General features: G+C 62.7%; 55 protein-coding genes (1 of these 55 cut by a window edge). 27 read left to right on the top strand and 28 right to left on the bottom strand.

Annotation, left to right across the window (positions count from 1 at the left end):
- Window positions 1-972 carry the 5' portion of a GGDEF domain-containing protein gene (locus tag ACQ4WO_RS00275; RefSeq protein ID WP_436479763.1) on the bottom strand. 801 nt of this gene lie to the left of the window's left edge, so the window shows 972 of its 1,773 coding nt (coding positions 1-972); it begins with the start codon at window positions 970-972; the stop codon falls past the left edge of the window.
- 191 nt (window positions 973-1,163) lie between these two features.
- On the opposite strand from ACQ4WO_RS00275, the gene ACQ4WO_RS00270 reads away from it, so the two are divergent.
- From ACQ4WO_RS00270 to ACQ4WO_RS00260, 3 genes are all read left to right on the top strand, one after another.
- Window positions 1,164-1,892, top strand: a complete 729-nt coding sequence (locus ACQ4WO_RS00270; RefSeq protein ID WP_099401722.1) for a P-loop NTPase family protein — start codon at window positions 1,164-1,166, stop codon at window positions 1,890-1,892.
- Window positions 1,893-2,234, top strand: a complete 342-nt coding sequence (gene traM / locus ACQ4WO_RS00265) for a conjugal transfer transcriptional regulator TraM (RefSeq protein ID WP_436479762.1) — start codon at window positions 1,893-1,895, stop codon at window positions 2,232-2,234.
- A 77-nt stretch (window positions 2,235-2,311) separates the two neighbouring features.
- Window positions 2,312-5,131 (top strand): M16 family metallopeptidase, encoded by a 2,820-nt coding sequence (locus ACQ4WO_RS00260; protein WP_436479761.1) that lies wholly within the window; start codon window positions 2,312-2,314, stop codon window positions 5,129-5,131.
- A gap of 46 nt (window positions 5,132-5,177) precedes the next feature.
- Here the strand turns inward: ACQ4WO_RS00260 and ACQ4WO_RS00255 are convergent, their stop codons facing one another.
- Together ACQ4WO_RS00255 and ACQ4WO_RS00250 are read right to left on the bottom strand one after the other, a co-directional pair.
- On the bottom strand, window positions 5,178-5,579 hold the full coding sequence (locus tag ACQ4WO_RS00255; RefSeq protein WP_436479760.1) for a ribosomal maturation YjgA family protein: 402 nt from the start codon (window positions 5,577-5,579) through the stop codon (window positions 5,178-5,180).
- Between the two features lie 89 nt (window positions 5,580-5,668).
- Window positions 5,669-6,574, bottom strand: a complete 906-nt coding sequence (locus tag ACQ4WO_RS00250; protein ID WP_436479759.1) for a LysR family transcriptional regulator — start codon at window positions 6,572-6,574, stop codon at window positions 5,669-5,671.
- A 99-nt stretch (window positions 6,575-6,673) separates the two neighbouring features.
- Here ACQ4WO_RS00250 and ACQ4WO_RS00245 point away from each other — a divergent pair, with 99 nt between their 5' ends.
- Window positions 6,674-7,939: an SGNH/GDSL hydrolase family protein gene (locus tag ACQ4WO_RS00245; protein WP_436479758.1), complete on the top strand. Its 1,266-nt coding sequence runs from the start codon at window positions 6,674-6,676 to the stop codon at window positions 7,937-7,939.
- 131 nt (window positions 7,940-8,070) lie between these two features.
- Here the strand turns inward: ACQ4WO_RS00245 and cysK are convergent, their stop codons facing one another.
- Together cysK and ACQ4WO_RS00235 are read right to left on the bottom strand one after the other, a co-directional pair.
- The gene (cysK, locus tag ACQ4WO_RS00240; RefSeq protein ID WP_128141793.1) at window positions 8,071-9,003 is read right to left on the bottom strand and encodes a cysteine synthase A; all 933 of its coding nucleotides are present in this window, start codon (window positions 9,001-9,003) and stop codon (window positions 8,071-8,073) included.
- A 99-nt stretch (window positions 9,004-9,102) separates the two neighbouring features.
- Window positions 9,103-9,567, bottom strand: coding sequence for an FKBP-type peptidyl-prolyl cis-trans isomerase (locus ACQ4WO_RS00235; RefSeq protein WP_034746152.1), 465 nt, complete (start codon window positions 9,565-9,567; stop codon window positions 9,103-9,105).
- Window positions 9,568-9,662: 95 nt separating this feature from the next.
- Between ACQ4WO_RS00235 and thpR the strand changes: the two genes are divergently transcribed.
- Window positions 9,663-10,190, top strand: a complete 528-nt coding sequence (gene thpR / locus ACQ4WO_RS00230; RefSeq protein WP_436479757.1) for an RNA 2',3'-cyclic phosphodiesterase — start codon at window positions 9,663-9,665, stop codon at window positions 10,188-10,190.
- A 14-nt stretch (window positions 10,191-10,204) separates the two neighbouring features.
- Here thpR and tcdA read toward each other — a convergent pair whose 3' ends face one another.
- Window positions 10,205-11,050 carry a tRNA cyclic N6-threonylcarbamoyladenosine(37) synthase TcdA gene (gene tcdA, locus ACQ4WO_RS00225; protein ID WP_436479756.1) on the bottom strand — a complete coding sequence of 282 codons (846 nt, stop codon included), beginning with the start codon at window positions 11,048-11,050 and terminating at the stop codon, window positions 10,205-10,207.
- 112 nt (window positions 11,051-11,162) lie between these two features.
- Between tcdA and pdxH the strand changes: the two genes are divergently transcribed.
- A complete protein-coding gene (pdxH, locus tag ACQ4WO_RS00220) occupies window positions 11,163-12,380 on the top strand; it encodes a pyridoxamine 5'-phosphate oxidase (RefSeq protein WP_436479755.1) in 1,218 nt (405 codons plus the stop codon).
- A gap of 127 nt (window positions 12,381-12,507) precedes the next feature.
- Window positions 12,508-13,743 (top strand): class I SAM-dependent methyltransferase, encoded by a 1,236-nt coding sequence (locus tag ACQ4WO_RS00215; RefSeq protein WP_436479754.1) that lies wholly within the window; start codon window positions 12,508-12,510, stop codon window positions 13,741-13,743.
- A 16-nt stretch (window positions 13,744-13,759) separates the two neighbouring features.
- On the opposite strand, the gene msrA is transcribed toward ACQ4WO_RS00215, so the two are convergent.
- Complete coding sequence (gene msrA / locus ACQ4WO_RS00210) at window positions 13,760-14,293, bottom strand: peptide-methionine (S)-S-oxide reductase MsrA (RefSeq protein WP_436479753.1); 534 nt, start codon at window positions 14,291-14,293, stop codon at window positions 13,760-13,762.
- A 177-nt stretch (window positions 14,294-14,470) separates the two neighbouring features.
- On the opposite strand from msrA, the gene ACQ4WO_RS00205 reads away from it, so the two are divergent.
- Complete coding sequence (locus ACQ4WO_RS00205) at window positions 14,471-14,977, top strand: flavin reductase family protein (protein ID WP_034746143.1); 507 nt, start codon at window positions 14,471-14,473, stop codon at window positions 14,975-14,977.
- 38 nt (window positions 14,978-15,015) lie between these two features.
- Here the strand turns inward: ACQ4WO_RS00205 and ACQ4WO_RS00200 are convergent, their stop codons facing one another.
- The 11 genes from ACQ4WO_RS00200 to ACQ4WO_RS00150 form a co-directional block, all read right to left on the bottom strand.
- The gene (locus tag ACQ4WO_RS00200; RefSeq protein ID WP_181878008.1) at window positions 15,016-15,702 is read right to left on the bottom strand and encodes an OmpW/AlkL family protein; all 687 of its coding nucleotides are present in this window, start codon (window positions 15,700-15,702) and stop codon (window positions 15,016-15,018) included.
- Between the two features lie 98 nt (window positions 15,703-15,800).
- A complete protein-coding gene (locus tag ACQ4WO_RS00195; protein ID WP_436479752.1) occupies window positions 15,801-17,192 on the bottom strand; it encodes an SGNH/GDSL hydrolase family protein in 1,392 nt (463 codons plus the stop codon).
- 241 nt (window positions 17,193-17,433) lie between these two features.
- Complete coding sequence (locus ACQ4WO_RS00190; RefSeq protein WP_436479751.1) at window positions 17,434-18,453, bottom strand: L-threonylcarbamoyladenylate synthase; 1,020 nt, start codon at window positions 18,451-18,453, stop codon at window positions 17,434-17,436.
- Window positions 18,450-19,646, bottom strand: a complete 1,197-nt coding sequence (locus ACQ4WO_RS00185) for a 5-(carboxyamino)imidazole ribonucleotide synthase (RefSeq protein WP_436479750.1) — start codon at window positions 19,644-19,646, stop codon at window positions 18,450-18,452. The genes ACQ4WO_RS00190 and ACQ4WO_RS00185 overlap by 4 nt, the downstream gene beginning before the upstream one ends.
- 15 nt (window positions 19,647-19,661) lie before the next feature.
- Window positions 19,662-20,159, bottom strand: a complete 498-nt coding sequence (gene purE, locus ACQ4WO_RS00180) for a 5-(carboxyamino)imidazole ribonucleotide mutase (RefSeq protein ID WP_034746126.1) — start codon at window positions 20,157-20,159, stop codon at window positions 19,662-19,664.
- A gap of 1 nt (window position 20,160) precedes the next feature.
- Complete coding sequence (locus ACQ4WO_RS00175) at window positions 20,161-21,054, bottom strand: phosphoribosylaminoimidazolesuccinocarboxamide synthase (protein WP_436479749.1); 894 nt, start codon at window positions 21,052-21,054, stop codon at window positions 20,161-20,163.
- A 104-nt stretch (window positions 21,055-21,158) separates the two neighbouring features.
- On the bottom strand, window positions 21,159-22,223 hold the full coding sequence (fba, locus tag ACQ4WO_RS00170) for a class II fructose-bisphosphate aldolase (protein WP_034746119.1): 1,065 nt from the start codon (window positions 22,221-22,223) through the stop codon (window positions 21,159-21,161).
- Between the two features lie 187 nt (window positions 22,224-22,410).
- Complete coding sequence (pyk, locus tag ACQ4WO_RS00165) at window positions 22,411-23,859, bottom strand: pyruvate kinase (RefSeq protein WP_034780607.1); 1,449 nt, start codon at window positions 23,857-23,859, stop codon at window positions 22,411-22,413.
- Window positions 23,860-23,969: 110 nt separating this feature from the next.
- The gene (locus tag ACQ4WO_RS00160; RefSeq protein ID WP_436479748.1) at window positions 23,970-25,181 is read right to left on the bottom strand and encodes a phosphoglycerate kinase; all 1,212 of its coding nucleotides are present in this window, start codon (window positions 25,179-25,181) and stop codon (window positions 23,970-23,972) included.
- Window positions 25,182-25,258: 77 nt separating this feature from the next.
- On the bottom strand, window positions 25,259-25,609 hold the full coding sequence (locus ACQ4WO_RS00155) for a branched-chain amino acid transport AzlD family protein (protein WP_436479747.1): 351 nt from the start codon (window positions 25,607-25,609) through the stop codon (window positions 25,259-25,261).
- Entirely contained in the window at window positions 25,602-26,336 is a 735-nt protein-coding gene (locus tag ACQ4WO_RS00150; RefSeq protein WP_338679886.1) for an AzlC family ABC transporter permease, read from the bottom strand. The genes ACQ4WO_RS00155 and ACQ4WO_RS00150 overlap by 8 nt, the downstream gene beginning before the upstream one ends.
- Before the next feature lie 258 nt (window positions 26,337-26,594).
- On the opposite strand from ACQ4WO_RS00150, the gene ACQ4WO_RS00145 reads away from it, so the two are divergent.
- The 4 genes from ACQ4WO_RS00145 to ACQ4WO_RS00130 all read left to right on the top strand — a co-directional run bounded on the left by ACQ4WO_RS00145 (window position 26,595) and on the right by ACQ4WO_RS00130 (window position 28,901).
- The gene (locus ACQ4WO_RS00145) at window positions 26,595-26,789 is read left to right on the top strand and encodes a zinc-finger domain-containing protein (RefSeq protein WP_034746106.1); all 195 of its coding nucleotides are present in this window, start codon (window positions 26,595-26,597) and stop codon (window positions 26,787-26,789) included.
- Window positions 26,790-26,861: 72 nt separating this feature from the next.
- Window positions 26,862-27,287 (top strand): YybH family protein, encoded by a 426-nt coding sequence (locus ACQ4WO_RS00140; protein ID WP_034746103.1) that lies wholly within the window; start codon window positions 26,862-26,864, stop codon window positions 27,285-27,287.
- On the top strand, window positions 27,287-28,312 hold the full coding sequence (locus ACQ4WO_RS00135; protein WP_436479746.1) for a YheT family hydrolase: 1,026 nt from the start codon (window positions 27,287-27,289) through the stop codon (window positions 28,310-28,312). Before ACQ4WO_RS00140 ends, ACQ4WO_RS00135 begins: the two co-directional genes overlap by 1 nt.
- Window positions 28,305-28,901 (top strand): DUF2946 family protein, encoded by a 597-nt coding sequence (locus ACQ4WO_RS00130; protein WP_436479745.1) that lies wholly within the window; start codon window positions 28,305-28,307, stop codon window positions 28,899-28,901. Before ACQ4WO_RS00135 ends, ACQ4WO_RS00130 begins: the two co-directional genes overlap by 8 nt.
- Here ACQ4WO_RS00130 and ACQ4WO_RS00125 read toward each other — a convergent pair.
- The gene (locus ACQ4WO_RS00125; RefSeq protein ID WP_436479744.1) at window positions 28,898-30,487 is read right to left on the bottom strand and encodes a beta-barrel assembly-enhancing protease; all 1,590 of its coding nucleotides are present in this window, start codon (window positions 30,485-30,487) and stop codon (window positions 28,898-28,900) included. The genes ACQ4WO_RS00130 and ACQ4WO_RS00125 overlap by 4 nt on opposite strands.
- A gap of 187 nt (window positions 30,488-30,674) precedes the next feature.
- Here ACQ4WO_RS00125 and moaC point away from each other — a divergent pair, with 187 nt between their 5' ends.
- The gene (gene moaC, locus ACQ4WO_RS00120) at window positions 30,675-31,181 is read left to right on the top strand and encodes a cyclic pyranopterin monophosphate synthase MoaC (protein ID WP_436479743.1); all 507 of its coding nucleotides are present in this window, start codon (window positions 30,675-30,677) and stop codon (window positions 31,179-31,181) included.
- Here moaC and ACQ4WO_RS00115 read toward each other — a convergent pair whose 3' ends face one another.
- Window positions 31,182-31,562, bottom strand: coding sequence for a DUF6713 family protein (locus ACQ4WO_RS00115; protein ID WP_436479742.1), 381 nt, complete (start codon window positions 31,560-31,562; stop codon window positions 31,182-31,184).
- Between the two features lie 162 nt (window positions 31,563-31,724).
- On the opposite strand from ACQ4WO_RS00115, the gene ACQ4WO_RS00110 reads away from it, so the two are divergent.
- Complete coding sequence (locus tag ACQ4WO_RS00110; RefSeq protein WP_436479741.1) at window positions 31,725-32,447, top strand: flagellar brake protein; 723 nt, start codon at window positions 31,725-31,727, stop codon at window positions 32,445-32,447.
- Between the two features lie 21 nt (window positions 32,448-32,468).
- Here ACQ4WO_RS00110 and ACQ4WO_RS00105 read toward each other — a convergent pair whose 3' ends face one another.
- From ACQ4WO_RS00105 to recA, 6 genes are all read right to left on the bottom strand, one after another.
- Entirely contained in the window at window positions 32,469-32,933 is a 465-nt protein-coding gene (locus ACQ4WO_RS00105) for a pilin (protein ID WP_436479740.1), read from the bottom strand.
- A 213-nt stretch (window positions 32,934-33,146) separates the two neighbouring features.
- Window positions 33,147-34,028, bottom strand: a complete 882-nt coding sequence (gene sucD, locus ACQ4WO_RS00100; protein ID WP_034746085.1) for a succinate--CoA ligase subunit alpha — start codon at window positions 34,026-34,028, stop codon at window positions 33,147-33,149.
- A 13-nt stretch (window positions 34,029-34,041) separates the two neighbouring features.
- Window positions 34,042-35,211, bottom strand: coding sequence for an ADP-forming succinate--CoA ligase subunit beta (gene sucC / locus ACQ4WO_RS00095; RefSeq protein ID WP_034746081.1), 1,170 nt, complete (start codon window positions 35,209-35,211; stop codon window positions 34,042-34,044).
- Window positions 35,212-35,289: 78 nt separating this feature from the next.
- Window positions 35,290-35,850 (bottom strand): DUF2889 domain-containing protein, encoded by a 561-nt coding sequence (locus ACQ4WO_RS00090; RefSeq protein WP_436479739.1) that lies wholly within the window; start codon window positions 35,848-35,850, stop codon window positions 35,290-35,292.
- Between the two features lie 507 nt (window positions 35,851-36,357).
- The gene (gene recX, locus ACQ4WO_RS00085; protein WP_139090627.1) at window positions 36,358-36,813 is read right to left on the bottom strand and encodes a recombination regulator RecX; all 456 of its coding nucleotides are present in this window, start codon (window positions 36,811-36,813) and stop codon (window positions 36,358-36,360) included.
- A 203-nt stretch (window positions 36,814-37,016) separates the two neighbouring features.
- Window positions 37,017-38,120 carry a recombinase RecA gene (recA, locus tag ACQ4WO_RS00080; RefSeq protein ID WP_076565922.1) on the bottom strand — a complete coding sequence of 368 codons (1,104 nt, stop codon included), beginning with the start codon at window positions 38,118-38,120 and terminating at the stop codon, window positions 37,017-37,019.
- A 255-nt stretch (window positions 38,121-38,375) separates the two neighbouring features.
- Here recA and ACQ4WO_RS00075 point away from each other — a divergent pair, with 255 nt between their 5' ends.
- The 5 genes from ACQ4WO_RS00075 (at window position 38,376) to ACQ4WO_RS00055 (ending at window position 44,344) form a co-directional block, all read left to right on the top strand.
- Window positions 38,376-39,110, top strand: a complete 735-nt coding sequence (locus ACQ4WO_RS00075) for a response regulator (protein ID WP_034746066.1) — start codon at window positions 38,376-38,378, stop codon at window positions 39,108-39,110.
- On the top strand, window positions 39,107-40,648 hold the full coding sequence (locus ACQ4WO_RS00070; RefSeq protein ID WP_436479738.1) for a sensor histidine kinase: 1,542 nt from the start codon (window positions 39,107-39,109) through the stop codon (window positions 40,646-40,648). Before ACQ4WO_RS00075 ends, ACQ4WO_RS00070 begins: the two co-directional genes overlap by 4 nt.
- Window positions 40,641-40,955 carry a DUF4212 domain-containing protein gene (locus ACQ4WO_RS00065; RefSeq protein ID WP_436479737.1) on the top strand — a complete coding sequence of 105 codons (315 nt, stop codon included), beginning with the start codon at window positions 40,641-40,643 and terminating at the stop codon, window positions 40,953-40,955. Before ACQ4WO_RS00070 ends, ACQ4WO_RS00065 begins: the two co-directional genes overlap by 8 nt.
- Complete coding sequence (locus ACQ4WO_RS00060; RefSeq protein ID WP_436479736.1) at window positions 40,952-43,000, top strand: sodium:solute symporter family protein; 2,049 nt, start codon at window positions 40,952-40,954, stop codon at window positions 42,998-43,000. Before ACQ4WO_RS00065 ends, ACQ4WO_RS00060 begins: the two co-directional genes overlap by 4 nt.
- A 117-nt stretch (window positions 43,001-43,117) precedes the next feature.
- Window positions 43,118-44,344, top strand: coding sequence for a 6-phosphofructokinase (locus tag ACQ4WO_RS00055; protein WP_436479735.1), 1,227 nt, complete (start codon window positions 43,118-43,120; stop codon window positions 44,342-44,344).
- Here the strand turns inward: ACQ4WO_RS00055 and ACQ4WO_RS00050 are convergent.
- Window positions 44,341-45,177, bottom strand: a complete 837-nt coding sequence (locus tag ACQ4WO_RS00050) for an IclR family transcriptional regulator (RefSeq protein ID WP_436479734.1) — start codon at window positions 45,175-45,177, stop codon at window positions 44,341-44,343. The genes ACQ4WO_RS00055 and ACQ4WO_RS00050 overlap by 4 nt on opposite strands.
- Window positions 45,178-45,340: 163 nt before the next feature.
- Here ACQ4WO_RS00050 and ACQ4WO_RS00045 point away from each other — a divergent pair, with 163 nt between their 5' ends.
- Window positions 45,341-46,957 carry a GMC family oxidoreductase gene (locus tag ACQ4WO_RS00045; RefSeq protein WP_436479733.1) on the top strand — a complete coding sequence of 539 codons (1,617 nt, stop codon included), beginning with the start codon at window positions 45,341-45,343 and terminating at the stop codon, window positions 46,955-46,957.
- Window positions 46,958-47,078: 121 nt separating this feature from the next.
- Window positions 47,079-48,410 (top strand): MFS transporter, encoded by a 1,332-nt coding sequence (locus tag ACQ4WO_RS00040; protein ID WP_436479732.1) that lies wholly within the window; start codon window positions 47,079-47,081, stop codon window positions 48,408-48,410.
- Between the two features lie 64 nt (window positions 48,411-48,474).
- On the opposite strand, the gene purM is transcribed toward ACQ4WO_RS00040, so the two are convergent.
- The gene (purM, locus tag ACQ4WO_RS00035) at window positions 48,475-49,518 is read right to left on the bottom strand and encodes a phosphoribosylformylglycinamidine cyclo-ligase (RefSeq protein WP_436479731.1); all 1,044 of its coding nucleotides are present in this window, start codon (window positions 49,516-49,518) and stop codon (window positions 48,475-48,477) included.
- Window positions 49,519-49,706: 188 nt separating this feature from the next.
- On the opposite strand from purM, the gene ACQ4WO_RS00030 reads away from it, so the two are divergent.
- From ACQ4WO_RS00030 to panB, 6 genes are all read left to right on the top strand, one after another.
- Window positions 49,707-50,789 carry an AI-2E family transporter gene (locus tag ACQ4WO_RS00030; RefSeq protein ID WP_035822543.1) on the top strand — a complete coding sequence of 361 codons (1,083 nt, stop codon included), beginning with the start codon at window positions 49,707-49,709 and terminating at the stop codon, window positions 50,787-50,789.
- A 213-nt stretch (window positions 50,790-51,002) separates the two neighbouring features.
- Entirely contained in the window at window positions 51,003-51,671 is a 669-nt protein-coding gene (gene hda / locus ACQ4WO_RS00025) for a DnaA regulatory inactivator Hda (protein WP_034746045.1), read from the top strand.
- A complete protein-coding gene (locus ACQ4WO_RS00020) occupies window positions 51,671-52,342 on the top strand; it encodes a histidinol-phosphatase (RefSeq protein WP_436480621.1) in 672 nt (223 codons plus the stop codon). The genes hda and ACQ4WO_RS00020 overlap by 1 nt, the downstream gene beginning before the upstream one ends.
- Window positions 52,335-53,711, top strand: a complete 1,377-nt coding sequence (gene pcnB, locus ACQ4WO_RS00015) for a polynucleotide adenylyltransferase PcnB (RefSeq protein WP_436479730.1) — start codon at window positions 52,335-52,337, stop codon at window positions 53,709-53,711. Before ACQ4WO_RS00020 ends, pcnB begins: the two co-directional genes overlap by 8 nt.
- A complete protein-coding gene (gene folK / locus ACQ4WO_RS00010) occupies window positions 53,708-54,184 on the top strand; it encodes a 2-amino-4-hydroxy-6-hydroxymethyldihydropteridine diphosphokinase (RefSeq protein ID WP_436479729.1) in 477 nt (158 codons plus the stop codon). Before pcnB ends, folK begins: the two co-directional genes overlap by 4 nt.
- A 109-nt stretch (window positions 54,185-54,293) precedes the next feature.
- Window positions 54,294-55,163, top strand: a complete 870-nt coding sequence (panB, locus tag ACQ4WO_RS00005; protein ID WP_436479728.1) for a 3-methyl-2-oxobutanoate hydroxymethyltransferase — start codon at window positions 54,294-54,296, stop codon at window positions 55,161-55,163.
- Window positions 55,164-55,336: the final 173 nt, after the last annotated feature.

Here is a 55,336-nt window from a genome sequence, read left to right as displayed (position 1 = left end):
CTGGTGAAACGGATTGCGCGTCCAGCTCAGCAGGCTGTGCGCCTGCGTCAGCGACGCCAGCGCCTGCGCCGTCTGGCCCGCGTGCAGGTCCAGCTTGCCGCGCACCAGCCACGCATGCATCTGCTCTTCCAGATCCTGACCCCGGCGCGCGTACTCCTCGGCCCGCAACAGCAATTGCAGGGCACTGTCGGGCTGGCGCAACAGGATGGCCGCGTGGGCGGCGATGCAGAACAGAAAGGCGCGCACGGCCAGGTCTTCTTCCGGCCACTCGTAAAACGGTTCCACCAGCGCCAGCGCCTCGGCCGGCTTGCCAGTGGCCAACAGACACATGGCCAGATTGGCCGAGACGATGGTTTGCTGGTATTTGAGCTTTTGCGTGCCGATGATCTCGAGCGCCTCGACCAGCAGGGGAATCGCGTCTTCATCGTTGCCCAGGTCATGCTGCGACGACGCCAGGTTCGACAGGCTGTTGACCCGGTGCGCGGGGCTGCCGAAGCGCTCGGCGATGTCGAGCGCCAGCAGGAAATTGCGCGGGCCGTCCTGCGTATCGCCACGGTTCAGGGCATCGACGCCCAGGCGCGCGTACAGCATGAACTTGTGCAGCGAGTCGGGGATCTGCGCGGCCTGGCTGCGCGCCAGCAGGAAATGCTGCTCGGCATCGGCAAAATCGCCGCGCCGGCTCGCATACGCGCCCTGCAGGGCGGCCACTTCCATGCCCCCTTCCAGGTCGCCGCTGTGCTGGAAATACGCGCCCAGGCGCTCGCATGACGGTTCGGCCTCGCCCGCGTAATACGCGAGCCAGCAATGATTGAGTTCCGCATACGCGCCGCCGCGCGCATACTGTTGCCGTTGCGCCGCCGCCAGCGCCATCTGCGCCAGCCGGCGCGCCTGGCGGCGGTTGCCGACCAGGCAAGACAGGGCCTGCTGATTCAGACGGTCAATGTCGGCTTTATCGAGACTGGAGATCGGCACTGCGTCCTCATTCATACGCTGGGGTGCATTTTTCACACAAAACTTGCTCTACATCAATGGTATCCTGATTAACATCATAACCAGATTCGCTGTTCCGCATGGCATATTTGCAAAGGATTGTGGTAAAAATGCCAGTCGACGCTGTCACGGATCTTTGATTGTCACTGACGCAACAACTTGGAGTAGTCGCAATGCAAAACACGGTACATTTCATCCTGCAGGGCAAGGGCGGCATCGGCAAGACCCTCGTCTCGACCCTGCTGGCCCAATGGATAGGCGGCAAGGACGACACGCCTTTGCGCTGCTATGACACCGATCAGGAAAACGCCACGTTCTCGCGCTACAAGGCGATGCAGGTCAAGCATGTGCCCGTGATGACGGATGCGCGCAACATCGACCCGAAACGCTTCGACGCCCTGATGATCGACATTCTCGACACGGATGGCAACTGCGTGATCGACAATGGCGCGAACACGTTTTCGCCGCTGATGGGCTACTTGCTGGAAAACGACTGTTTCTCGCTGCTGGAAGAATCGGGCCGCAAGGTGTACATCCACACCATCGTCGGCGGCGGCGATACCCTGCACGACACGGCCACGGGTTTTGTCGCGACGGCCCAATCGACGAAAGTGCCGCTGGTGCTGTGGCAAAACGAACACTTCGGCCTGCTGCAATCGGCGTCCGGCAAGCAATTCGTCGAATCGCAGTCGTACAGCGACAACCGCGCGCGCGTGAAAGGCAGCATCACCCTGAGCCAGCGCAATCCCGATACCTTTGGCGCGGACGTCAAGAAAATGAACACGGCGCGCCTGACGATGCAGGAAGTGCTGCAGAACGACAAGTTCAACATCATGGAAAAGCAGCGCATCAAGGTCGTCTACCGCGACATCTTCGAACAGCTCGACAAGGTGCAGTGGTAGATGGACCAGCACAAACTGCGCAGCCACGTGTTCGACAAGACGGGCATCAAGGTCGACGTCGATGACCCCATATTCGCCCTCGTGGCGCTGAACGAAGCCGTGCTGGCGGAAACCGTCGAGCGCCAGCTGGCCCTGCTGGATTCTGCCACGCAGGCGCTGGCGGCACAGGCGCGCGCGGCGGGCGGTTTGCCTGCGGCCGTGCCCCAGCCTGTGCCGCAAGCGCCCCTGTCCGCCGCTTGGTTTTCTCCGCGCGAATGGCGCTTGCTGGGCGCGGCCGCCATCGTCTCCATCGCCTGCGCGCTGCTGGTGCTCGGTGGCGCGGCCCTGCTGTATAAACTGTAGCAACGACCGTAGTAACGTCGCGCTGCGCCAGCCACGAGCGAGCCGCAGCGTTTTTCCACCCATCCCTGGAAGCATGCATGAAACCAATCAAACTGCTGGCCATTCCCGCCCTGTTGCTGTCGCTGTACGGCGCCCCGCTCACCCTCGTCCATGCCGCAGATGCGGCCGTCACGACGGGCGCCACGGCCGTGCCCAATATCGCCTACGAAAAATACACCTTGCCGAACGGCCTCGACATCATCCTCGTGGAAGACCATAAATTGCCCGTCACGGCCGTCAACATCTGGTACCACGTGGGACCGGCGAATGAAGCGCCGGGGCTGACGGGCTTTGCGCATCTGTTCGAGCACATGATGTTTGCCGCCACCAAGCACGTGCCGCGCGGCATGGCCGACCAGTTGCTCGAAGGCGCGGGTGCCACCGATTCGAACGGCAGCACGGATTTCGACCGCACCAATTATTTCGACACGGTACCGTCGAACCAGCTGGAACTGGCACTGTGGACGCATTCCGACCGCATGGGCTACCTGCTCGATGTGCTCGACCAGACGGCGCTGACGAACCAGCAGGACGTGGTGCGCAACGAGCGCCGCCAGAGCGTGGAGAATGCGCCGTACGGCATCGTGCAGGAAGCGCTGTACCACCAGCTGTTTCCCAAGACCCACCCGTACTACGCCAGCGTCATCGGTTCGCACGCGGACATCCAGAACGCGAAACTGGCCGACATCAAGGATTTCTTCAGCAAATACTATGGCCCCAACAACGCCAGCCTCGTGATCGCGGGCGATATCGACAAGGCGAAGACCAAGGAACTGGTCAACAAATATTTTGGCAGCTTCAAGAGCGGCCCGGCCGTGCCGAAACCCGATGTCGTGACGCCGCCCATCACGCAGGAACGCCGCGTCGTGGTGCAGGACCGGGTCGAGTTGCCGCGTGTCTTCATGGCCTGGCTGACGCCGTCCGCCTACACCAGGGATGACGCGGAACTGTCGATGGCCGCGCACATCCTGGCCGGCGGCAAGTCCAGCCGTTTATATAAATCCCTCGTGTACGACAAGCAGATCGCCCAGGATGTGGGTGCCAGCCAGGGTTCGAACGCCCTCACGTCGATTTTCACCATCGATGCGACGGCACGCCCGGGCCGCAAGCCCGAGGAAATCGAGCAAGCCTTGCAGGCCGAGCTGGAACAATTGCGCGCCAAGGGCCCGACCGAGAAGGAACTGGAACGGGCGCGCAACAGCATCGAGACCAACATGCTGAGCCAGGTGGAAAAAATGGGGGGCCACGGCGTGGCCAACTTGCTCAACGAATACAACCAATACGTGGGCGACCCTGGCCACCTGGCCAAGGATATCGAACGCTACCGCCAGGTGACGGCGGCTGGCGTGCAGCGCGCCGTCGACCAGTACCTGAAGAACCAGTCGCGCGTGGTCGTCTATGGCGTGCCCGGCACGCCGGACCTGGGCGCGGAAGTGCCGACGCCGGCGCCGGGCAAGGTCAAGCCTGCGCCAGGCACGGCCATCAATGCGGACGAGCCATGGCGCAATGCCGTGCCAAAGGCCGGCCCCGCGCCGAAGATTGTTTTACCGCAAGGAAAATCGTTCACCCTGGCGAACGGTTTGACCGTGATCCACCACTACAACGGCGCCGTGCCGCTCGTGTCCAGCCAGCTGGTCATCAAGAGCGGCTCGGGCGCCAATCCGCTGGCGCAGCCGGGCTTGTCGAGCTTTACGGCGCAATTGCTGCAGGAAGGCACCAGTACGCGCAGCGCGCCGCAAATCGCCGACGACGTGGCGCAACTGGGCGCCCTGCTCAATGCCGGTTCCGGCGTGGACGCCTCGTTCGCCCAGCTGACGTCGCTCAAAGCGACGTTCCCGCAAGCGCTCGACGTGCTGGCCGACGTGGTGCTGCACCCGCAATTCCCCCAGGAAGAAGTCGAGCGCCAGCGCGCCAGCCGCATCGGCGAACTGGCGCAGCAGCGCGAAAACGCGGGCGCCGTGGCGGCCCGCGTGGAGGCGGCGGCCCTGTACGGCCCGCAGCATCCATATGGCTACATCCAGCTGGGCACGGAAGCAGCCTTGAAAGCGGCCAGCCGCGCCGACCTGCAAGGTTTCTGGCAGCAGCATTACCTGCCAAACAATGCGGCGCTGATCGTTTCGGGTGATATCGGCGAGGCGGAATTGAAGGCGCTGGCCGAAGCGAAGTTCGGCAGCTGGAAGGCAGGCACGGTGGCGCCGTCCGTGGCCGCGGCGCCGCAGACGACGAAGGCAAAATTGATTTTGGTCGACAAGCCGGGCGCACCGCAAACGGCCGTGCGCCTGTCGACCATCGCCGTGCCGCGCGCCACGCCCGATTACGCGCCGCTGCAAGTGATGAACGCGGCCCTGGGCGGCTTGTTTACCAGCCGCCTGAACACCAACTTGCGCGAAGAAAAGGGGTACACGTATGGCGTGCGCTCGCAATTCCAGTACCGCAATCAGCCTGGACCGTTCTCGATTGCCGCCAGCGTGCGCACCGATGTGACGGGCCCGGCCGTGTCAGAAACCGTCAGGGAAATCCGCGCCATGATCGCCAAGCCCTTGGCTCGCCAAGAACTGGCGAATGCGCGCAACTCGCAAGTGCTGTCCTTGCCGGGCCAGTTCGAGACGAATGCCAGCATCAGCGCCAGCATGGCCAACACGTATATCTACGGCCTGGGCCTCGACTACTACACGACCTTGCCGCAGCGCTTTGCCAGCGTGACGGACAAGCAGGTGCAGCAGGTGGCGAAAAAATACCTGCAGCCGGAAAAGCTGATCGTCATCGGCGTGGGCGACAAGGCGAAGATCGCCCCGCAATTGTCGAAGCTGAAACTGGCGCCCGTGGAAGTGCGCGATGCCGAAGGTAACGTCAAGTGATACTTATGGGGCTAGTCCTGTCAGGTCTGGCCCCACATATCAAAGCTTAGCGGCGCTTGAACAGCGCCGCTTTATCGACCAGCGCCGCGATCGCCACGCCCGCCGTGTAGGCGATCAGGTCGACCCAGCCGAAGGCGGAGCCCAGCACCAGGTGCCCCAGCGGATGCGCGCGCAACGCGACGATCCACGGCGCCTGGTATAGCTGGCCGAATTCCACGGCAAAGCAGATCAGCAAGGCCGTCAGCGCCAGCTGCCACGTGCGCATGCGCGTGGCGACGATGCCCAGCGCAAAGACGATCATCATGGCCCACAGGGCGTCGCCCGGATACTTGCCGAGCACGGCGGGGACGAATTGGGGAAAGGCGCGCGAAGCCAGGCCCAGCGCGATGACAGCCACGGTTGCGCCCACCTGCAGCAGGCGGCGGCGTTCAGGTTTTACCAGGAACATATTTCCATTCAAAGGCACAATACGGGCCGAACCATTGCGGCCCGTCCGATATTGTACTGCGCGGCCGTGTCCGGATGCAGCCTATCGCATCACTCCAGCTCGACGTGCTGCGCCAGGAAGTCGAGAAAGACGCGCACGCGCAGCGGCACATGCCCGCCTTGCCCCACGAACACGGCATGCATTTCCTCGCTGTCGCCCGGGTTGAACTCTTCCAGCACGGCCTGCAGCCGGCCGGCCGCAATATCGGCGCGCACCTGGAAGGCGGCCAGGCGCGCCAGACCCAGTCCCGCCAGCGCCAGTTGCCGCAAGGCTTCGCCATCGCTGGCCTGTGCATTGCCAGTGACGGGCACGACGATGTCGCCTTCGGGCAGGCGCAGCGGCCAGCCCGAGCGGGCGCGCGCATAATTGGCGTCGAGCAGATTGTGTGCGGCCAGATCGGTGGCAGCCAACGGCGTGCCGCGCCGCGCCAAGTAGCCTGGTGCCGCCACGATGACCATGCGCGTCTGGCCCAGCTTGCGCGCCAGCAGGCTGGAACTTTTCAGTGGACCGGCCCGCACGGCCACGTCCGTGCGCTGCTCGAGGATATCGACGACGGCATCCGTGAGCACGATGTCGAGCGTCACCTCCGGATAGCGTTCGAGAAACAGGGGCGCCAGCGGCAACAAAAAATGCTGGCCGAACGGCACGTTTGCATTGACCTTGATTCTGCCGCGCGGCACGTCCTGCACGCCGGCGCAGCGCTCGGCCTCGTCCAGCGCCGCCAGCACCTGCTGCCCCCGTTCGTACAGGCCGCAGCCCTCGGCCGTCAGCTGCAACTGGCGCGTGGAGCGGTTCAGCAGGCGCGCCCCCAGGCGCTCTTCCAGCCGCGAGACGAGCTTGCTGACGGCCGACGGCGTCATGCCGCAGGCGCGCGCGGCGGCGGAAAAACCGCCCAGCTCGACCACGCGCACAAATACTTCCAGCTCGCCGGAGCGGTTCACTTCCAGTCTGGCCATTGTGAATTCAACTCATAAATGTTCTTCGATGAGATAGTCTAGTGCATAAATGGCTTTGCTTTCATCATGCTGACATTCCCCTTGATGAAGCGAGCCGCCATGCAACGATTGTCCCTCCTCCCCGCCATCCTGCTGAGCCTGGCGCTGAGTGCTCCCGCCGCGCATGCGGTCGATCCCGCAACCTCCTGGCTGGCCAGCTGGACGGCCAGCCCCCAAGCCGTGTGGCGCAGCGATTTCCTGTTCCCCAGCAATGTGCCCACCGTGCTGCACGGGCAGACCGTGCGCCAGGTGGCGCGCCTCAGCGTGGGCGGCCCGCGCGTGCGCATCGTGCTGTCGAATGCGTACGGCAAGGTGCCGCTGCGCATCGGCGCGGCCACCGTGGCCCTGGCCACCTCCGGTTCAGCCATCGAACCCGGCAGCCTGCGCACGCTGACGTTTTCCGGCCAGCCGGCGGCCAGCGTGGCGCCGGGCGCGCCGCTCGTCAGCGATCCCGTCGAGCTGTCCGTGCCGGACCTGGCCCGGCTGACGGTGAGCATCCACCTGCCGCAGGCCAGTCCCGTCGCCACGTTTCACTGGGATGGGCGCGAGACGGCGTGGATCGCCCCGCAGGATCAGACGCGGGCCGCGCGCATCGATGACGCGCCCGGCGTACAGACCACCACGGCGCGTCTCTTGCTCAGCGCCATACAGGTGGAAGCGGCGCAGGGGGCGCAAGCGGTGGCCATCCTCGGCGATTCGATTAGCGATGGCGCCACTGCCAGCCTGGGGATGGATGCGCGCTGGCCCGATTTCCTGGCCCGGCGCCTGGCGCCGCACGGCGTGGCCGTGATCAATGCGGGCATTTCCGGTGCGCGGCTGTTGTCCGACGGCATGGGAGACAATGCCCTGGCCCGTTTTGAACGCGACGTGCTGGCGCAGCCTGGCGTGCGCACGGTGGTCGTCTTGTTGGGAATCAATGACATCAGCTGGCCCGGCACGGCGTTTGCGCCACGGCAAAAACGGCCGACATTGGAAGAGTTAACAAACGGCTACACCCAACTGATCGCCCAGGCGCGCAGCCGCGGCGTGCGCGTGATCGCTGCCACCCTGACGCCATTCGAAGGCGCCCTGCCCGGCACGCCCTTGAGCAACTATTACCAGCCAGAAAAAGATGCGCTGCGCCAGCAATTGAACGCGTGGCTACGCGCCAGCGGCAGCTTTGATGCCGTGCTCGACTTCGACGCGTTGGCGCGCGACCCTGAGCACCCGCTGCGCCTGCTGCCCGCCTACGACTCGGGCGACCACCTGCACCCGGGCGACGCAGGCAACCGGGCGCTGGCGGAGGCGATCGACGTGTCCCTACTGTTGCCAGCGCGGCAGCCGTAACTGGCTTTACAACGCCGAACAAAACCGTAGCGAGCGGAAGGAAGTTGTGGTCGAGAAGCGCAACTGTACGAAGGTACAGTGAGCATCGCAGGCCGCAAATTACGACGCGCAGTAGGTTTGGTTCGGCGTTCCTAGTCGCCCAGGCCCGCGTACAAAGCGGTACTCAGGTAGCGCTCGCCGAACGATGGAATGATGGTGACGATGTGCTTGCCCGCGTTTTCCGGACGGCGCGCCACTTGCAGGGCTGCCCACAGGGCGGCACCCGACGAGATGCCGACCAACAAGCCTTCATCGCTGGCGGCCAGGCGCGCCGTGGCGAAGGCGTCGTCGTTCTTGACGCAAATGATTTCGTCGTAGATGGCCGTGTTCAAGATCTGCGGCACGAAACCGGCGCCGATGCCCTGGATCGGATGCGGTCCCTTGGTACCCTTCGACAGCATCGGCGACGCTTCCGGTTCCACGGCGATCACCTGCAAGCCGGGCTTGCGTTCCTTCAGCACCTCGCCGATGCCGGTAATCGTGCCGCCCGTGCCCACGCCGGCGACGACGATGTCCACTTGCCCATCCGTGTCGCGCCAGATTTCCTCGGCCGTCGTGGCGCGGTGGATGGCGGGATTGGCGGGATTGTTGAATTGCTGCAGCATCAGGTAGCGCGGGTCGGCCGCCACCAGTTCCTCGGCCTTGCGGATGGCGCCCAGCATGCCTTCGCTGCCGGGCGTGAGCACCAGTTCGGCGCCATAGGCGCGCAGCAGGATGCGGCGTTCGCGGCTCATGGTGTCGGGCATGACGAGGGTGCAGCGGTAGCCGCGCGCGGCGCACACCATGGCCAGCGCGATGCCCGTGTTGCCGCTGGTGGGCTCGACGATGACGGTATCGGAATGGATCTTGCCTGCGGCTTCCGCGGCGACGATCATGGCCAGGCCGATGCGGTCCTTGACGCTGTGCGCGGGATTGTAGAATTCGAGTTTGGCCAGGATGGTGGCCACACTGCCGGCAGCGATGCGGTTGATGCGCACCAGGGGGGTATTGCCGATCAGTTCAGTGACGTCGTTGGCGATATTCATGGGTGTGGTCTCCACAGCAATTTCAGAAGAACCCAGTCTACCGCGTTTCAGAGCGTAAATGGCGGCAGCGCGGGCATGCGCAGCCGCCAAACTGAACAATTACTTCACGTCCAGCAATTCCACATCGAAGATCAGTGCCGAGTTCGGCGGAATGTCGCCATTGCCGGCGCCGCGCGGGCCGTAGGCCAGTTCGCCTGGAATGATCAGGGTGCGCTTGCCGCCCACTTTCATGCCGGCCACGCCCTGGTCCCACCCCTTGATGACCATGCCCTTGCCGAGCGGAAAGTCAAACGGGCCACGACCGACGGAGCTGTCGAACTTCTTGCCGCGCGAATCTTTCGCCAGCGGACGGTACAGCCAGCCCGTGTAGTGCACGGTGACGTTACTGCCGACGGACGCTTCCTTGCCCGTGCCGACCTTGTTGTCGATCAGAATCAATTTATCGGCGACAGGGCCTGGGCTCAGCGAGACGGCGGAGGCGGGAACAGGCGCTGGCGCCTGTGCCTGCGCCAGCGACGCGGCGACGGAGCAGATCAGGGCAAACAAAACGGAGCTACGCGTCATGATGTATTCTTTCAGTGAGTTTCGGTAAGATCCCTGCCAGTGCAAGTGGGCAGGGAACGCCAATAATAGCAAACCGCCGCAACGATAGGAAAAACTTGTCGCCCGACACACATTGCCCCCGCCTGTTTTACGCGCTGTGGCCCGATGCGGCCACGCGCGCGGCCCTGGCCGCCTGGCAGGCGCGCCTGGAAGGCAAACCCGTGCGTCCGGACAAGCTGCACCTGACCCTGGCCTTCCTGGGCCAGCGCCCCGCCGGCGACCTGTCGGCCCTGCTGGATATTCTGGCGCAATTGCCGGCGCATCCCATGCCCCTGCTGTTCGATCACGCCAGCCATTTTACGAAGCTGGCGCTGGCCTGGGCCGCCCTGGCGCAGCCTTCTCTCGCCTTGCTGGACTTGCGCACGGCCTGCATGCAGCGCCTGGCGGAACAGGGGCTGGCGCCCCGCTTCGAGCACGACCGTTTTACGCCGCACGTGACCCTGGCGCGTCAGGCGCCGCCGCCGGCCATCGGGGACTTCGCGCCCATCGCCTGGCTGGCGGATGAGCTGGTGCTGGTGGAATCGCTCAAGAGCAGCGGCGACTACCGCATCCTGGCCAGCAGGAAGCTGATACATGCAGCGTGACTTAGGCAACTGACCTAGGCGGCGTCCGGCAAGGCGGCCAATTTGTCCTGGCGCAAGCTTTTCAGCGCATGCGCGGCCGCCACCATGCCGAAGCTGGCCGTCACCACCACGCTGGAGCCGAAGCCGGCGCAGTTCAGGCCCGTCACGCCGGCGGGCGCGCTGCCATCGATGGCGCACGCTTCGGCGCTCTCGGGCGTGCTCAACGGTTCCATGGAAAACACGGCGTCGACATTGAATTTGTTTTTCACGCCACGGGGGAAACCATATTCGGTACGCAACAGTTTGCGTACTCTCTTGAGCAGCGGTTCCTGTTCCGTTTTCGACAGGTCGCGCACGGCGATCAGGGTCGGGTCCGTCTGCCCGCCCGCGCTGCCGATGGTCAGCATGGGAATGTTGCGCGCGCGGCAATATGCGATCACGGCCGCTTTCGCCTTGGCATTGTCGATCGCGTCGACCAGGTAGTCGAAATCGCGCCCGCCCAGCAATTGGTCCAGATTATCGGGGGTAATAAAATCCTCGATCTGCGTGACCTGGCAAAACGGGTTGATCAGTTCGATGCGTTCGGCCAGGGCCGTGATCTTGGCCTGGCCGATGGTGTCGCTCATGGCCTGGATCTGGCGGTTGATGTTCGATTCGGCAACATTGTCGAGATCGATCAGGGTCAGGCGGCCGATGGCGCTGCGCGCCAGCGCTTCGACGATCCAGGAACCGACGCCGCCCACGCCGATCACACACACATGGGCGGCGCGGAAACGGGCCAAAGCCGGCGCGCCGTACAGCCGGGCGATGCCGCCGAAACGCCGCTCAAAATCGATCTCGGTCAAGTCCATGGAAATTAGTTCATTGGTGGAGGTATGCATGGCGCCATTTTAACGGACACTGCGCTGACGGATATTCTAAAATAGCCGAATTGACACAGCGACAAGCAGCACTGTCGCCGCGCCCCCACACTGCCCATCACGAGAACTCGCCATGACCTCTCCCCTGTTCGACTCCGTTCCCGGCTTTGACCAGCCCATCGCCGTGCTCAAGCATTGCCACGACAAAATCCGCAAGCAGCTGACGACCCTGCAAAACCTGCTGGGCCATTTGGCACAGCACGGCAACACGACGGACGCGCAGCAGGCGGCCAAGGCGGTGTTGCAATATTTCAATAAAGCCGCCCATCTGCACCATGACGATGAAGAGCAGGACTTGATGCCCATGCTGCAAGCGACTGCCACGGGCGACGATGCCGCCCTGCTGGCGACCCTGGTACCGGAAATCCTGGCCGACCACCAGCGCATGGATCAGGCCTGGCTGACCCTGCGCCCGGAACTGGACGCCATCGCGGCCGGCACGGGCACGCAGCTGCCCGCCGATGGCGTGGCCGCCTACGTTGCCGCCTACCAGGCTCACATGAGCAAGGAAGAGGGCCAGCTGGCGCCCATGGCCAAGCGCCTGTTCAGCGCGCAACAAATGGAGCAGCTGGGCACGGCCATGCAGCGCCGCCGCGGCATCGCGCCCGATGTGCCTGACGCGGCCGCTCCCGCCGTCCCCGTGCACGACGCCGTCACCCTGGCCGCCATGCGCATCGACTATGTGCAAAGGCTCTTGTCCGAGGACGACGTACAGCGCGACCCGATCGCGCAATTCGAAAAATGGTTCGATGAAGCACTCAAGTCCCAGGTCAGCGAACCGAACGCCATGAGCTTGTCTACCGTCAGTCCCGAAGGCAAGCCCAGCTCGCGCATCGTGCTGATCAAGCAGTTCGATGAGCGGGGCTTTACCTGGTACACGAATTACAACAGCGACAAGGGCCAGCATCTGCAACACAATCCAAACGCGGCCCTGCTGTTCTTCTGGCGCGAACTGGAGCGGCAAGTGCGCATCGAGGGCACGGTGGTGAAAACCACGGCGGCCGAGAGCGACGAGTATTTCAATGTGCGTCCCCTGCAAAGCCGGCTATCGGCGATTGCCTCGCAACAAAGCGCCCCCATCGCCGACCGTGCCGTGCTGGAAAGCAATTACGAAGCCGTGGCGGCCGCCGTCGGCGACTCGCAGCCGCCGCGCCCGGCCCACTGGGGCGGCTACCGCTTGCAGCCGGAGCGCATCGAATTCTGGCAGGGGCGCCGTTCGCGCTTCCATGACCGCATCGTGTTTACGCGCGGTGCTGACGGGCAATGGAGCATGCAACGCTTGCAACCGTAAGCAGAATAACCGGGGCGGCGCAAAGCAAGCTGGTCAATATAGGTGTAGGCTATGAAGGCAGAAGTTACTAAATAATATTGTTTCTCAATTTGCAGCCCCGGCTGGGGCCGCTTCATTGGAGGCCATTTTGTTTGTACAAAACCAACTCAAGTCCTGGATCGCCAGCATCCGCAGCAAGACCGCCTTGCCGCTACGCATAGAATTGTGGAACGGCCAGCACGTCGACCTGTCCAGCGAAGCGCCGCGGGTCACCATCCGCCTGCCGACCGTCGCCTCGGCCCGCTATCTGCTGAACCCCTCGCTGGCGAATCTGGGTTCGGCCTATGTGGAAGGCAATATCGAGGTCAAGGGCACGGCCCAGGACATGATTTCCATCTGCAATGCCCTGGCGCGCAATACCTTGAAACCGGAAGGCAAGCTGGCCCGCATCGTGCGCAGCTTTACGCACGACAAGAGCAAGGATGCGGAAGCCATCCGCTACCACTACGACGTGTCGAATGCGTTTTATGAACAGTTTCTCGACCCCGGCCTCGTGTATTCCTGCGCCTATTTCGAACAGGGCGATGAAACCCTGGCACAGGCGCAAATCAAGAAGATCGAGCATATCCTGAAGAAAATCCAGCTACAGCCGGGCCAGACCCTGCTCGACATCGGCTGCGGCTGGGGGGCGCTCGTGATTCGTGCCGCGCAGCAATATGGCGCCCGCTGCGTGGGCGTGACCCTGTCGGAAAACCAGTACGCGCTGGCGCGCGAGCGCGTGGCGGCGGCCGGCCTGGCGCACCTGATCGACATCCGCCTGCAAGATTACCGCGACGTGACGGGCCAGTTCGACCGCATCACCAGCGTGGGCATGTTCGAGCACGTGGGATTGAAGCATTTGCCCGACTACTTTTCCATCATCAACAAATTGCTGGCGCCCGACGGCATGGCGATGAACCACGGCATCACCTCGACCGATCCGGACAATGGCGAAACGCCGTACGGCGGCGGCGAATTCATCGAAAAATATGTGTTCCCGCATGGCGAGCTGGCGCACATCGGCAATGTCCTGAAAACCATGCAGCAGGGTGGACTGGAAGTGCTGGACGTGGAAAACCTGCGGCGCCACTATGCGCGCACGTGCGCCCTGTGGACGGAAAATTTCGAAGCCCATGCCGAGCAGATCCGTCCATTGGCGGGCGAACGGCGCTTCCGCATCTGGCACGTCTACCTGGCCGGCTGCGCCTATGCCTTCGAGCAAGATTTGATCAGTCTGTACCAGATCGTCTGCGTAAAGGCGGGCCGGCGTTCTTCCGCACTGCCCTGGTCGCGCAACTACATGTATACGCAGGATGCCAGGCCGGCGCCCGTGCTGGCGAACTGACAGGCGCACGGGGCGCCTACTTCAGGCGCCCCGCATACATGGCGCGGAATTTCTCCACCTTGGGCGCGACGACCAGCGCGCAATAGCCCTGCAAGGGATGCTGCTCGACATAATTCTGGTGGCACTCCTCGGCCGGATAAAAGCTTGCTGCCGGCGCCAGTTGCGTGACGATGGGCGCATCCCACACGCAGGCCATCTCGGCGAGCACCTTGCGCGCCACCTTTTCCTGCTCCGCCGACTGGTAATGGATGACGGAGCGAAATTGCGTACCGACATCGTTGCCTTGCCGGTTCACGGTGGTAGGGTCGTGCAGGGTAAAAAAGATTTCCAGCAAGTCGTGATAACTGATGACGGCGGGATCGAACTCCAGGCGCACCACTTCCGCGTGGCCCGTCTCGCCCGTGCACACCTGTTCATATGTGGGGTCGGCTACGCTGCCACCCGTGTAGCCGGCCTCGACGCGCGTCACGCCGCGCACTTCCCCGTACACGGCATCGAGGCACCAGAAACAGCCACCACCGAATACCGCCACTTCCGTCTGTTGATGCATGATGTCCTCCCGCAACGCCTCTGCGACGTATCATTTCATTACTGTAACGCAAAGCGCCATGGCCTGCAGCGCCGCTTGAAACGGTGCGTGGTGCACCGCACATAAGGGGCATGCCGGCCACGATTGCGCTGGCGCGGCCGATTTTTGGCATAATGTCAGCAAATAGACAGGTCACCCATGAACACACGCTCCCCCCGCGCACCAGCACAAGAATTCGATACGGCACATTTCCGCCAGGCGCTGTCGCAGTTTGCCACCGGCGTGACGGTCATTACGACGCGCCTGGCCGACGGCAGTTTCCGCGGCTTGACGGCCAGTTCCTTCAATTCCGTCTCGCTGTCGCCGCCACTGGTGCTGTGGAGCCTCGGTTCCGTGGCGAACAGCATGCCCATCTTCAGCGGCAACTCGCATTACGTCATCAACGTGCTGGGGGCCGAGCAGGCGGAACTGGCCACGCGCTTTTCACGCCGCACGCCGAACCCGTTCGACGACGTCGAATACGAGCTGTCGCGCACGGGCCAGCCCATCCTGAAAGGCGCATCGGCCTGGTTCGAATGCCACAACCGCAGCCGCTATCCGGAAGGCGACCACGTCATTTTCGTGGGCGAAGTGGAACAATGCGCGTTTGCCGCGCAGCCGCCTTTGATCTTCCACAATGGAAAGTTCAATACACCGCCAGCCTGAGCGGGACAAAAAAAATCCGCCGAGGCGGATTTTTTGTTTTACAGGGTAAAGTTATACCCGATGCTGACACTCACGGCGAGCGGATCGAGCGTAATGCTCTGCGTCTGCCCCGTCGAGAATTTCGCCTTGGTTTTCAGGAAGGTCTTGACCACGGCCACGTCGGCAAACCAGCGTTCGTTGAAGGCCAGGGTGCTGCCGACCACCAGGCTGCCCGCCAGCTTGTTGTCCAGGCGGTAGGTGACGGGCGATCCACCCGGATCCAGCAAGGCCGTCATCTGGCCCGAGCCTTTTTCCTTCTGGAAATAGGCATACGTCAAGCCCGCGCCCACGTAAGGGCGGATCATCGCATTGGGCTGGAAGAAACGGTACTGGATGAAAGCCGTCGGCGGCAAGGCTTCCGCCGTCCCCAGCTTGCCCGTACCCTTGATGGAACCATCGCCGATCAAGTCATGCTTGTACGGCACGCCCAAGATCATTTCAGCGGAAATATTGTCCGTGATCATGTAGGCAAAGGTCAGGATGGGCTTGGTATCCGGCTTGACGTCGGCCTTGGTGTTCGGCAGCGCCGGCGCGGAAATGTCACCACTGTCCACGTGCGGCGTAATCTTGTTGAGGCCAGCCTTGACCATCCAGGTGCCTGCGCTTTGCGCCGAAGCGCCCGTCGCCATGGCCATCGCGGCGGCGGCTGCCAGCACGCGTACAGCGGTATTCAAACGATTTTTCATCTTGTCTCCTGATCATTATGTGCGGATAGCTGGGCTATCCAGTCTTGTCGCTGCCAGCGCCAGCCACGCCCAGGGGACGCAGCTGGCGCGGCGATTCCTTACAGCCAGCCCCGCACGACCATGTCCTTGGCCACATAACGGGCCAGCAACAGGTTGTTGAACGGCGTAGGATGCACATCGTCGGCATACGAGTAATGGCTGACGTCGCCCGCTTTCAGGTTCGAGCCATTGCAGACCAGCGAGCTGCCCAGAATATTGCCTGGCGCGCTCAAGTCGCACGCCGTCTCGCTGACGTTGGTCAAGCCATACGGGCCAGGGTTGGTGGCCTGGTCATGGCTGACGGCAAACACGTCGACCAGCAAGACTTTCGCGTTGGCGCTCAGGCCGCCGCTCAGTTCGCCATTGAAGGCGCTGACCATGGCATTGATGAGCGCCTTGGTATTGGCGTCCTTGCTCAGGCCCGATGGCGTACCGGCCACGTCCGGCAGATTGTTGACGATGACATAGTTGGCGCCCTTGGCGATGATCTGGTCCTTGACCAGCGCCACCAGTTCGGTACCCGCTTGTTTCATCGCGGCAACCAGTGCAGGCCCTTGGGCCACGGCGTAATCGGCACCGGCCTTGGCGCCGGCAGCGTTACCCGTCACCGTCGCATCGGCTTGCGCCTTGGTGACCAGCGGACCATACACGCTAGCCGAAGCGACCGCCGTATTGCCGGCAATGACCGCGGCTTGCACGGCGGCGCCGACGATGGCCTCCGACGTGGCGCCCGGCGCAGCGCTGGCCGTCTTGATGGCGGCGCCGATGGCAGCTGCTGCCGTGGTGGGGTTGGGGGCGCCGGCCGCCAGGGCCATGGTCAAATTGGTGGCGAACGCCTGGGCGCCGGCGGCCGCGCCAGCAGCCTTGCCAGCAGCGGTCGCGCCCGCTTGCAATGCGCCCAGCTGGAACAGCACGTCATTGCCGCCGGCCATCACGAAAACGGCTTCCGTGCCGCTGAACTTGCCGCCGGAAACGGCCAGGTGGTTCGCGATCTGCGTCACCACGGGCACGGTCAGGGCGCCCAGCGCACTGCCCGTCAATTTATTGTTCGGACCGACGGGGTTGGTCACGCGCGAACCGCCCATGGCGTAGCCGTAGCAGCCAGCATGCTTGACGCGCGGTACGGAAAGGCCTTGCGCCGCATTCCCCTCCAGACCCGTCTCGGCGGCGCATGGCGCGGCCAGGCCGAATTGCGCGGCCAGGTGCTCGGTCCAGTTCTTGCCCGTCAGTTCAGGATTGATCTTGGTATTGTCGCCATTGATGGTGAACTTGCCGCCACCTTTGGCCTGCACCGTGCCCACGGCATACGAACCGACATCGGACAGGCTGTCGCCGAACGACACCTGCGCCGTGTATTTGACTTTCAAGGCTTGATCACCGCCACTGGCGCCGCCGCAACCTGCCAGGACAGCCGCAGCCAGCACGGCCAGCGCGAATTTTGTTTGATGCATTTTGTCTCCTCGGTCTTTTTTCTGGTTTCTAAACGAACGGGCGTGCTATTCGCTACCCAACTAATATGCCATCGTTCCTCAGGCTTGTATAGAAAATATGTTTTAAAAATCAACGAAATAACAACATCGCCGGCGCCCCGTCATGGCCGGGCGATCCGCTGAATTATGGAGGATTTACTATGTTTCGTGGCAAGCATTGCTATTGCGCTGCATCAATAAAAAGCCCCTTGCGGGGCTTTTTTCAGACGGACAGGAATTGCTGCAAGATACCACTTGAGCCGAAAGCGGCACGCCGCAAACGGTCGTTGACACCCAGCCAAGCGGGGCCGGTCGGTGGCGCTTCGACGAGTATCAGCTCGGCGCCGACCTGGTCCATCGTGCGCAGCGAGGCATACAGCGCATGTGCGTAATTTTCCGGGTTGGCGGCCAGGCGTACGCTGGCGCTGGCCGGCGGCAGATCCGAGTAGTGGATCAGGGCCACGCGGCGCCCGTCGTTGAGCAGGCGGTTCAAGGTGGCGCTCACGTCATCGCTGTGCTGCATCGCAACAGGCGTATGCGGTGCGTAATGCGATTCCAGCGTGCCCGAGGCACGCGGCGCGGCCGCGTCGGCAACAGCCGGTGCGCGACCGATGACGGCGGCGATCTGCTCGCTGCTGATATGGCCGGGACGCAACAGCACGGGACCGTGCGTGGCCAGCCGCGACAGGTCGACGATGGTCGACTCGATGCCCACGTCGCTCTGCCCGCCGTCGAGCACCAGGCCCAGCAAGCCGCTGTCGAGTTCCGCAGCAAATTCATCGCGCACGTGCTGCGCCGTCGTCGGGCTGACGTTGCCGAATTTGTTCGCCGACGGCGCTGCCAGGCCACCCTTGCCACCCTTGAAAGTGCGTAGCAATTCGATAGCCACCGGGTGCGACGGGCAGCGCAGACCCACCGTATCCTGGCCGCCGGAGACAGCGTCGGGGATATGCGCGGCACGCTTGACGATCAGCGTCAGCGGACCGGGCCAGAAGGCGGCCACCAGTTGCTGCGCTTCCTGCGGGATATCGTCGGACCAGTGCGCCAGGTCGGCGCCGGGCGCCACATGCACGATCACGGGATGGTCCGAGGGACGGCCCTTGGCTTCGTAGATGCGCGCCACGGCGGCCGGGTTTTCCGCATCGGCGCCCAGGCCATACACGGTTTCCGTCGGGAAAGCGACGAGGCCGCCCCTTTCCAGCACGGCAGCGGCCGCCGCCAGGTCTTGTGGGGGCACGCTCACGGCGCGATTCCCAGGATCAGGCAAGCGTCGCGCAGGCGCTGCTGCGCCTGCGGCAAGCTGGCGGCGATGAAGGTCAAATGGCCCATCTTGCGGCCACGGCGCGGATCGTCCTTGCCATACAGATGCAGGCAAGCGCCCGGCAGCGCCAGCACCTGGTCCCACGCCGGTTCAGTGACCACGTCGCTGTCGTCGGCAAACCAGGCGTCGCCGAGGATGTTGAGCATCACGGCAGGCGAATGCTGGCGCACGTCGCCCAGCGGCAAGCGCGCCATCGCCCGCACCTGCTGCGCGAACTGGCTGGTGACGCAGGCATCCATCGTGTAATGACCGCTGTTGTGCGGGCGCGGCGCCATTTCATTGACCACCAGGCTGCCATCTTCCAGCACGAAAAATTCGATGCACAGCACGCCGACGTAACCGAGTTCTGCCACCATGGCTTGCGCCGCCCGCTGCGCCTTGGCGGCGCAATCGTCGGACACGTTCGGGCCCGGCACGGTGGTGGTAAACAAGACGCCGTCGCGGTGCACGTTTTCGGCGATCGGATAGACGACCGATTCGCCATCCACGCCGCGCGCCGTCAGCACCGACACTTCATACGCCAGCGGCAGCATCTTTTCCAGCAGACAAGTTACTTCGCCCATTTCCGCAAACGCGGCACGCACATCGTCGCGCGTGCGCACGCGGAACTGGCCCTTGCCGTCATAGCCCATGCGCACGGTTTTCAAGATACCGGGCAGCAAATCGTCGCCGATGGCATCGATGTCAAGCTGCGTGGCGATCACCATGTGCGGCGCCGGCAGCACGCCCGATTTGGCCGCACAGTCGACAAAGAAACGCTTTTCCGCGATGCGGTCTTGCGCCACCGAGACGCCATGGGCGTTCGGCGCCACGAACACGCGTTCGGCCAGGCGCGACAGGCTGTCGGCCGGCACGTTTTCAAATTCCGTGGTGATGGCCAGGCATTGCGCGGCCAGAGCGTCGAGACCGGCCACATCGCTGTAGCCGGCATTGATGAGGCGCTGCGCCACCTGCCCCGCAGGGCAGGCGTCGGACGGTTCCAGTACGGCTACTTGATAACCGATGCTCTGGGCGGCCTGGGCAAACATGCGGCCGAGCTGGCCGCCGCCCATCACGCCCAGCCACGCCGGTGGATGGGCGGCAGGCAGCAATGGGGAAGTCGATTTACTATTCATTATTTCTCAAACACATTAGTCAGGCAAGACCATGGCCTTGGCGGCGGCCGTTTGCGTGGCACGGAACGCTTCCAGGCGCTCGGCCAGGGCGTCGTCGTTGGCGGCAAGCATGGCCACGGCCGTCAGCGCCGCATTCGCCGCGCCCGCTTCGCCGATGGCGAAGGTGGCCACCGGCACGCCCTTGGGCATTTGCAGGATGGACAGCATGGAATCTTCGCCGCGCAGGTATTTCGATGGCACGGGCACGCCCAGCACGGGCACGATGGTCATCGCGGCCACCATGCCAGGCAGGTGGGCCGCGCCGCCTGCACCGGCGATGATGGCGCGCAAGCCGCGCGCGCGCGCGCTTTTCGCGTACGCATACATCTCGTCGGGCATGCGGTGCGCGGAAATGACTTGCGCTTCGTATGGCACGCCAAACTGCTTCAGCATGGCGACCGCGTTCTGCATCACGTCCCAGTCCGAGGACGACCCCATGATGACGCCGACCAGCGGCTTGTTTTGCTCAGTCATCTCAGGCCTTCAGCTTCTCGCCCGTCAGGCGTTCGATGGCTTCAAAATACTTGGCCTGGGTTTTTTCGATGACGTCGGCCGGCAGCGCTGGCGCCGGCGCGGTCTTGCCCCAGGTCAGCGTTTCCAGATAGTCGCGCACGAATTGCTTGTCGAACGACGGCGGCGAAATGCCAGGCTGGTAGGAATCCGCAGGCCAGAAGCGCGACGAGTCGGCCGTCAGCACTTCATCCATCAAATGCATGACGCCATTGTCGTCCAGGCCGAATTCGAACTTGGTGTCGGCGATGATGATGCCGCGCGTGGCCGCGTATTCGGCGGCCGTCTTGTAGAGTTGAATGGCGACGTCGCGCATCTTGGCGGCCAGTTCCGCGCCGATGCGCTCTTCCATTTCAGCAAAGCTGATGTTTTCGTCATGCTCGCCCAGCTCGGCCTTGGCCGCCGGGGTGAAGATCGGTTCCGGCAGTTTTTCCGCCTGTTGCAGGCCCGCTGGCAGCTTGATGCCGCAGATGCTGCCCGTGTCCTGGTAATCTTTCCAGCCCGAACCGATGATGTAGCCGCGCACGACTGCCTCGACCATGATCGGTTGCAAGCGCTTGGCCACGACGGCGCGGCCTTGCACTTGCTCCACTTCCCCGGGCGCCACCACGGATTCCGGCGCCACGCCGGTCAGGTGGTTCGGCACGATATGGCCCAGTTTCTCGAACCAGAAATCGCTCATCTGGTTAAGGACCTTGCCCTTGCCGGGGATAGGCTCGTTCATGACGACATCGAAGGCCGACAGGCGGTCCGTGGTGACGATCAGGATCTTGTCGTCGCCAACGGCGTAATTGTCGCGGACCTTGCCGTGGCCCAGCAATGGCAGGGAGTGGATGGAAGTCTGATAGAGGCTGTTCATAGCGGGGGAATAGTTGGATGAAACGAAACCGGCAGGCAAGGGGTGCCTGCCGGTCGAGAAAATCGGGCACGGAGCATTGCTTCCGGCCCGTTCCAGACAGAATTTTACTTCACAATTTGCGACAGCTCGCCGGCCTTGTAACGCTCGGCCATTTTTTCCAGTGGCATGGCCTTGATTTTCGACGCCTGGCCTTCGCAGCCGAATGCCTGCATGCGGGCGCGCACGATTTGCTCTGCCGCAAGACGCGCTGGCTTCAGGTAGTCGCGCGGGTCGAATTTCGACGGGTTTTCAAACAGGTATTTGCGGATCGCGGCCGTCATCGCCAGGCGGATGTCGGTGTCGATGTTGATCTTGCGCACGCCGTGACGGATGCCTTCCTGGATTTCCTCGACTGGCACGCCGTAGGTTTCCTTCATGTCGCCGCCGAATTCGCGGATGATGGCCAGCAGTTCCTGCGGCACCGACGAGGAACCGTGCATCACCAGGTGGGTGTTCGGGATGCGTGCGTGGATTTCCTTGATGCGGTCGATGGCCAGGATGTCGCCCGTCGGCTTGCGCGTGAATTTATACGCGCCGTGCGAGGTGCCGATGGCGATCGCCAGGGCGTCGCACTGGGTGCGCTGCACGAAGTCGGCCGCTTGCGCCACGTCCGTCAGCAGTTGCTCGCGTGTCATGGTGCCGTCGGCGCCGTGGCCGTCTTCCTTGTCGCCCTTCATGGTTTCCAGCGAACCGAGCACGCCCAGTTCCGCTTCCACCGTCACGCCGATCGCGTGCGAGAATTTCACGACTTCACGCGATACTTCCACGTTGTATTCGTAGGAAGCGACCGACTTGCCGTCCGCTTCCAGCGAACCGTCCATCATCACGGAAGTAAAACCCGAGCGGATGGCGGCCATGCAGACGGCCGGCGACTGGCCGTGATCCTGGTGCATGACGACGGGAATGTGCGGATATGCTTCGACGGCGGCGTCGATCAGGTGGCGCAGGAACGCTTCACCGGCGTACTTGCGCGCGCCAGCGGACGCTTGCATGATCACCGGGCTGTTGAGCGCATCGGCGGCGGCCATGATGGCTTGCACTTGCTCCAGGTTGTTGACGTTGAAAGCAGGAATGCCATAGCCGTTTTCGGCGGCATGGTCCAGCAGTTGACGCATGGATACGAGAGACATGGTAATACTCCAGATAACAATAGAAACCGTTGCGGCGCTTCGCGGTCAATGACCGCGGCGGCGCCTGAATTCTTTCAACAAAACCAGAACGTCCAGCAAACTGCTCAGGGCTAGGCGCGTTGCCGAAGGCAGTACGACTAGTACGACGAGGCAATGCAACAACGCCCAGGGCGGTTTGTGGGCGTTCTTACTCGAATTCGCCGACCGTGACGATCTTTAAGGCGTTGGTGCCACCCACCTGGCCCATCGGCTCGCCCCAGGTAACGACGATCATGTCGCCCTTGCGGACGATGCCCTGCGCCACCAGCAGCTCTTCGGCCTGCTTCAGCACTTGCGCGCTGGGGGCGTTCTGCATCAGATGATACGCCCGAACATTGCGGTACAGCGCGGCTTTGCGCAAAGTCGTGACACTGGGCGTCAGTGCATAGATCGGCGTGTCGATGCTGTGGCGGCTCATCCACAAGGCGGTGGAACCGGATTCCGTCAGCGCCACGATGGCTTTGACGCGCAAATGGTGGGCCGTAAACAGTGCGCCATACGCGATCGACTGGTCGATGCGGGTAAACGTGACGTTGAGAAAATCGGCATCGAGCTTGTTGTATTCGGACTGTTCCGCTTCCACGCAGATGGCGGCCATCATTTCCACCGTCTCGATCGGGTACTTGCCCGAGGCCGTTTCGGCCGAGGTCATGACGGCATCCGTGCCGTCGAGCACGGCATTCGCCACGTCGGACACTTCCGCACGGGTCGGCACGGCGTTGACGATCATCGATTCCATCATCTGCGTGGCCGTAATCGCCAGCTTGTTCGATGCGCGCGCCATCTTGATCATGCGCTTTTGCAAGGCCGGCACGGCCGCATTGCCCACCTCGACGGCCAGGTCGCCACGGGCCACCATGATGCCGTCGGAAGCGTCGAGAATCTCTTGCAGCGCAGGAATGGCTTCCGCACGCTCGATCTTGGCGATCATCATCGGCTTGTGGTGATACGGTTCGCCGGCGATATTGGCCAGCTGACGCGCCATTTCCATGTCGGTCGCACATTTCGGAAAGGAAATAGCCAGATAGTCGGCCTGGAAACTCATGGCCGTCTTGATGTCTTCCATATCCTTGGCCGTCAGGGCCGGCGCGGACAGGCCGCCGCCCTGGCGGTTGATGCCCTTGTTGTTCGACAACTCGCCGCCAATCTTGACGGTCGTGTGGATTTCGCTGCCATGGATGCGCTCGACGATCAGCACGATAAGGCCGTCGTTCAGCAGCAGCACGTCGCCCTTGTGCAAGTCGCGCGGCAAGGCCTTGTAATCGAGGCCGACACGTTCCTGGTTGCCCAGTTCGCCGTTTTCGCCCCACTTGGCGTCGAGGATGAAGCGCTCACCCGCTTCGAGCTGGATGCGCGTATTTTCAAACTTGCCGACGCGAATCTTCGGACCTTGCATATCGGCCATGATGGCCACTTCGCGGCCGCACTCGGCCGCCGCCAGGCGCACCAGCGCCGCGCGGTCGATATGGTCTTGCGCCTTGCCGTGGGAAAAATTCAAGCGCACCACGTCGACACCCGCACGTATCATTTTGACCAGGATATCGAAGTCAGTGGAAGCGGGGCCGATTGTTGCTACGATTTTTGTACCGCGTGGCATAGGAGTCCTTGTGCGCGAGCGAAGGTGAGCAAGACCTGGCGGCTGAGCCGCCCGGCAAGGTAAAAGCGCAGCGGTCAGGCTGCGCTTGGTGGCACTACAGTCAGGCTGGATCAGCCTGCGCGTTGCATCAGAATCTCAACTGCTGGGAGAGTTTTGCCTTCCAGGAACTCCAGGAAAGCGCCGCCGCCCGTCGAGATATAGCTGATTTTATCGGTAATATCGTATTTGGCAATCGCCGCCAGGGTGTCGCCACCGCCGGCAATCGAGAAAGCTTTCGAGTCGGCAATGGCCAGGGCCAGGGTCTTGGTGCCGTTGCCGAACTGGTCGAATTCGAACACGCCGACGGGGCCGTTCCACACGATGGTGCCGGCGGCTGCGATCTGCTGCGCCAGCAGGGCGGCCGTTTTCGGGCCGATATCGAGGATCATGTCGTCGTCCGCCACGTCGGCCACGTCCTTGACGGTGGCGGCTGCCGTTGGCGAGAATTCCTTGGCGCACACGACGTCGACGGGAATCGGCACCTGCGCGCCGCGCTTGGCCATGATGTCGATGATCGCCTTGGCTTCCTCGACCAGTTCCGCTTCCACCAGCGACTTGCCGACATTCAAGCCGACGGCCTTCATGAAGGTGTTGGCGATGCCGCCGCCGACGATCAGGTTATCGACCTTGTCGGACAGGGCTTTCAGAATGGTCAGCTTGCTCGATACTTTCGAACCGGCAACGATGGCCAGCAATGGACGGGCTGGCGCGTGCAAAGCCTTCCCCAGCGCATCGAGTTCGGCGGCCAGCAGCGGGCCGGCACAGGCGACGGGCGCGAACTTGGCGATGCCGTGCGTGGACGCTTCGGCGCGATGGGCTGTGCCGAACGCGTCATTGACGTAGATATCGCACAGCTTGGCCATTTTTTGCGCCAGCTCATCGCTGTTTTTCTTTTCGCCCTTGTTCACGCGCACGTTTTCCAGCAGGACGACCTGGCCGGCAGCCAAGTTTTCCAGGCCGGCGCCATCGATCCAGTTTTGTTTCAGTGCCACTTCCTGGCCCAGCAGCTCGGACAAGCGGGCGGCCACGGGCGCCAGGCTGTCGGCCGGTTTGAACTCGCCTTCCGTCGGACGACCCAGGTGCGACGTCACCATGACGGCGGCGCCAGCGTCCAGGGCGGCGCGGATGGCCGGCACCGAGGCGCGGATGCGCGTATCTTCGGTGATCTTGCCACTGTCATCTTGCGGGACGTTCAGGTCGGCGCGGATAAACACGCGCTTGCCTTGCAGTGCATTTTGGGCGATCAAATCTTGCAGACGGATGAAGTTGAGAACAGCTGACATGGCGATCCAGATGACGAGTGGAAGGAAGTGCGCTATTTTACCGCAAGGACCAGACCAAATCCCCGATTTGTCCTGCTTTACTGAAAAACATGCAACAGTCGCAAGCCCGTGAAAACCAGCATGCCGAAGACGATGGTTTGCAGCATATTGCGGCGAATCACGAAAAAGAGCGTGGCGGCAATACCCGACAAGAGTTTCAAATTCGATAATTCGAAGTGCACTTGCTGCCCTTCCATCAGCAGGTCGGGCGCAATGATGGCCGCCAGCGCGCAGGCCGGCGCATAGCGCAGCATCTCGCCCACGCGGCGCGGGATGGTGATGTGATGGCCGATCAGCCAGAAGGTGCTGCGCGTGGCGGCCGTTGCCACTACCAGCACGGCGATGGCGATCCACACGTCGGCCCTGCCCAAGTCGATGCCGTCAATCATGGCGTTTTGCCCATTTCTCAGTCAATTCTTCCACGGCCATGGCGCTGACCATACCCACCACGACGGCCACCAGCAAGCCCAGCTTATACGGCAGGCCGAAGGCCAGCACGGCCACCGCGCCCGCCACCAGCACGCCGCACAGGGCGGCGCGGCTGAGGATCAGCGGCACCGTCACGCACAGGATCGCCAGGGTGCCGGCAAAACCCAGCCCCCATTCGGCCGGCACGACGGCGCCCAGCACGATGCCGATGAAGGAACCGATTTGCCAGGCCAGCCAGTTGGGGTAGATCAAGCCTTTCAGGAAAGGCAGCTTGGCCGGGTCCGGCGTTTCATGGGGATAGCGCTGCAGGAACAGGCCCACCGTGATGTCGCCGGCCACATAGCCGAGCGCAAAGCGCTGGCGCCACGGTAGATGGGAAAAATGGGGGGCCAGCAACACGGAAAAAATGACAAAACGCAAATTAACGACGAGAGCCGTGGCAAAGATCACCCACACGGGCGCCTGCGCGGCCAGCAGGGGCAAGGACGCGAGCTGGGCCGAGCCGGCAAAGACAAACAAGGTCATGGCCCCCGCCTGCGCGACAGTCAGGCCGCTTTTCACCATGGCCACGCCCACCACCATGCCCCAGGCGGCGATGCCCAGCAAGGTGGGCGCCCCCAGGTTCAGGCCGGCGCGCCAGGCATCTTTCAGCAGGGCGTCGTCCTTGGCGGCCGGGACGGCGTTCACGCGGCGCTCCGGCCGAGGTAGTGTGGTAACTGCACAACAATGGTGCGCGGAGAACGGCTCCGCAACGGTGATACCGGCAAGGCAAATCCAGTCAGGGTGGCGCTACGGCAGCCATATTGTCGCGAAAAACCGCGCCGCAGCCGAAGATGATCAAGCCGACATTTTAGCCATGATTTTTGCTGTCTGCCTGAATCCGTTAAAATCGTGCTTTTGGCAGCAGCCGACTTCCTTCCATACAGCCTCACGGAGCATGACAAGATGACAAAAACCACCCAGCCAGCGGTCGAACTCGACAGTAAAGACTTGCCAGCCCACTGCCCTAACCCGGCCATGCCGCTGTGGTCGTCGCATCCGCGCGTGTTCCTGGAATTCAACAAGGACGGCGTCGCCAAGTGCCCCTACTGCGGCACAGCCTACACCCTGAAGGAAGGCGCCAGCGCCGGCCATCATTAAACTGCCCAGCGGCGCGCCCCCAGCGCGCCGTTTTTATTTGCATCAAGTTATACCGATCAGCCCGGAGTCGTCATGAAACGTCTGAAAGAACTCAATGGCAGTGCCGCCGAAGTCGAAGCGGCGTTCTACGATGCCTTGCACCGCGCCGACCTCGAAGCGCTGATGGCGCTGTGGGCCGACGATGAAGAGATCGTCTGCATCCACCCGGGCGGCGCGCGCCTGATCGGCCATGCCGCCATCCGCGCCTCGTGGGAAACCATTCTGGCCGGCGGCGGCCTGCACATCGTGCCGGCGCAGCTGCATGAAACGCACAATCTGATGAGTTCGGTACACACGGTGATCGAAGGCGTGACCCAGGAAGAAGGCGGCCCGGCGCATCTGCTGGCCACGAATGTATACGTGAAAACGCCGCGCGGCTGGCGCATCGTGCTGCACCATGCTTCCATCGCCCCCGGTGGCGCACCGGCCGACGCAGCGGGGACGCAGATCCTGCACTGATGGCTTTGTCTCCTTCCTACACCGCCCCGCTGTGGCTGCCTGGCGGCCACGCGCAAACGATTTATCCGGCCGTATGCCTCGCCAAGCCGGCCGTGACCTTCCGCCGCGAACGCTGGCAGGCGCCCGATGGCGATTTCGTCGACGTCGACCTGGTCGATGGCCAGCCGGGCCAACCCTTCGTGGTGCTGTTCCACGGCCTGGAAGGCTCGTCGAACAGCCATTACGCGCGCTCCTTGATGGCCGAGGTGGCCGCGCGCGGCTGGTCGGGCGCCGTGCCGCATTTTCGCGGCTGCTCGGGCGAAGCGAACCTGGCGCCCCGTTTTTACCATTCGGGCGATGCGCAGGAAGTGGACTGGATCGTGCAGCGCCTGCGCCCGCGCGCCACGGGAAAATTGTACGCGGCCGGCGTCTCGCTGGGCGGCAACGCCCTGCTGTGCTGGCTGGGCCAGTCGCAGCACCAGGCCGATTTCATCGATGCGGCCGCGGCCGTGTCGGCCCCTCTGGACCTGGCGCAAGGGGGCAAGGCCCTGTCTTCGGGCGCCAACCGGCTCTACACGCGCATGTTCCTGAACACCTTGAAACCGAAATGCCTGACCAAGCTCGAGCAGTTTCCCGGCCTGTTCGCGCGCGACGCCATGCTGGCCGCGCGCGACTTGCACGCCTTCGACAATGTCGTCACGGCACCGCTGCACGGCTACCGCGACGCCGACGATTACTGGTACCGCGCCAGCGCCAAGCACGTCTTGCAGGACATCACCGTGCCGACCCTGGTACTGAATGCGCAAAATGATCCCTTCCTCCCAAGGCGCTTCTTGCCGCGCAGCGCAGCGCCGAAGGTCACGCTCGAGTATCCGCGCCACGGCGGCCACGTCGGCTTTGCCTCTGGCAAGATACCGGGAAGCTTGCATTGGCTGCCGCAACGGCTGCTCTCCTTCTTTGAAAACGGCAACATGGCGCCGTCTGCGCCGCAAAGCTGGCATGCTGGCGGTGCGCGCACTCACATGGAAAACGCTACACATGGATGAACTCGTCAAGCAAGCCCTGGCCAAATGGCCGAACGTACCCCACTGCTACGGCTGGCTGGGGCTGGACGCGCGCGGCCACTGGCGCATACGCGACCAGCAGGCGCAACAGCAACAACTGCCCGGCGACAAGATCGTCCACGCGGCCCTGTTGAATTTCATCAACCGCAATTACGCCCAGGACGAACGCGGTTGCTGGTTTTTCCAGAATGGCCCGCAGCGCGTGTATGTGAATCTGGAAGCGACGCCGTATATCGCCCGCAGCGATCCGCAGCACGGTTTTGTCTTGCAGACGGGCGCGCCGCTGGAACAGATCGAGCAAGTGTATTGGTGCGACGACGGCATGCTGATCTTGCGCCATGGCGATATCGTGGCGCAGGTCGACGACCGCGACATTTCGCAAGTGCTGGACGCGCTGCACTTCGATGGACAGCTGGCCAGCGACGACGACTTGCTGGCCTGGCTGCAAGAACGCCGGGGCAAGCTGACTTTATTGCATGACGGCAAGGAGATTCCCGTGCAGCCGCTGCGCTACGATGCCGTGCCGCAAACCTTCGGCTTCCAGCCGGTGCCGCAAGCCGATCAGGACTAACCCTTCTGGTCCTTGATCTGTTCGCGGCGCTTTTCCTGCAGCTCGCGCTCGCGCGCATCGATCACGGCCTGGTCGTAAAAGGTGGCGTCCGTCGATTTGCGGGCGATCGTCAACTGGTCCAGCGCGGCCATGGTGGCGCCCTGCAGCACGTAGGACTCGGCCAGCGCCATGTGCTGCAAGGTCATCTTGCCCTGATCCGCATAGGCTTTCGCCAGTAAATCGTACAGTTCCGGCTCTTCCTTGTAGAGCTGCACCTGCTCGCGCAGATACAAGGTCGATTGCTCCAGCTTGCCGGCCGCCATCAGCGCTTCCGCATACTGGTGGGCAATACCGCGCGAGAGGGGAAACTGCTGGCGCGCAACGTCCGCCGCCTTCAGCGCCTGTTGCGCCACTTCCTTCTTTTGCGCCGGCATCAACAGCACTTCCAACGCCATCGCTGCAAGCAAGGAATTGGGCGCCTGCGTGCCGCCCGAGGTAAACACGTTCGGCCCGACCGGCTGGTGCAGGGCGGCATTGGCCGCATCGAGTTCCTTTTGCGCCTCCGCCGGCTTGCCCTGCTTGACGGCGACAAAGGACAAGCCGTAATGGGCGGCCGTCACCTGGAAGCGGCTTTGCTGCTCCAGCTGCGTCTTGAAGACGGCCTTGGCATTCAACAGGCCTTGCACGCTTTCATCCTGCAGCACGCGCGCGCGCGCCCGGGCCAGGTGGAAACTCAGGCTGTCCGCCCGCTGCTTGTACGGCTGCTCGCGGATGCGCGCCTGGATGTCGGCGATGCGTTCCGTCGTCAGCGGGTGGGTCTGCAGATAGGCGGGCATCAAGTCGCTGTACGAGCGGCTCGCTGCCTGCATGCGGCCGAAGAAGGCCACCATGCCGGTGGTGTCGAAGCCCGCTTCGCCCATGATCTGGAAACCGATGCGGTCCGCCTCGCGTTCGGCGTCGCGGCCGAAATTGAGCTGGCGCTGGATGGCCAGGCCCTGGCCGGCGGCAAACACGCCCATGGCCACGTCGCCGCCCGCGCGCGAAGCGAGCGCCGCCAGCAGCATGGCCGCCAGCGGCATCAGGGCGTCCTGGCGCTGCTGGCCCAGCATGCGCGCGATATGGCGCTGCGCCACGTGGCCGATCTCGTGCGACAGCACGGACGCCAGTTCCGCCTCCGTTTGCGCCGCCAGCACCAAGGCCGAGTGCACGCCGATGAAGCCGCCGGGCAAGGCAAACGCGTTCAACTGGGGATCGCGCACGGCAAAGAAGAAATAGTCGTAATTCGTTTCGCCGCGCACGCTGGGGCGCGCCGCCACGAGCGCGTTGCCGAAGGTATTCAGGTATTCGAGCAGAGGCGCGTCGTCGAGGTAGTCGCGGTCGCCGCGGATGCCGCGCATGATCTCCTCGCCGATCTTGCGCTCCATCGCCGGCGACAGGTCTTCGCGCGACGTGTCGCCCAGGTTCGGCAGGTTCGGCGCCGGCGGCACGGCCGGCGGCGTCCAGCCACCGGCCGGCTTGGCCGCTACATTGGTGGCCGGCGCAGCAGGCGCGGACGTATAGGTTTGCGCCAGCGCACAAGGCGCCGCCAGCCATAATGCGGCCAGCATGGCTGCGCGCCGTGAGCCGCGCAGCCATGGCGCAGCGGCATTTTCAACGATGATCGGAAGGGGAGTTTTTGAATTCACGGGTGCTATCATACCTTGTTCGCGGCGCCCATTCCCACGCGTCATGCCAGTGGCATGAGGTCGTGACCGGGCGTGCCGCGCCCCCCCTTTTCTCACCTATTTCGACGCCATGACAACAGCAGACAAGCAAGCCCCCGCCGGGGAACTGACCCATTTCGACGCCACGGGCCAGGCCCATATGGTCGATGTGGGCAGCAAGGAAGACACGCGCCGCAGCGCCGTGGCCGCCGGCACCATTCGCATGCAGCCCGCCACCCTGGCATTGATTATTTCCGGCAACGCCAAGAAAGGCGACGTGCTGGGCATCGCCCGCATCGCCGCCATCATGGGCGCCAAGCGCACGAGCGACCTGATTCCCCTGTGCCACCCGCTGGCCCTCACGCGCGTCACCGTCGATTTTGAAGTGGATAAAGCGGCCAACAGCGTGCACTGCCGCGCCCAAGTCGATACGACAGGAAAAACCGGCGTGGAAATGGAAGCGCTCACGTCCGTGCAAATCGGCTTGTTGACGATCTACGACATGTGCAAGGCCGTCGACCGCGGCATGGTCATGACGAATGTGCGCGTGCTGGAAAAGCATGGCGGCAAGTCGGGCGATTGGCACGCCGAGCTGTAATTATTTTGCCTGGCGCGCAAGCTGCCCCTGGACGCGGCGCAAGTCGCGCAGCAGCCAGACGGCACTGGCCAGGCACAACGCGATGATGGCCATAGACAGGGGCAAGTGGAATTGCTCCAGCCCTGCCAGCGCAAAGCCGGCGTGGATCAGGAACGTTCCCACGCCGAGCGCGGCGCAGACACAAGCGTACAGGGGCGCCTGCGGGGTGGCCAGCAGCACGTGCCGGTAACCGGCCAGCACCAGGGCAATCGCCGCCAGATTAAACACAAGAAAACCCTGCACGCCGCCCGGCAAATGAAACATTTCCCACTCTTTCCAGTAGGCAGCGTCGATTTGATGCAAGATCAGGAACAACATGGTCCAGAAGTAGCTGCGCGGCATAAGATTTACATTCGTCAATATTGATCCCATTGTAAAGCCTGCACCGCGCACCGGCATGTGCCCATGGCACTTTCGATGTAAAAATGAATTTCATTGATATAAATGCTTTTTCATCAAGAAATCATGCATACTGCGAGTCGTCCATATCCAGATGAGCATCGCATGACAAGCAACAGACCCGCCGCGGAAAGCAAGCTCCAGGACTTCGAATTCGAGGCCATGAATCTGCAAGTGGGGGGACGCATCCAGTTCATCACGCACCGCACCATCAAACCCAGCCAGCATTTCTCGACCGTCATCGGCTATGTGAAAGACGAGTACCTGATCGTCAAGATTCCCATGGAAAACGGCGCGTCGATTGTCCTCAACGAGGGCGACAAGCTGACCATCCGCGTGTTTTCCGGCGTCACCGTCTGTTCGTTTTCCTGCAGCGTGCTGCGCATCTTCGGCCGCCCGCTCAACTATGTCCATCTGAGCTTTCCCGACGCCATCCAGGGCACCAGCCTGCGCACGGCCATGCGCGTCAAGGTGGACATTCCGGCGCAGCTGAGCTACCGCGACGTGGCGGCCGTGCCCGTGTTCATCGTCAACCTCAGCGTCTCGGGCGCGCTGATCGAGGCCCCCAGCATGCTCACGCCCGATGACGAAGGCGTGGCACTGAGTTTTACCCTGCTGGTGCAGCCGAACAAGCATCAAATGCGCGTCAACACGCGCGCCCGCATCCAGAACGTCAGCGTGGGCAAGCCGTCGAATGGCCACGCCGCCGAGGTAGCGGAAATCTATACGTACGGCGTGCAATTCATCGACCTGGAACCGACCCACTACACCCTGCTGCAAAACCTCACCTATGAAGCGCTGATCGCGGACCGGCAAAAAATCGTCTGATACCGGCGCGGCAGGCGCCGCTTACTGCGTCGCCACCACCTTGGGAATATTCGTGCGGGTAATCGCTTCCTTGGCCGCCGCATTCGTCACGCTGGTGCTGTTGAACCAGCTTAGGCTGCTGGTGCCGAGCTGCAACTCCATGTTCACCGTCTGGCCGCCCAAGCCGCTGCCCAGGTCGCCCGCGAGGGTCAGCTCGATATCGCCCTTGTCGACCTTGGCGCTGGCCACTTCGCGCGTGGCGCTGAACACGGGGATGGCGCTGGGCACGGCCGGGGTAGGCGTGCTGCAGGCGGCCGCCTCGCCGCCATTTTCCTGCACGCACAGGGCCACGGCAGTCTTCAGCGGCGCAGCGGCCGCCAGCACATTGCTGACCTTGGCCCGCATCGTATAGTCGCCGTACTGGGGAATGGCCACGGCCGCCAGGATGCTGGCGATGGCCACCACGATCATCAGTTCTATCAGGGTAAAACCGCTTTGCGCACGCATCGTATTCTCCCATTGTGCATTGCTCACCCCATGCATGGTGCAAGCGCCATGCCAGCGGCGCGCCCGGGCAGCGCCGGTACGCATGGAAAGAAAAGCGACACATTTGGGCGGGTTCGGACCAGCGCCGTCCGCCCAGGCCGGGAATGGGCCTGTCTTGCGGACAAAAAAAGGAGCCGAAGCTCCTTTTTTGTACTGCATGAACCAGGCTGAAAATTACAGCATGGCTTTCAGCAGACGCGCCATTTCCGACGGGTTTTTGGTCACGGTGATGCCGCAAGCTTCCATAATTTCCAGCTTGGCTTGTGCCGTATCGGCACCGCCCGAGATCAGCGCGCCGGCGTGGCCCATGCGCTTGCCTGGAGGAGCGGTTACGCCAGCGATGAAGCCAACGACCGGTTTTTTCATGTTGTCTTTGATCCAATAAGCCGCGTTGGCTTCGTCCGGACCACCGATTTCGCCGATCATGATGACCGCGTCGGTATCTGGATCGTCATTGAACATCTTCATGATGTCGATGTGCTTCAGACCGTTGATCGGGTCGCCGCCGATGCCGACTGCCGACGATTGGCCCAGGCCCAGTGCGGTCAATTGACCCACTGCTTCATAGGTCAGGGTGCCCGAACGGGACACCACGCCGATACGGCCTTTCTTGTGGATGTGGCCTGGCATGATGCCGATCTTGATTTCGTCTGGCGTGATCAAGCCTGGGCAGTTAGGGCCCAGCAGCAAGGTTTTGCTGTTGGCTTTAGCCATGCGGTCTTTCAGGGCCATCATGTCACGGACAGGAATGCCTTCGGTGATGCAAATGGCCAGATCCATTTCAGCTTCGACAGCTTCCCAGATCGCCGCTGCCGCGCCTGCTGGCGGTACGTAGATGACGGAAACGTTGGCGCCGGTTTCTTTTTTCGCTTCGGTCACGTTAGCGAAAATAGGAATGCCTTCGAAATCTTCGCCTGCTTTCTTCGGGTTCACGCCTGCCACGAAGGCAGCTTTGCCGTTCGCGTAGTCGCGGCAACCGCGGGTGTGGAACTGGCCGGTCTTGCCGGTGATCCCTTGGGTAACGACTTTGGTATCTTTATTGATCAGAATGGACATGTTGATTCCTTAATTAAGCTTGACCGGCAGCAGCGGCAACGACGCTCTTGGCTGCATCTTCCATGGTGTCGGCTGCGATGATAGGCAGACCGGAATCGGCCAGCATCTTTTTGCCCAGGTCTTCGTTGGTGCCCTTCATGCGCACGACCAGCGGCACGTTCAGCGAGACGGCTTTCACTGCGGCGATCACGCCTTCAGCGATCACGTCGCAACGCATGATGCCGCCAAAAATGTTCACCAGGATGGCTTTCAGGCCTGGGTTTTTCAGCATGATCTTGAACGCTTCGGTGACTTTTTCTGCCGTGGCGCCGCCGCCGACGTCCAGGAAGTTGGCTGGCTCGCCGCCGAACAGCTTGATGGTGTCCATGGTAGCCATGGCCAGACCGGCGCCGTTCACCAGGCAACCGATGTTGCCGTCGAGCGAAATGTAGGCCAGGTCGAATTTCGACGCTTCGATTTCAGCTGGATCTTCTTCGTCCAGGTCGCGCAGGGCGACGATTTCCGGATGACGGAACAGGGCGTTCGGGTCAAAGTTGAACTTGGCGTCCAGGGCGATGACTTTGCCGCTGCCGGTGACGATCAGCGGGTTGATCTCGGCCAGCGAGCAATCGGTTTCCCAGTACGCTTTGTACAGGCCTTGCAGGTTGACGCGAGCGTCGGCGATGGAACCGGCAGGCACGCCGATTTTGGCGGCGATGTCGTCTGCCTGGGCATCGGTCAGGCCTGTGCCTGGATCAATGGTGACGTGATGGATCTTCTCTGGGTGGCTCTCGGCCACTTCTTCGATGTCCATGCCGCCTTCGGACGAAGCCATCAGGACGATTTTCTGGGTAACGCGGTCGGTGACCAGCGAAACGTACAGTTCTTGTTTGATGTCGGCGCCCTCTTCCACCAGCAGGCGGTTGACTTTCTGGCCTTCGGCGCTGGTCTGGTGCGTGATCAGCTGCATGCCCATGATCTGGTCAGCGTATTCCTTGACCTGCTCGATCGATTTTGCCACTTTCACGCCGCCGCCCTTGCCGCGGCCACCTGCGTGGATCTGCGCCTTGACAACCCATACCGGGCCGCCCAGGGTTTCCGCAGCCTTGACGGCTTCTTCGACGGACATGCACGGAATACCGCGTGGTACCGTCACTCCGTGCTGCCGGAGGATTTCTTTGGCTTGATACTCATGGATTTTCATGCTGGCTTCCCTTCTGATACTGATTTGTAAAAATACGGTTAGTGGTGCAAAAAAAACAGGAAAAACAGAGCGCCGGGGTCACGCTTTGGCTACCCAGCGCGGGTAATACTGTGCAACTGCCCCGCCATCGGTGCGCAGGGCGTGGCATTTGTCGAGTTGAAACGGCTTTTCATGCGACAAGTCAGCATTCTCACCGTCACGGGTCGACCAGACATCGCCGGCAAATGCCTGAACCGTCGCAGTCGGCAAGACTTGCGCCAGTTCGGTCAAATGGGTACAGCCAGCGATTCCCGCCAGGCGCTGTTTCAAGTCGCGGCGGAAATTCTTCAATAAATTCAAACCGATCAGCGCCCTGTAAGCGGGGCCGATGGTATCGCAAAAACCGGGATAGGGCACGGCATCGGAGGCAGCTTCGGCCTCGACAATGGTCAGTTCGCGATCGACGGTAATGCGTAAGTGGAGGTCATGCAGAGGGGCGCCGGCGGGACGGGGGCCGGAGGCCAGGGTCGCGTCATAGCTTTTGATGTCGGTGATATGGGCGTCAATATCCCACAGGCCGTCGTCGCGCACATACGCTTGGACGTCGATAACGCGGGAGTGCCGTAGGGCGCGCCGGGATACGGGAGTTGACAGGGGCATAAGACCGATGCCGCTTGCGCGGCCATAATTTAGTAAGCAGCCATGTGCCTAAAGCACTCTGTTCGCAGCTTCTACGAACAGCAACCGCACCTGCGGCGCCGCAAAAACCCTAAAAGTGTAGCACACTGGGCGCCGGTTGCGCCGCAACATAATTTTTCATTGCTTCGATAAAAACATTTCAAAGCATAAAGAATTCACATGGAAATTGACGCTATTATCACGTTCAGTGATGATAGATATACCCCCTTGCACGCCCGTCCTGCGCCAGCCGCCACATCCGTCCGGCATGGGCAAGCGCTGGTGGCGCTGGTCACGTGCAGCGCAACAATACGCCGCCAGCTTGACAGGACGATGACAGCGGAGTGCGCCGGCAAAAAATATGCCATCAAGCGTGGCGGACCGGTCCTTGCCAAACAGGCAAGGTGGGAACTGTTGCAGAAGGAACACAACGGCGAGAGCCTGTGGCCGGGCGTTCGCGCGACCAGCCCGGGCGCCGCCGGCGCGCGTCTAGTCGTCTTCGGGATCCAGCCCCTTCAAGGCCGCCTGCACGGCGCGCTGGGAAAAGCCGCGCTGCATCAGGAAGCGCATCTGTTTGTTGCGCTGCTCGGCATCCTGCGCCACCTCGCCAAACTTGCGGCGCCATACTTCGCAGGCGCGTGCAACTTCTCCCTCGGCCAGGCCCGCCTTGAGCTCCTGCAGCGCCTCGCCGCCTATGCCGTGGCTTTGCAGTTCGGCCATGATGCGGCTATTGCCGAAGCGGGCCGAGCGGCGGTGGATCAGCGACTCGGAAAAGCGCTCCTGCGACAGCCAGTTGGCCTGCTCCAGACTGTCGAGCAAGGCTTCCACATCATCGCCCTCCTGCGCATGGCGCTGCAGCTTGCGCCGCAATTCCATGCGGCTATGTTCCCGCATCGACAAAAAGCGTAGCGCCCTGCCCTTCAAACTTAGTTGTACTGCGGCCATACACCCACCTTGTCTTTCATTCCACGATCACATCACCCAAACACAATCGCCGCCCGGCGCAACAGCGCGGGACGGCGATCTTGGTCACACCTTGCGGCAAGCCATGCGTAGGTCGGATTAGGCCCCTTGGGCCGTAATCCGACAACATTGTTGGCGTCTGTGGTGTTGTCGGATTACGCGCGGCTTTGCCGCGCTAATCCGACCTACTCTGCCTTGGCTTCCGCAGCCTTGGCAGCCTTGTCGGCGGCTTTGTCCGCTTTTTCCGGCTTTTCAGCAGCCAGCGGCGGCAGTTCGCGCACGCCCAGCGACGCGCGGACCTTGTTTTCGATTTCGCGGGCCAGCGCCGGACGCTCTTGCAGGAAGGCGCGGGCGTTGTCCTTGCCCTGACCGATGCGTTCGCCGTTGTAGCTGTACCACGAACCGGATTTTTCCACGATCTTGGCATCCGAGCCCAGGTCCAGGATTTCGCCTTCGCGCGAGGTGCCTGCGCCGTACAGGATGTCGAAGTGCGCTTCCTTGAACGGTGGCGCGATCTTGTTCTTGACGACCTTGACCTTGGTTTCGTTGCCGATCACTTCATCGCCGGACTTGATCGAGCCGGTGCGGCGGATGTCCAGACGCACGGAGGCGTAGAATTTCAGCGCATTGCCGCCCGTGGTTGTTTCCGGGCTGCCGAACATCACGCCGATCTTCATGCGGATCTGGTTGATGAAGATGACCAGGGTATTGGTGCGGTTGATGGAACCGGTCAGCTTGCGCAGGGCTTGCGACATCAGACGCGCTTGCAGGCCTGGCAGGGAATCACCCATGTCGCCTTCGATCTCGGCGCGTGGCGTCAGTGCGGCCACGGAGTCGATGACGACGAGGTCGACACTGCCCGAACGCACGAGGGCGTCGCAGATTTCCAGCGCCTGCTCGCCCGTGTCCGGTTGCGAGATCAGCAATTCGTGCAGGTTCACGCCCAGCTTTTGCGCGTAGCCGACGTCCAGCGCGTGCTCGGCATCGATAAAGGCGCACGTGCCGCCCAGTTTTTGCATTTCGGCGATGGTTTGCAGGGTCAAGGTGGTTTTACCCGACGATTCCGGACCGTAGATTTCCACCACGCGGCCGCGCGGCAAGCCGCCCACGCCCAGCGCGATATCGAGGCCGAGCGAACCGGTCGACACGACTTGCACTTCTTCGATCGGTGCGCTGGCATCCATGCGCATGACCGAACCTTTGCCAAACTGCTTCTCGATCTGCGCCAGTGCGGCGGCGAGCGCCTTGGCTTTTTCCGATGCGGGTACTACAGCTTTTTTATCGTCCATATGTTCTTTCAGCCGTTCTACAGTTGCGGATTCACGTGACGCATCTACGTGAACCGTGCAGCCTGCGATAGCGCCAGTGGGTTAAATTCTTTACACAGACAGTACTGTATAAAAAAACAGTGATCAATGCAAGCGGAACGTGGATTTGTTTTGAAACAGATCAATACAACCGTGGATTTTCATAAAAATTCGCCACCTTGCGGAAAATGAAACACAATACAAGCTTCTACCGCCGCAAAGCATAGGAAGTGCACCATGCGTATTTTACTTGCCGAAGATGACAGCGTGCTGGCCGATGGCCTGACCCGCTCGCTGCGCCAGTCCGGTTATGCGATCGACTACGTCAAGACGGGCCAGGAGGCCGATACGGCCCTGTCCACCCAGGAATTCGACTTGCTGATCCTCGACCTGGGCCTGCCGAAAATGTCCGGCCTGGAAGTGCTGCGCCGCCTGCGCGCGCGCGCCTCGCTGCTGCCGGTGCTGATCCTGACGGCCGCCGATTCCATCGAACAACGCGTGAATGGCCTCGACCTCGGTGCCGACGATTATATGGCCAAGCCGTTCGCCTTGTCGGAACTGGAGGCAAGAGTGCGCGCCCTGACGCGCCGCGGCGCCGGCGGCGGCGCCACCATCATCAAGCACGGCCCCCTCAGCTACGACCAGGTGGGGCGCAGCGCCTACATCAACGACCAGATGCTCGATCTGTCGGCGCGCGAATTGGGCTTGCTGGAAATCTTGCTGGGCCGCACCGGCCGCCTCGTCTCGAAAGAGCAGCTGGTCGACCACCTGTGCGAATGGGGCGAGGAAGTGTCGAACAACGCCATCGAAGTGTATGTGCACCGCCTGCGCAAGAAGATCGAAGTGGGCGGCGTGCGCATCGCCACCGTGCGCGGCCTCGGCTATTGCCTGGAAAAATACTCGGAAGCGGCGCGCCTGAACGCCGAAGCGGGCGAGTCGGCAAGCCCGGCCAGCGGACCCGCCAGCAAGTGAAGGCGCGCGAGGCGCCAGCGGACGAGCCGGACGACGACGACTGGTTCGAGCCGCCCACCACGGAGCAGGACGACACGATCGAGCATTCGCTGTTCGGCGAAATCCTCGACTGGATGCTGGCGCCCCTGCTGCTGCTGTGGCCGATGAGCATCGCCATCACCTATCTGGTGGCCAAGGGCATCGCCAATCAGCCGTTCGACCATGCGCTGGAAGACAGCGTGACGGTACTCATGCAGCAAGTCAAGCAGGCCGATGGCGCCATGCTGCGCCGTGCGCCGGACAAGAACAGCAGCAATAATAACGGCCGCGACTTGCTGCGCGGCGACGATGTCGACACCCTGTATTACCTGGTGGCGGGCCCGCGCGGCGAATATTTGGCCGGCGACCGCGATTTGCCGCCGCCGCAAGACCCCGACAAATACCGCAGCGGCATGGTGCTGTTTCGCAACGACACCATCCACGGCACGCCCGTGCGCGTGGCGTTCAGCTATCTCGATATTCCTTCCAGCAACGACGATGAGCAAAGCCGCGCGCTGGTGCAAGTGGCCGAGACGCTGGAAAAACGCGCCCAGCTGGCCAATGAAATCATCAAGGGCGTGATTTTGCCGCAGTTCATCATCCTGCCCGTGATCCTGGCCCTCGTCTGGTTTGCCCTGGCGCGCGGCCTGTCGCCGCTGGCGCAATTGCAGGAGCGCATACGCGCCCGGCCGCCCGACGATTTATCGCCGATCGAATCGGGCCAGGTACCCGAGGAAATCACGCCGCTGGTCGGTTCGCTCAACGAGATGCTCTCGCGGCTGTCGCTGTCGATCGACATGCAGAAACGCTTCATCGCCGATGCCGCGCACCAGATGAAAACGCCGCTGGCCGGCATGCGCATGCAATCGGAGCTGGCCCTGCGCCAGACCGACCACGACGAGATTCACCGCTCGCTGCTGCAGTTGGCGAAAAGTTCGGAAGCGGCCACGCGCCTCGTCAACCAGCTGCTGGCCCTGGCGCGCGCGGAAAACCAGCCGCAGGCGGGCACGGCGTTCGAACCGATCGAACTGAGCGAACTGGCGCGCGGCGTGGTGCAGGACTGGGTGCAAGCCTCGTTTGCCCAGCATATCGACCTGGGCTTCGAACAGTCCGCGTATTCGATCATGATTTCCGGCAATGCCATGATGCTGCGCGAGCTGCTGAGCAATCTGATCGACAACGCCCTGCGCTACACGCCGTCCGGTGGCAGCGTCACGGTGCGCGTGCGCAGCACCCTGGAACTGGCCATCCTGGAAGTGGAAGATACGGGCCCCGGCATTGCGCCGGCCGAGCGGGCGCACGTGTTCGAACGCTTTTACCGCATTCTCGGCAGCAATGTCGACGGTAGCGGCCTGGGCCTGGCCATCGTGCGCGAAATTGCCCAGCAGCACGGCGCCGAAGTCGATATTTTTAACAATCCGCGCGCGCAGTCGCCAAAGCTGCCGGGCACCCTGCTGCGCCTGAGCATCGCCCTGCTGTTGCCGGACGCGCCAGAAGAGGATGACATCACGTATGGATAAGCCGAGCCCACCCGTTGCCCCGGCGCGGCCGGCGCGTACGCCCAGCCCCGAGCTGCAGGCGCGCCGTGATATGCACTGGCGCAAGACGCGGCGCCTGACGGCCATCCTGCTGCTGGTCTGGCTGCTGACGGGCTTCCTGACCGTGTTTTATGCCCGCGAGCTGTTGCACCTGAACCTGTTCGGCTGGCCGCTGCCCTTCTATATGGCGGCCCAGGGCGCCTCGCTCGTGTACCTGGCCATCATCGCCTGCTATGCCTGGCGCATGCGGCGCCTGGACCGGGACTTTCATGCCAAGGAGCAAGCATGAGCGGCCAGCGCAGCTTCTTTGCCCGGCTGAGCCGCTACTACCTGCTGTTTACGGCCGGTTTCGCCGCCTTCCTGCTGGCCCTGTCCGTGCTGGAACAGGAAGGCATGCCGCGCGCGTGGATCGGCTACCTGTTCATGCTCGTCACCATCACCCTGTACGCCACCATCGGCGTCATCAGCCGCACCTCGAACGTCACCGAATACTATGTGGCGGGGCGCCGCGTGCCGGCCATGTTCAACGGCATGGCCACTGCCGCCGACTGGATTTCGGCGGCCAGCTTCATCAGCCTGGCCGGCGGCCTGTACCTGAACGGCTTCGACGGCCTGGCCTTCATCATGGGCTGGACGGGCGGCTATTGCCTGGTGGCGCTATTGATCGCGCCCTACCTGCGCAAATTCAGCCAGTACACGATTCCCGATTTCCTCGCCGCCCGCTACGGCAGCGGTACCGACAAGCGGGGCGCCAGCGTGCGCGTGGTGGCCGTGGCCGCCACCATCATCGTGTCGTTTACCTATGTGGTGGCGCAGATCTACGCCGTCGGCCTGATCGCCTCGCGCTTCACGGGCGTGGATTTTTCCGTCGGCATCTTCCTGGGCCTGGCCAGCATCCTCGTGTGCTCCTTTCTGGGCGGCATGCGCGCCATCACCTGGACGCAGGTGGCGCAGTACATCATCATCCTCGTCGCCTTTCTGATTCCCGCCATGTGGCTGTCGGTCAAGCATGCGGACAATCCCGTGCCGCAGATCGCCTACGGCAAGGTGCTGACGCAACTGAGCGCGCGCGAACACGTGCTGGAAGCGGACCCGAAAGAAAACGAAGTGCGCGCCATCTTCCGCCAGCGCGCGCAAAGCTACCAGGCGCGCATTGACGGCTTGCCCGGCTCCTGGGAGCAAGGCCGCCTGACGGCCCAGCGCCAGCTCGATAGTTTGCGCCAGCGCAATACCTCGCTGTTCGACATCCGCAATGCGGAGCGCTACCTGATCGCCTATCCAAAAAGTCCGGACGAGGCGCGCGTGCTGTGGCAGGCGGCCCAGGCGCTGAACCAGAAACGCGCCGAACCGATCATTCCGCACGCGCAACCGTTCCCCGCCGCGAACCGCGAGCAATCCGACATCAAGCGCAATAATTTCCTGGCACTCGTGTTTTGCATGATGCTGGGCACGGCTGCCCTGCCGCATATCCTCATGCGATCGTACACCACGCCCTCCGTGCACGAAACGCGCGTGTCCGTGTTCTGGACCCTGTTCTTCATCTTGTTGATCTATCTCACGATTCCCGCGCTGGCCGTGCTGGTCAAGTACGATATTTATTCGGCGCTCGTGGGCACGCAATACGCGAACCTGCCCACGTGGGTGTCGTACTGGGCCAACGTAGACAAGCTCAGTCCCCTGATCAGCATCGTCGACGTCAACCGCGACGGCATCGTGCAACTGGCGGAAATTTCCATCGATGCCGACGTGCTGGTGCTGGCCACGCCCGAGATCGCCGGCCTGCCCTACGTGATTTCCGGCCTGGTGGCGGCAGGCGGCCTGGCCGCCGCCCTGTCGACGGCCGACGGCTTGCTGCTGGCCATCTCGAATGCCCTGTCGCACGACATCTATTACAAGGTGGTCGATCCCAGCGCCTCGACGCAAAAGCGTGTGACGATTTCAAAATTGCTGCTGCTGGCCGTGGCCTTCATCGCCGCCTATGCGGCCTCGCAAAAGCCGGCGGACATTTTGTCGCTGGTGGGCGTGGCCTTTTCCCTGGCCGCCTCGACCCTGTTCCCGCCGCTGGTGCTGGGCGTCTTCTGGCAACGCGCCAATTACCAGGGCGCGCTGGCCGGCATGCTGACAGGCTTTGGCATATGCCTGTACTACATGCTGCACACGAGCACCATGCTGGGCGGCAATGCGAGCGGTCAATGGTTCCATATCGCCCCCATCTCGGCCGGCATCTTCGGCGTGCCGGCCGGCCTGGCCGCCGCCATCCTGGTCAGCTGGCTGACGCCGGCGCCTGGACGCCGCAGCACGGGGCTGGTCGAGCATATCCGGGCGCCGGAATGAAAACGCACCAAGGCTTGGGATGACGTGGAAAAATTCCTCGACAGAACTACCGGAAAAGACAGCGTTCCGGCAAAAAAGGAGTAGGCTGGAGGGCCGTTCCACTTACGAGGAAATCCCATGCCGTCTGGAAAAATTCTTGTTGCCCAGGGAGGCGGTCCCACCGCCGTCATCAACCAGTCGCTGGTGGGCGTGGTGCTCGAATCGCGGCGCTTTCAGCATGTCACGCGCGTGTATGGCGCGCTGCACGGCGTGCGCGGCATCGTCAATGAAGAATTCGTCGACCTGACGCAGGAAACCAGCCACAACTTGGAACTGGTGGCCGCCACGCCGTCGTCGGCCCTCGGTTCCACGCGCGACAAGCCCGACATCGCCTACTGCCAGCAAATTTTCGAAGTGCTGCGCGCGCACGAGATCGAACATTTCTTCTATATCGGCGGCAACGACTCGTCCGACACGGTGCGCATCGTCAGCGAGGAAGCGCACAAGGCCGGCTATCCGCTGCGCTGCATCCACATCCCGAAAACCATCGACAACGACCTGGTGGGCAGCGACCACACGCCCGGCTTTCCCTCGGCCGCGCGCTTCGTCGCGCAAGCGTTCGCCGGCGCCAACCTCGACAACGCGGCCTTGCCCGGCGTCTATGTGGGTGTCGTGATGGGCCGCCACGCGGGCTTTTTGACGGCCGCCTCGGCGCTGGGCAAGAAGTTCCCCGACGATGGCCCGCACCTGATCTACCTGCCCGAGAGAGTCTTCGTGCTGGAACAGTTTCTTGCCGACGTGAAGGCGACCTATGAAAAATACGGCCGCTGCGTGATCGCCGTCTCGGAAGGCATCCACGATGCCTCGGGCGAGCCGATCGCCAGCCTGCTGGCCAAACAGGTGGGCAATGAGGTCGAGCGCGATGCGCACGGCAATGTGCAATTGTCGGGCACGGGCGCGCTGGCCGACCTGCTGTGCGACGAAATCAAGGCGAAACTTGGCATCAAGCGCGTGCGCGGCGATACCTTCGGCTACCTGCAACGCTCCTTCATCGGATGCGTCTCTGATGTAGATCAACGCGAGGCCCGCGAAGTGGGCGAAAAGGCGGTGCAGTTCGCCATGTGGGGCGACCGCGACGGTTCGGTGGCCATCAAGCGCACGGGCTTTTATTCCGTCGATTATGAATTGCTGCCGCTCACCGAGGTTGCGGGCAAGACGCGCACCATGGAAGACGAGTTCATCAGCGCCAGCGGCACGGACGTCACCGATGCTTTCCGCCTGTACTTGCGTCCGCTGCTGGGCTCGGGCATGCCCGACGCCTTCCGCCTGCGCGCGGCCAAGGTGGCGAAGGTGCTCAAGCCCTAGCTGTTTTCCGCCAGCAATAGCGGCCGTAGTTTCACGGCCGCCTCCTTGAGCTGCGGCACGTGCTGCATCAGTTGCTCCACGGATTTGCGCGCCACGGGTGCGTGGCAGGCCACGGCCGCCACGATGCGTCCGTCGGCCGCGCAGATAGGCACGGCCACGGCCACCATGCCGTGCACGAATTCCTCGTCGTCGATGCCGATGCCCAGGCGGGCGATGCGCACGATCTCGCGCTCCAGCAATGCCGGGTCGGTAATGCTTTTCGGCGTGCGCGCTTCCAAGGTCAGCATGGCCAGCAGCTCGCGCCGCTCCAGCAAACTCATATGCGCAAGAAATAATTTTCCGCTCGCCGTGCAATGCATGGGTGCGCGGCTGCCCAGCACCAGATGCAGGCGCAGCGGTTCCTGCGTTTCCACGCGGTCCACGTAGACGATCGCATTGCCTTCGGGAATGGCCAGATTGCACGTCTCGCCCGTGACGGCCACCAGGCTGCCCAGGATGCTGCGGCTCACGCGGATCAGGGCATTGTTGCGCAGGGTGGCCAGCGCCAGGTTGGTCGAGGCGGCGCCGGGCACATAGCCGCGTCCCACGGGCGTGCGCAGCACATAGCCATGCTGCTCCAGGGTATCGAGCAAACGCATCATGCTGGCCTTGGGCACTTGCATGCGCGCGGCCAGTTGCGACAAGGTCAATGGCTGGCTGGCGCTGGCCAGGTGCTCGATCAGACGCAGCACGCGCAAACCGCGCGCCTCGTCGCCATGACTCGCCGTCGTGCCGGTCTCCACTTGCCCCCCTTCTTCGGCCTCGCCCGGCCGTTTTTGAAACGCATCATGCATGTTCTGTTTCACCTCTCGCGTATGTGGCTGTTTCCGCTTGTCCCGGTGCCGCACGTCTTTTATAAATGGAACAAGACGTTCCAAAAATAATCAATAAAGACCAGTGTATCGCAAAAAATGCCCGCCGAGGCGGCGCGATACCGCAACGCAGGAGACAAAAGTAATGTTGCAAACACACTACGATTACATCGTTGTCGGCGCCGGTTCCGCCGGCTGCGTGCTGGCCAACCGCCTGTCGCACGACAGCAACAACCAGGTATTGCTGCTGGAAGCGGGCGGCAAGGACAACAATCCCTGGATACACGTGCCGGTCGGCTATTTCAAGACCATGCACGATCCCAAGCTGGACTGGTGCTACCGCACGGAAGCGGACGCCGGCATCGCCGGGCGCCAGCTGCAATGGCCGCGCGGCAAGGTGCTGGGCGGCTCCAGCTCGCTCAACGGCTTGCTGTACGTGCGGGGCCAGAAGGAAGATTACGACCGCTGGGCCGAGCTCGGCAATACAGGCTGGAGCTATGCCGAAGTGCTGCCCTATTTCAAGAAATCGGAAGACCAGGAACGCGGCGCCAGCGATTACCACGGCGTGGGCGGCCCGTTAAAAGTGTCGGACTTGCGGCTGCGCCGCCCCATCGCCGAACATTTCATTGCCGGCGCCACGGAAAGCGGCATCCCCTTCAATGCCGATTACAACGGCGCCACGCAGGAAGGCGTCGGCTACTTCCAGCAGACGGCCAGCAAGGGCTTGCGCTGGAGCTCGGCGAAAGCCTTCCTTCGGCCGGCCCGCAAGCGCGCCAACCTGCGCGTGGAAGTGCGCGCGCAAATCACGCGCGTGCTGTTCGAGGGCAAGCGCGCCGTCGGCATCGAATATCAGCAGGATGGCCAGCTGCGCCAGGCGCGCGCCAGCGGCGAAGTGATACTCTGCGCGGGCGCCATCGGTTCGCCGCAAATCCTGCAATGCTCGGGCGTGGGACCGCGCGCCCTGCTCGATGAAGTGGGCGTGCCGCTCGTGCACGATTTGCCCGGCGTGGGACAGAACCTGCAAGACCATCTGCAAATCCGCCTCGTCTTCAAGACGCGCCTGAAAACCCTCAACGATGAAGTCAACAGCCTGTGGGGCAAGCTGTGGGTGGGCATGCAATATGTGTTTTCCCGCTCAGGGCCCCTGACCCTGGCGGCCAGCCAGGTGACGGTGTTTACCAAGTCGTCGCCCGAAGTGGAACGGCCCGACATCCAGTTCCACATGCAGCCTCTGAGCGCCGACAAGCCGGGCGAAGGCGCGCATCCGTTTTCCGCGTTCACGTCGTCCGTGTGCCAGCTGCGCCCGCACAGCCGCGGCCACGTGTCGATCAAGTCCGCCGATCCTCTCGCCTATCCGGGTATCTACCCGAATTATCTGTCCGACCCGCGCGACCAGCAAACGGCGATCGCCGCCCTGCGCGTGGCGCGCAAAATCGCCGCCGCCCCGTCGCTGGCGCCGCACATCATTTCCGAGTTCGTGCCCGGCCCGCAGTTCCAGAGCGATGAAGAACTGCTGGACGCGGCGCGGCGCTTCAGCCAGTCGATCTACCACCCGAGCGGCACCTGCAAGATGGGGCATGACGCCATGGCCGTCGTCGACGAGCGCCTGCGCGTGCACGGCATGCAGAACCTGCGCGTGGTCGACGCGTCGATCATGCCGGAAATCGTCTCGGGCAATACGAACGCACCCACCATCATGATCGCCGAAAAGGCGGCCGACATGATTTTGGCGGATGCCGTGCGGCTGCCCAAGGCTGCCTAAGCAGCTCCCCATTCCACCTCACCCAGGAGGATGCCAGCGGCAGGCAGACGGCCCCGCCCCATGTAAAGGCGACAAGCCAAACATCAAACACATAATCGATATCGATAGGAGACTAGATATTATGGATAACAATACGAACAATCCGAAAAAGGCCAAAGAGCTACGGAAAGTCGTGATGGCCAGCGTGATCGGCGCCACCATCGAATGGTATGACTTCTTTTTATACGGCGTCGTGGCCGGCATCGTGTTCAGCAAGCTGTATTTCCCGGGCGGCGATCCGCTCGTCTCGACCATGCTGGCTTACGGCACCTTTGCCGTGGGCTTTCTGTCGCGCCCCATCGGGGGCGTGATCTTCGGGCACTTCGGCGACAAGATCGGCCGCAAGAGCATGCTGGTGATGACCCTGATGATCATGGGCATCTCCACCTTCCTGATCGGCGTGCTGCCGACGTATGACCACATCGGCTACTGGGCCCCGGGCCTGCTGCTGTTCCTGCGCGTGCTGCAAGGTATCGGCCTCGGTGGCGAATGGGGCGGCGCCGTGCTGATGGCGTATGAATATGCGCCCCCCAAAGAGCGCGGTTTCTATGCCAGCCTGCCGCAGATCGGCCTGGCCATCGGCCTGTGCCTCGCTTCCGGCGTGGTGGCGATCCTGTCGTACACCTTGACCGATGCGCAGTTCCTGTCCTGGGGCTGGCGCATAGCTTTCATCCTGTCGGCTGCCCTCGTCTTCATCGGCATGTGGATACGTTTGAACGTGATGGAAACGCCCGAGTTCCAGGCCGTCAAGGAAAAGAACGCGGAGACGCAGATCCCATTCTTCGACCTGCTGAAACGCTATCCGGGCAACGTCTTGAAGGGCATGGGCGCGCGCTATATCGACGGCGTGTTCTTCAATATCTTCGGCGTGTTTTCCATCACCTATCTGACCAACACCATCAAGATCGACCGCACGGAAGCGCTGATGGGCGTGATGGCGTCGGCCGTCGTGATGTGCTTCTGCATCCCGTTCTTCGGCCGCCTGTCGGACCGCATCGGCCGCAGCAAGGTGTTTTTCTGGGGCTCGTTGATCACGGGCGTGTCGTCGATTCCCGCCTTCTGGATAATGCTCAACCACGCCGACAATCCGCTGCTGCTGTGGTGTTCCGTGATCATCCCGCTGGGCGTGCTGTATTCGGCCGTGTACGGCCCGGAAGCGGCCCTGTTCTGCGACCTGTTCGACGCCCAGGTGCGCTACACGGGCATCTCCTTCGTGTACCAGTTCTCGGGCATCTTCGCCAGCGGCCTGACGCCCATCATCGCCACCTATCTGCTGAAAACGGGCAATGGCGAGCCATGGTACATCGTCGGCTACATCCTGTTCGCCTCCCTCGTCTCGGCCGTCAGCGTGGCCATGATCGGAAAAGGCGGCTCGCAGCCGGATGGCCGCATGAAGACGGCGCACGCGCGGTAGACATCCAGGCATAAAAAAAGGCAGGCCTCTCGCGAGCGCCTGCCTTTCCTGTTCAAGCTACAGCTTAGATAACAATTGTCTGATGCTCGTCGCCGTTACGCGCGCGGATGGTGCCGATGCGCGACACGGTTTCGCCGGCCGCTTGCAGCTGGGCGATGGCGTCGTCCGCGTTCTCTTGCGAGACGATGACGGTCATGCCGATGCCGCAGTTGAAGACGCGGTGCATCTCGGCGTCAGCCACGCCGCCGTGCTGTTGCAGCCACGTGAACAGCGGCGGCATGGTCCATGCCTTCGAATCCAGTTCGGCCACCAGGCCAGGCTGCAGCACGCGCGGGATGTTTTCCACCAGACCGCCGCCGGTGATGTGCACCATGCCCTTGACTTCCATGGCATCCATCAGCGCCAGCAGCGGCTTGACGTAGATGCGCGTCGGCTGCATCAGCACGTCGGCCAGCTTGCGACCGTGGAAGTCGCCTTCCAGGTCAGGTTTCGCCACTTCGATGATCTTGCGCACCAGCGAGTAACCGTTCGAGTGCACGCCCGACGAGGCCAGGCCCAGCACCACGTCGCCCGGGGCGATCTTGGTGCCGTCGATGATTTTCGATTTTTCCACGGCGCCGACGGCAAAACCTGCCAGATCGTATTCGCCGGCCGGGTACATGCTCGGCATTTCCGCCGTTTCGCCGCCGATCAGCGCGCAACCGGCCTGTTCGCAACCCTGGGCGATGCCCTTGATGACGTCGGTGGCAATGGCCACGTCCAGCTTGCCGCAAGCGAAGTAGTCGAGGAAGAACAGCGGCTCGGCGCCTTGCACCAGGATATCGTTGACGCTCATGGCAACCAGGTCGATGCCGACCGTGTCATGGCGGTTCAGTTCGAACGCCAGGCGCAATTTGGTGCCAACGCCGTCGGTACCGGAGACCAGCACCGGTTCCTTGTACTTCTTGCTGATTTCAAACATGGCGCCAAAACCGCCCAGGCCGCCCATCACGCCTTCGCGCAGGGTGCGCTTGGCAAACGGCTTGATTGCTTCGACTAAAGCGTCGCCTGCGTCGATATCGACGCCAGCGTCACGGTAGGAAAGGGAAACATTAGAAGTCTGGTTCATGGTGTGGTGGCAGCGGAGGCGGTAAAATAGAAGGCGGATACCCGCCAGCACGCGCGCGCAAGCATGTTTTTCAACATCGTGCGGCAGGGCGCCAGCGGGTGAATTCGGTCGATCAAGTCGCTATTTTATCAAACTGCCCCGCTATTTCGTAATTAACTGCCTTTTTTTAACGCAACAGTACAAACTACATGCCATTCGCCATCACCGCCGAACAGAAGCAAACAGCATTTTGGATCGCGGTCTGGCTGGCATTTTTGCTGCTGCTCGTCAGCCTCGGCCCCATCCTGACGCCCTTCCTGGCCGCCGCCATCCTCGCCTACGTGCTCAATCCCGGCGTCGACCGCTTGCAGCGCCTCCATTACAAGCGCTTTTACGTGCCCCGTCCGCTGGCCGTGCTGGTCGTCGTAGTGTTGTTTTTCCTCGCCATTACGGCGCTCGTGCTGATCGTCGTGCCCGTGTTGCAGAAGGAAATCCCGCTGCTGCAGGCGCAAATCCCGCAATTCCTCAGCAAGGCGAACGAGTTCCTGGCGCCGAAACTGCGCGACCTCGGCATCCGCGTGCGCCTGGACGGCACGGGCATCAAGCGCATGCTGAGCCAGCAGATGGCCACCAGCGGCGATGAAATCTGGAGCACGGTGCTCGCCTCGGCCCGCATCGGCGGCACGGCCGTGCTGGGCTGGCTGGCCACCGTGGTGCTGATTCCCGTGGTGCTGTTTTATTTGTTGCTGGACTGGCATCCGATGCTGGCGCGCATCGCCGGCGCCGTGCCGCGCCGCTGGGTCGGCCGCACGGTGGGCATGGCGCAGGAAGTCGACACCCTGCTGGCGCAATACCTGCGCGGCCAGTTGCTCGTCATGCTGGTGCTGGCCACGTATTACTCGGTGGCACTGGCCATCGCCGGTTTTGAAGTGGCATTGCCTGTGGGCATCATCACGGGCTTGCTGGTGTTCATCCCCTACCTGGGCTTCGGCCTGGGCCTGATGCTGGCGCTGATCGCCGCCCTGCTGCAGTTTGCCGACTGGAGCGGCGTCATCGCCGTGGCCGTCATCTACGGCTGCGGTCAGGTCATCGAAGGCTTTTTCCTCACGCCGCGCCTGGTGGGCGAGCGCATCGGTTTAAATCCGCTGGCCGTGATCTTCGCTTTATTAGCTTTCGGACAATTATTCGGTTTCGTCGGCGTTTTGCTCGCTTTACCCGCTTCTGCCGTCCTGATGGTCGCTTTTAAGCATCTAAGACGCCACTACCTGTCCAGCACCTTCTATAATGCGTGACAAGGTGACTGACATAAGCTGCTGCGCGTCGCACTTTGCGGCCGGCGATGCTCACCGTACCAAAGTACGGTTGCGCTTCTCGGCCACAAATCGCTGCCGCTCGCTACGCTTCTGTCAGGCACCCGATACGATTGCAATGCCAAATTAACAACCAATTAACCACAGCGACGACGACGCATACGCAGTAATGAAAAACAGGACAAGGCGTACGCCATGAAACAACTGGTGCTCGATTTAGGCACAGACCAGGCGCACAGCCTCGATACCTTCGAGGTGGGACAAAATGCCGAAGTGGCGCAGCTGATGCGCCAGTTCGCCGCGCGCACGTCGCGCGAACATTTTGCCTACCTGTGGGGCGAACTGGCCGCCGGCAAGAGCCACCTGCTCAAGGCCCTGGCCAGCACCGAGCGCGCGCGCTACATTTCGCCATTCTCGATCGAGTCCGAATTCGTGTATTCGCCTGACGTCGACCTGTACCTGCTCGACGACTGCGAAAAGCTGTCGCCGCTGGCGCAGATCGATGCCTTTGCCCTGTTCAATGAAATCCGCGCCAACAAGGCATTCATGGTCTGCAGCGGCGCCGTGCCGCCCGCCGTGCTGCCCGTGCGCGAAGACTTGCGCACGCGCATGGGCTGGGGCCTGATCTATCAAATCCACGGCTTGACCGACGATGAAAAAATCGCCGCCCTGACCCAGGCGGCCGCCACCCGCGGCTTGACCTTGTCGCCCGGCGTGTTACCCTATCTGCTGTCCCATTTCCGGCGCGACATGCGTTCGCTGTCGACGATGCTGGACTCTCTCGATCTCTACTCCCTTGAAACCCAACGCCCGATCACCTTGCCATTGTTGCGCGAGTTGCTGCAGGCGGAAGCGAAAGAATGATGAATCTGGCCCTGTTTGACCTCGACCACACCCTGCTGCCCATCGACTCGGACAATGAGTGGGGTAATTTCATGGTACGCACCGGCCTGATCGACGGCACGTCGTATACCAGCCGTAACGCCGACTTTTACGAACAGTACAAAGCCGGCACGCTCGACGCCATCGAATACCTGGAATTCGTGCTCGGCACGCTGTCGAAATTTCCGCGCCAGCAGCTGGACCAGCTGCACCTGCAATACATGGACGAAGTGATCAAGCCTGCCATCCTGCCATCGGTACTCGCGCTGCTGCAGCAGCACCGCGATGCGGGCGACCTGGTGGCCATCGTCACCGCGACCAACCATTTCATCGCCAAACCCATCGCCGATGCGCTGGGCGTCGAGCACCTGATCGCGGCCATGCCGGAACTGGACGGCGAAGGTAATTTCACGGGCCGGATTGACGGCACCCCCACCCTGGGCGCGGGCAAGCTGACCCACACCTATGCCTGGCTGGAAAAGCTGGGCAAGACCATGGGCGACTTCGAGCGCACGTATTTCTACAGCGATTCGCACAACGACATTCCGCTGATGTCGGTCGTGACCCACCCGGTCGCGACCAATCCCAACACCGCTTTGAGCGCACACGCATCCCTCCACGGCTGGCCATCACTCCATTTATTCAATGATTAAAAAATTCATCCGCAAGATCCTCGGCGTTAAAAAAGAGGCAGCGCGCGACACCACGGCACCCATCGTGCTCGGTCCCGCGCAACACGGAATCGACCCGAAACTGGTGTCGTCGAATGCCATCCGCGTCACCAGCAGCCTGCAGGAAGCGGGCTTTGAAGCGTTCGTCGTCGGCGGCGCCGTGCGCGACCTGCTGCTGGGAGTCAAACCGAAAGACTTCGACATCGCCACCAACGCCACGCCGGAACAGGTCAAGCGTTTGTTCCGCCGCGCCTTCATCATCGGCAAGCGCTTCCAGATCGTGCACGTGATGTTCGGCCAGGACCTGCTGGAAGTGACGACCTTCCGCGGCGCCGGTGCCGACTCCGCGCCCAAGGATGAACATGGCCGCGTCCTGCGCGACAACACCTTCGGTCTGCAGCACGAAGACGCGCTGCGCCGCGACTTCACCATCAACGCCATGTACTACAACCCGGCCACGCAGGAAGTGCTGGACTACCATGGCGGCGTGGAAGACATCCGCGCCAAGACCTTGCGCATGATCGGCAAACCGGAAGAACGCTACCGCGAAGATCCCGTGCGCATGCTGCGCGTCGTGCGCTTCGCCGCCAAGCTGAAATTCACCATCGAGCCGTATACGGCCGCGCCGATTCCCGTCATGGCGCCGCTGATCAACAACGTGCCCGCGCCGCGCGTGTTCGACGAAATGCTCAAACTCCTGATGAGCGGCCACGCGCTGGCTTGCCTGCAGCAGCTGCGCAAGGAAGGCTTGCATCACGGCCTGCTGCCGCTGCTCGACGTGGTGCTGGAACAGCCGCTGGGCGCGAAATTCGTCACCCTGGCGCTGGACGCCACGGACCAGCGCATCGCCGCCGGCAAGACCGTCTCGCCAGGCTTCCTGTTTGCCTCGCTGCTGTGGCACCAGGTGCTGGAAAAATGGACGGCCTACCGCGCCGCCGGCGAGTCGACGATCCCCGCGCTGCACCTGGCGGCCGACGACGTGCTCGATTCGCAAACGGAAAAACTGGCCTTGCAGCGCAAGATCGGTTCCGACATGCGCGACATCTGGTCGATGCAGCCGCGCTTCGAGCGCCGCGTCGGCAAGGCGCCGTACAAGCTGCTCGAGCACCTGCGCTTCCGCGCCGGCTACGACTTCCTGCTGCTGCGCTGCGCCTCGGGCGAGATCGACATGGACATCGGCGAATGGTGGACGGCCTTCTATGAAGGCGACGAGGAAACGCGCGAAGCGCTGCTCGTCAGCGCCAATGCCGCGCCGGGCGCCGTCAAGAAGAAGCGCCCGCCACGCCGCAGCACGCGCAGCAAGACCAGCACGGGCGGCGGCTCGACCACCGGCAGCACCAGCGGCGAATGACGGTCACCGCCTACATCGGCATCGGGGCCAACCTGGGCGACGCGCGCGCGAATGTGCAGGATGCGATCGCGCGCCTGGCGCGCCTGCCTGGCGCATCCCTCGTTGACGCCTCGGCCAGCTACCGCACGGCGCCCATCGATTCGAGCGGCGACGACTACATCAACGCCGTGGCGCGCATCACGACCACCCTGCCGGCAGAGGAACTGCTGCTGGCGCTGCACGCCATCGAGGCGGCGCACGGGCGCGAGCGGCCTTACCGCAACGCGCCGCGCACCCTGGACCTGGACTTGCTGCTGTACGGCGACGAGCAAATCGCCAGCGCCACCCTGACGGTGCCACATCCACGCATCACCGAGCGCGCCTTCGTGCTGGTGCCGCTCCTGGCCCTGGCGCCCGCCATCGTCGTGCCCGGGCTCGGGCCGGCGCAAGCCTTCCTGGCAAGCGTCGCCGACCAGGCCATCAGCAAGCTCTGAGCCACGGCGCCGGACATACACTACAATGCCGCCCCTGCACGCCGCCATATAAAGTACTACACTAGCGGCGTCGCAATCGCATCACCCCCTTTCACTCTAGAGAATACCTATGTCCGCTTATTTGCAAGGAACAGATCTGGCAGCCAAAGACAAGGCCGCCGCGCCGGCGCCAGCCAAGCCTGTCGTCAACAAGGCCGTGACCATCCATACCCTGGCCGCGCTGCGCGCCGCCGGCGAAAAGATCACCATGCTGACCTGCTATGACGCCAGCTTCGCGTCCCTGATGGACCGCTGCGGCGTCGAGATCCTGCTGATCGGCGATTCGCTCGGCATGGTCTGCAATGGCCACAATTCCACCCTGCCCGTCACCGTGGCCGAACTGGCCTACCACACGGCGTCCGTCGCGCGCGGCAGCAAGTCGGCCATGATCATGTCCGACCTGCCGTTCGGCGCGTACGGCACGCCCGAGACGGCGTACGCCAACGCCGTCATCCTGATGCAGGCTGGCGCGCACATGATCAAGATCGAAGGCGGCGCATGGCTGGCCGAAACGGTCCGTTTCCTCACCGAGCGCGGCATCCCCATCTGCGCCCACATCGGCCTGACGCCGCAATCCGTGCACCAGCTGGGCGGCTATAAAGTACAGGGCAAGAGCACGGAAAGCGCAGCCGAACTGAAGAACGATGCGCTGGTGCTGCAACACGCGGGCGCCGCCATCGTGCTGATGGAGGCGATGCCTACGCAGCTGGGCAAGGAAGTGACGGACATGCTGACGATACCGACGATCGGCATCGGTGCAGGCCCCGACTGCTCGGGCCAGGTCCTCGTCATGCACGACATGCTGGGCGTCTTCCCAGGCCGCAAGGCGCGCTTCGTGCGCAACTTCATGGAAGGCGCCGCCAGCATCGACGACGCCGTCACCGGCTACGTCAAAGCCGTCAAGGATGGCAGCTTCCCGGCGCTGGAACACTGCTTCTGATGTAGTTTGTCGGCTTACGCGCTGCGCGCCAAGCCGACCTACGATGCTGGTTACATGTAGATACTGTTATCCCCGTCAAGCAGCGTGCAAGGTCGGATCAAATATTTTGCCCGACCTGAGTACGCCGAATGCTACATGCACCAGCTTGCGCATCATGGCGCCGATGATCAGTT

The sequence above is a fragment of the Janthinobacterium aestuarii genome (assembly GCF_051380835.1).
GTDB classification, from domain to species: Bacteria; Pseudomonadota; Gammaproteobacteria; order Burkholderiales; family Burkholderiaceae_D; genus Janthinobacterium; species Janthinobacterium aestuarii.
Note: the sequence above shows the minus strand (reverse complement) of the source record. Positions and strands in the feature narration are given on the sequence as shown.

What these genes read in the sequence shown, in the direction of transcription:
- ACQ4WO_RS00270 (WP_099401722.1), top strand. Translation starts at nt 1,164, where the DNA reads ATGCAAAACACGGTACATTTCATCCTGCAGGGCAAGGGCGGCATCGGC.
- traM (WP_436479762.1), top strand. Translation starts at nt 1,893, where the DNA reads ATGGACCAGCACAAACTGCGCAGCCACGTGTTCGACAAGACGGGCATC.
- ACQ4WO_RS00260 (WP_436479761.1), top strand. Translation starts at nt 2,312, where the DNA reads ATGAAACCAATCAAACTGCTGGCCATTCCCGCCCTGTTGCTGTCGCTG.
- ACQ4WO_RS00255 (WP_436479760.1), bottom strand. Translation starts at nt 5,579, where the DNA reads ATGTTCCTGGTAAAACCTGAACGCCGCCGCCTGCTGCAGGTGGGCGCA.
- ACQ4WO_RS00250 (WP_436479759.1), bottom strand. Translation starts at nt 6,574, where the DNA reads ATGGCCAGACTGGAAGTGAACCGCTCCGGCGAGCTGGAAGTATTTGTG.
- ACQ4WO_RS00245 (WP_436479758.1), top strand. Translation starts at nt 6,674, where the DNA reads ATGCAACGATTGTCCCTCCTCCCCGCCATCCTGCTGAGCCTGGCGCTG.
- cysK (WP_128141793.1), bottom strand. Translation starts at nt 9,003, where the DNA reads ATGAATATCGCCAACGACGTCACTGAACTGATCGGCAATACCCCCCTG.
- ACQ4WO_RS00235 (WP_034746152.1), bottom strand. Translation starts at nt 9,567, where the DNA reads ATGACGCGTAGCTCCGTTTTGTTTGCCCTGATCTGCTCCGTCGCCGCG.
- tcdA (WP_436479756.1), bottom strand. Translation starts at nt 11,050, where the DNA reads ATGCATACCTCCACCAATGAACTAATTTCCATGGACTTGACCGAGATC.
- pdxH (WP_436479755.1), top strand. Translation starts at nt 11,163, where the DNA reads ATGACCTCTCCCCTGTTCGACTCCGTTCCCGGCTTTGACCAGCCCATC.
- msrA (WP_436479753.1), bottom strand. Translation starts at nt 14,293, where the DNA reads ATGCATCAACAGACGGAAGTGGCGGTATTCGGTGGTGGCTGTTTCTGG.
- ACQ4WO_RS00205 (WP_034746143.1), top strand. Translation starts at nt 14,471, where the DNA reads ATGAACACACGCTCCCCCCGCGCACCAGCACAAGAATTCGATACGGCA.
- ACQ4WO_RS00200 (WP_181878008.1), bottom strand. Translation starts at nt 15,702, where the DNA reads ATGAAAAATCGTTTGAATACCGCTGTACGCGTGCTGGCAGCCGCCGCC.
- ACQ4WO_RS00195 (WP_436479752.1), bottom strand. Translation starts at nt 17,192, where the DNA reads ATGCATCAAACAAAATTCGCGCTGGCCGTGCTGGCTGCGGCTGTCCTG.
- ACQ4WO_RS00185 (WP_436479750.1), bottom strand. Translation starts at nt 19,646, where the DNA reads ATGAATAGTAAATCGACTTCCCCATTGCTGCCTGCCGCCCATCCACCG.
- purE (WP_034746126.1), bottom strand. Translation starts at nt 20,159, where the DNA reads ATGACTGAGCAAAACAAGCCGCTGGTCGGCGTCATCATGGGGTCGTCC.
- ACQ4WO_RS00175 (WP_436479749.1), bottom strand. Translation starts at nt 21,054, where the DNA reads ATGAACAGCCTCTATCAGACTTCCATCCACTCCCTGCCATTGCTGGGC.
- fba (WP_034746119.1), bottom strand. Translation starts at nt 22,223, where the DNA reads ATGTCTCTCGTATCCATGCGTCAACTGCTGGACCATGCCGCCGAAAAC.
- pyk (WP_034780607.1), bottom strand. Translation starts at nt 23,859, where the DNA reads ATGCCACGCGGTACAAAAATCGTAGCAACAATCGGCCCCGCTTCCACT.
- ACQ4WO_RS00160 (WP_436479748.1), bottom strand. Translation starts at nt 25,181, where the DNA reads ATGTCAGCTGTTCTCAACTTCATCCGTCTGCAAGATTTGATCGCCCAA.
- ACQ4WO_RS00155 (WP_436479747.1), bottom strand. Translation starts at nt 25,609, where the DNA reads ATGATTGACGGCATCGACTTGGGCAGGGCCGACGTGTGGATCGCCATC.
- ACQ4WO_RS00145 (WP_034746106.1), top strand. Translation starts at nt 26,595, where the DNA reads ATGACAAAAACCACCCAGCCAGCGGTCGAACTCGACAGTAAAGACTTG.
- ACQ4WO_RS00140 (WP_034746103.1), top strand. Translation starts at nt 26,862, where the DNA reads ATGAAACGTCTGAAAGAACTCAATGGCAGTGCCGCCGAAGTCGAAGCG.
- ACQ4WO_RS00135 (WP_436479746.1), top strand. Translation starts at nt 27,287, where the DNA reads ATGGCTTTGTCTCCTTCCTACACCGCCCCGCTGTGGCTGCCTGGCGGC.
- ACQ4WO_RS00130 (WP_436479745.1), top strand. Translation starts at nt 28,305, where the DNA reads ATGGATGAACTCGTCAAGCAAGCCCTGGCCAAATGGCCGAACGTACCC.
- ACQ4WO_RS00125 (WP_436479744.1), bottom strand. Translation starts at nt 30,487, where the DNA reads ATGCTGGCCGCATTATGGCTGGCGGCGCCTTGTGCGCTGGCGCAAACC.
- moaC (WP_436479743.1), top strand. Translation starts at nt 30,675, where the DNA reads ATGACAACAGCAGACAAGCAAGCCCCCGCCGGGGAACTGACCCATTTC.
- ACQ4WO_RS00115 (WP_436479742.1), bottom strand. Translation starts at nt 31,562, where the DNA reads ATGCCGCGCAGCTACTTCTGGACCATGTTGTTCCTGATCTTGCATCAA.
- ACQ4WO_RS00110 (WP_436479741.1), top strand. Translation starts at nt 31,725, where the DNA reads ATGACAAGCAACAGACCCGCCGCGGAAAGCAAGCTCCAGGACTTCGAA.
- ACQ4WO_RS00105 (WP_436479740.1), bottom strand. Translation starts at nt 32,933, where the DNA reads ATGCGTGCGCAAAGCGGTTTTACCCTGATAGAACTGATGATCGTGGTG.
- sucD (WP_034746085.1), bottom strand. Translation starts at nt 34,028, where the DNA reads ATGTCCATTCTGATCAATAAAGATACCAAAGTCGTTACCCAAGGGATC.
- sucC (WP_034746081.1), bottom strand. Translation starts at nt 35,211, where the DNA reads ATGAAAATCCATGAGTATCAAGCCAAAGAAATCCTCCGGCAGCACGGA.
- ACQ4WO_RS00090 (WP_436479739.1), bottom strand. Translation starts at nt 35,850, where the DNA reads ATGCCCCTGTCAACTCCCGTATCCCGGCGCGCCCTACGGCACTCCCGC.
- recX (WP_139090627.1), bottom strand. Translation starts at nt 36,813, where the DNA reads ATGGCCGCAGTACAACTAAGTTTGAAGGGCAGGGCGCTACGCTTTTTG.
- recA (WP_076565922.1), bottom strand. Translation starts at nt 38,120, where the DNA reads ATGGACGATAAAAAAGCTGTAGTACCCGCATCGGAAAAAGCCAAGGCG.
- ACQ4WO_RS00075 (WP_034746066.1), top strand. Translation starts at nt 38,376, where the DNA reads ATGCGTATTTTACTTGCCGAAGATGACAGCGTGCTGGCCGATGGCCTG.
- ACQ4WO_RS00065 (WP_436479737.1), top strand. Translation starts at nt 40,641, where the DNA reads ATGGATAAGCCGAGCCCACCCGTTGCCCCGGCGCGGCCGGCGCGTACG.
- ACQ4WO_RS00060 (WP_436479736.1), top strand. Translation starts at nt 40,952, where the DNA reads ATGAGCGGCCAGCGCAGCTTCTTTGCCCGGCTGAGCCGCTACTACCTG.
- ACQ4WO_RS00055 (WP_436479735.1), top strand. Translation starts at nt 43,118, where the DNA reads ATGCCGTCTGGAAAAATTCTTGTTGCCCAGGGAGGCGGTCCCACCGCC.
- ACQ4WO_RS00050 (WP_436479734.1), bottom strand. Translation starts at nt 45,177, where the DNA reads ATGCATGATGCGTTTCAAAAACGGCCGGGCGAGGCCGAAGAAGGGGGG.
- ACQ4WO_RS00045 (WP_436479733.1), top strand. Translation starts at nt 45,341, where the DNA reads ATGTTGCAAACACACTACGATTACATCGTTGTCGGCGCCGGTTCCGCC.
- ACQ4WO_RS00040 (WP_436479732.1), top strand. Translation starts at nt 47,079, where the DNA reads ATGGATAACAATACGAACAATCCGAAAAAGGCCAAAGAGCTACGGAAA.
- purM (WP_436479731.1), bottom strand. Translation starts at nt 49,518, where the DNA reads ATGAACCAGACTTCTAATGTTTCCCTTTCCTACCGTGACGCTGGCGTC.
- ACQ4WO_RS00030 (WP_035822543.1), top strand. Translation starts at nt 49,707, where the DNA reads ATGCCATTCGCCATCACCGCCGAACAGAAGCAAACAGCATTTTGGATC.
- hda (WP_034746045.1), top strand. Translation starts at nt 51,003, where the DNA reads ATGAAACAACTGGTGCTCGATTTAGGCACAGACCAGGCGCACAGCCTC.
- ACQ4WO_RS00020 (WP_436480621.1), top strand. Translation starts at nt 51,671, where the DNA reads ATGAATCTGGCCCTGTTTGACCTCGACCACACCCTGCTGCCCATCGAC.
- pcnB (WP_436479730.1), top strand. Translation starts at nt 52,335, where the DNA reads ATGATTAAAAAATTCATCCGCAAGATCCTCGGCGTTAAAAAAGAGGCA.
- folK (WP_436479729.1), top strand. Translation starts at nt 53,708, where the DNA reads ATGACGGTCACCGCCTACATCGGCATCGGGGCCAACCTGGGCGACGCG.
- panB (WP_436479728.1), top strand. Translation starts at nt 54,294, where the DNA reads ATGTCCGCTTATTTGCAAGGAACAGATCTGGCAGCCAAAGACAAGGCC.